We start from the raw sequence: 55,808 nt of genomic DNA, 5'->3' as shown, positions 1-55,808 counted from the left end.
GATCGCGATCCTGCGCCAGGGATTCCGTGACGCCGGAATCCACGACATGCTCGCCCTGCACGTCACCGCGCTCGAAGCCGGAGCGTTGTGGACGGACCTCGACACGTACGCGACCGGACTCACCGAAGACCCGAACGCCTCCACGTTGAGCATTCACAACGCCGTTGAAGAGGGCCGCAGCACCGCAGCCTCACGCGAGGACATCGCCGCCCGCTACGCAGTCACCGTCGAAGCGGACACCGCACCGGCACACGCAGCGCTGCACGCGCAGGGACCGGACTTCGTTCGCCACACCGTCACCGAACTCGTGACACTCATCCGCACACGCGGCAACCCGGCCGCCGAGTTGGCTGCACGTGTCGGACTGTGCGCCACCATCAGCCCCACCGCACGCGATGCTCTGATGTTCACCGCCAACGGAAATGAGCACGCAGCCGCCCACGCGTTCGCGACTATCGCCCGCCAGGTACGCGGCAACGCCCGCATCCAGATTCTCACCGTCGCGGCGTACTGCTCGTACATCAGCGGCGACGGCCCCAGTACCGGCATCGCATTGGAGGCCGCCCAAGCCGCCGTCATCGACGGCAACGGCGAACACGACACCTCACTGCGCAACCTGCTCGACTTCGCACTCGAGCACGCAGTCTCACCCGCCGCAGTCACCACGCAACTCCACGCGATCAGCGCCGAGGCAGCGCGATCCTTCGGCGTCGACGTCGACAACCTCGACAGCTGAAAACAACAACGGCCCCGACTTCGCCAAGAAGTCGGGGCCGCCCCCGTATGCAGTGGCGGTTGTTCGGGCATCGAGCCCGAACAACCGCTGCGTCAGCTCCTCAGCGCGCCACCCGTGCAATGCGGCGCGCCAAAGATCAATTGAACAAATGATCCGTGGTCCCCGGCTCGGGAAAAGCGAAATCGATCCGCGGGCGCGCAACGGATTCGCCAGTCAATCCCTCGACAACGGCCGCGAGATCCGCATCGGTAATCACATTCACATGCTTCGTTGCCTGATACAGAGAAGCCTCCACCTCAGACCGCTCACGCGGAACGCCGTTCTCAGTCATCTACATGCCTCTCGGTCGTCAAAAAAGTGTTGGAGTATCCGTGCGCAGCAAAGCGGACTCCACCGCGTCCGCATCCCATCCATTGCGCAATGCATCCCGTAGAGCTTTCGATCGCGCTGCGCGGGCGGCGCGATCCGGGCCGTACCAATGCCAGCTCTGCCCCCGGCCGCCGCCGCGCCCCTTCGCGCTCATCCCTGCAAGATTCTGCGATTGCGTACCCGCAACCACATGTGGACGACCGGCGATGCTCGTCGTCGCCCGGACACAGATCGGGTTGTCACACACCTCGTGGATCGCGAACTCCGAATCGGTCAACGGCCGACCGAGTTCGAGCATCAGCGCGTACCGATGCGGGCGCACGACCCGCTGCCGGCCATCGCGCATCAACCAAAATCTTCCGTACCCGTCATCAGAAATACTGCCGGTCCAAAAATGGCAATCACGTTCGCCAGGTCCGCGCACGATGAACCGCGCGAAACGTTCCCGCTCCGGATCGCCGAGCGCCGGAAGCGTTAGGACGTCCGCCATCAGAACGAACTCCTAACGCTTGTGAGAGTTGCCGACGAATCGGCCGCGGTTTCCCCCAACCGGGGACAGCGATATCCCTCATGTGGATGCCCGAGATTTCTGTTCCCGCTCCGCTCGATCTCAGGCAACACACAATCGGTCGCTGACACCCAACCGGGGAAAACCGCGAAGGCCGACATTGGTTTGCTGGTCGCTTCTACGACGCCAGCGCGGCAGAATCAGTCGACGAAGTCGAAGCAGGCGCGGGCGAAGAATCTTCCTTCGACGCGGCCTTGTCGGCGGGTACTTTCTCCGATTTCTGTTTCGGCTTGGTCGACCGCAGCAACTTGTTGACCTCACTCGTCGTCAGACCGGTCAGCTGCGCGATGCTCGCCACCGTTTCACCGCGAGACTTGAGATCCGCAATCGCAGCCGCACCGGAACGATCCGCGTCCGCGATCTTGGTATCGGTTTCTTCGCGAATGCGCTCGATACGCACTCGCGCATCTTCCGCGATCTTCTCCCGCGACTCCTGCGCCTTGAAGAACCGGACGAGATCGTCCTCGACCTTCTTCAATCGCTCTTGCTCTTCCGCGAGACGAGCGGCATTCGCTGCGCGTGCCCGATCCCTCGCGCTGATCGTGGATGTGTTTGAGGACGCCATGCCGCAAACCTTACCGCCGGCAGCGGCGATCGGCCATCAATTGTTCCCCGCCCACCTAACGGTTCCCGGCTCAAAAACTCGGGCCAACCATCACAACTCCACTGAACCTTTTCACACATCACCATGTCAAACCATCTATCCATCCAGCTCATCCATATTTTCAAACACTTCGCTTCCCTCAGCACAGACAGCTCGTCCCTCACCAAATGCACTTCGTTTCACTCAGCCAAAACCCCAAATTCAGACACACCTCTTGCTGAATTTCAGACTTTGGGGGTGTCTGCCCTCCACCAGGCCGCCTGCGGCGACTATGGTGGCCTTGTGATGACGCTCCACGTACTGCACGCGGGCGATGGCTACGAGTACCTGACAAAGCAGGTCGCCACCGCAGACCGCGAGCTGGAGCACGGGCAAGAACTCACCGACTACTACACCGCCCACGGCACCCCGCCCGGTACGTGGTTCGGCGGCGGACTCGAAGATCTCGCACGAATGGATGCCGACACCGAGATCGCCGACCAGCATCGGATCACCGACGGCGCCACAGTGTCCGAACCTCAGATGAAGGCACTCTTCGGGGAGGGCATGCACCCCAACGCAGACCCCATGGTTGAGGAATCGATCAAGGGTGGGATGGACCCGAAGAAGGCCGTCAAAGAGGCTCGACTGGGCCGCAAGTTCCCGGACTTCGCCAACGACATCCCCCTCCTGAAGGCCCACCGCGCCGCCCTGGAGCAGTTCGCCGTCGACAACGCCCGCCGGCCCTCCAAAGCGGAGTCCGGGGCGTTGATGGAGAAGGTCGGAACCGCACTGTTCGAGGAGACACACCAGCGTTCCGCACAGGACCCGCAAGAGCTGTGGTCCTGGATTTCGGCGCAGAAGAACCGTGTCCGGCAACCCGTCGCAGGACAAGATCTGGTGTTCACACCGCCCAAGAGCGTGTCGACGATGTGGGCGCTCGCCGACGATGATCTGCGCCGCCAGATCGAACGAATCCACCACGAGACCGTCAAGGGCACGCTTGGCTGGATCGAGAAGGAAGCATGCTTCACCCGCACCGGCGCGACGAGCCAAGAGCACCAGGACACCACCGGCATGGTCGCCACCCTCTACGACCACTACGACTCCCGCGCGGGGGATCCGAACCTGCACACCCACGCCGTTGTGTCCATCAAGGTATGCACCGAAAAGGACGGTAAGTGGCGAGCTCTCGACGGTGCCACCCTGCACCGCTACGCCGTCGCGGCTTCGCAGCGCTACAACGCAGCGATCATGTCGAAAATGCACACCGAGCTTGGGTTCGGACTGACAGAGCGCAGCACCGGACGTGGTCGGCAGAACGTCGTCGAGATCGCCGAAGTGCCGCAGCAGCTGTGCGAAATGTTCTCCTCGCGGCGCACTCAGATCGAGACCCGGCGCGATCAGCTGGTCGCCGAATACCGCCAAAAGCACGACCGGATGCCCAGCGCAAAGGCGATGTACGCGCTCTACCAGCAAGCGAACCTCGACACCCGCGCCGGGAAACAGGAACCGCAAACCCTGCGCGAAATGCAGAACAACTGGATCACCCGATCTGCGCAGATCCTCGGCGACGACACAGCTGTGGGAGCCCTCGCCGAACAATGGCGCGGCGTGCAGCGCGAACACGCCGCTGGAGTGCGTGAGCACCAGGCGATGCGCAAGGCCGGAACACCGGCCGAGGAAGCGAAACGTGTCGTCGAACACCTCGAGAACGGCCGCGCAACGTGGGCGATCACCCACATTCACAGCGCCGTCGAAGCGAACTTTGCAGCCGTCTCCTTCCCCGACGAAGCCGCACGCACGGCCGCAGTGAAAGCCGTCACCGAACACGTACTGGGCGCGTCCGTGCACCTGCCGGCGGCCGAACTTCCCCCCGCACCGGAGGCTCTCAGACGCCGTGATGGTGAGTTCATCCTCACCAACCATGGCACCGCACTGCATACCTCCGCGAGCATCATCACCGCCGAACAGTTCATGCTCGACGCCACTCGGACACCGACCGCCTACATCGCGGCACAAGCCGGACTCGACAAGGTCGTTGAAAAAATCGCCCGTACCAGCGATCACCCGCTCAACGCCGGACAGCGCGAACTTGCCGAGCATTTCGTCGGCGCCGGAACGCTCCTCGCCGTCGGTGTCGGGCCCGCCGGCACCGGCAAAACGACGTCGATGAAAGCGGTCACCGACACCTGGCGCGCGACCGGACACGAAGTCATCGCGCTCGCACCATCCGCAGTTGCGGCCGAAACCCTGGGCGAAGAAATCGACGTCACCGCCCACACCCTCGCAACCCTGACGTACCCGTGGCGCGGCCTCGAAGGCCACGAACCACGCAGCCTCCCCGATCACATCGAGATCCCCGCCGGGGCGATGCTCCTCGTCGACGAAGCGTCCCTGGCATCGACCAAAGACCTCGCCGCCATCACCGAAATCGCCGCAGCCAAGGGCGCAGTGGTCCGGCTACTCGGTGACCCGAACCAGCTCGACGCCGTCGAAACCGGCGGAGCGCTGCGACTGCTCGCCGAAGAAACCAACGCACCCGAACTCACAGTCGTCGTGCGCTTCGGCAAAGACACCGAACAAGCCGAGAACTCCCTCGCACTGCGGCACGGTGACGAGAGCAGCTTGGAGCTGTTCTACTCCCGCGGATGGGTCCACGAGGGCACCGCCGCCGAGATGAAAGACGCCGCCGCAACCGCCTACCTCGCCGACATCGGCGCCGGGAAAACCTCGATCGTCATGCTCTCGACCCGAGACGACGTCCGCGAAGTGAACCTCGCGATCCAAGCGCACTACCGCGCCACCGGCACCGCCAAAGTCGGACACACCGTGACCCTGTCCGACGAACTCGACGCCGGAGTCGGTGACATCGTCCTGACCCGCAAGAACAAGCGCCGTCTGCGCACCAAGGGCGGCAAACGGCGCAACATGTTCGTCCGCAACGGCGACCTGTGGACCGTCACCGCCGTCAACGACAACGGCTCACTGAACCTGCGCAGCAAAACCCACGAGGGCATGATCACCCTGCCCGCCCGGTACGTGAAACGGAACACCGAACTCGGCTACGCCGCCACCGTGCACCGCAGCCAAGGCATCACCGTCGACACCTCCCACACCACCGTCGGACACACCACCAACCGGCCCGGCCTCTACGTCGCCACCACCCGCGGCCGCACCGAAAACCACCTGTACGTCCCCGTCGAACCCGGCGTCACCCAAGACACCGAGGGCATGCACCTGGGGTCCATCAACAACCCGGCCTCACGTGAAGTCCTCGAAAAGATCCTCGCCAACGACAACGGCCACAAAGCCGCCATCACCGAGATCCGCGACGCACTCGAGCACGCACGCAGCCCCGAACGACTCCGCGAGGCGTACCACGCCGCACACAGCAGGTTGCGCGATCGCTGGCTCGACGACGTCCTCGACCGGGCGCTGCCCGCAGCACTGCTCGCGACGATCGCCGCCGAAAACCCCGGCAGCCTCGCCGCGCTCCGCACCACTCTCGGACAGGCACACGACCGCGGTGACAGTGCCCGGCGCATCCTCAACGACGCACTCGCGTCCGGTGAACTCCACACCGCCCGCGACGTTGCGCGTGTCCTGAACTCCCGCATCGTCGAAGCCACTCAGACCGCAGCAGAAGCGGCAGCCGAGCGCTCCGACACGGCGCTCCCCCCGCTGCCCCCGCGCACCACCAACACCGACAAAGAACTCGACGACTACGCCCGCATCGTCGCCGATCGCTACGCCACCGCCCGGCCGGAACACGAGCGCACCGACGGCATCGGCGCGACCATCCGCCGGTACGACGAGACGCGGGCGCAGCTCGACACCACCCGCATCCACCGACCCGTGCGGGAAGCATTCGAACCCGAGATCGCCGAACGCATCCTCGCCGAAGCCGGGGTGCAGCGACTGGGCCGCCACCTACGTAAAGCAGCACTCGCTGGGATCGCGCCCGAGGCAGTTCTGTCTTGGCACGCGCAGCAACTCGCAGCACGGGGTGAAGACGTCACCGCCGCGAACCTGATCAAAGACATGGCACCAGCCATCACGACTGCGACCGAGAAGACGAACACCCGCTGGGCAGCCGAACACGACGACATCCTGCGCGAGCACTTCCCTCTCGCGGTGGCCGCCGCCGAACGCACCGAAGACCCGCGGTGGAACGCAGCAGTAGGCCGTATCCGCGAACTCGTCACCCACGCAGGTTTCGACGTCGACGAACTGTGCCGCACGATCGAGACCGCTGCGCACTCCACCGCACACGTCACCGGGATCACCGACGCACTCGACACCATCGCGCCGGCCGCATCAGAGCCCGTCGACCCCGCAGCGCCGCACTGGGTGCCCTCCCCCGACCTCGACGCCCACCTCGTCGACCCCACCCTCGCTGGGCAGCTGGAGACCACCTACACCGACATCGCCGCCGAACACACCGCGAACACCCGACGCATCAGCACCGACGATGCTCGCGGCAAAGACCCCGAACTGCGCTTCACCGAGCACCTCGAAGCGAGGCCCGACGACCCCGAGCTGGCAGCGCAATGGGATCGCACCGCCGCCGAGATCCAGGCATACCGCGACCGCCACAACATCACCGACACCACCTCAGTGGCCGGCGACCGGCCCGAGTACAAAGCCGACATCGCACCCTTCAACACTGTCCACCGCGACATCGACACCCTGCACGACCGCATGCAAGAGCACCGCGAAGAACAGCGGCGCGCCGAGCGGCAGCAGGCGACACTCGAGCATCACCACACCATCGCCCAACACGTGGAACACGAACAAAAACGCCGCGGACCGCGTCTGTGACAGCCGGCAGGCTGGCGTTTCGTCAGACGACAGAGGGGGCGGGTGGTCTCAGCGTGATCGCCACCATGCCGCGATCCGATCGCGCAATCTAGGTGCAGTGATCGCAGGGGTAGGACAGAGCGGGGGAACCACCGGTTGTGGTTGCCGGATTTGTGTCGCGGTGGGCCGGCCGCTTGCGATGATCCGGCGGTCGGCGGGCGCCGGAGGTCGACGAACCTGAACCCCGACGTCGGTGAGGATGCTCAGATCGAGAGCCCATTCCCCAATGGAGCGGGCTCGCCACTCATCGAACGCGGCAGCAACATGGCTCCGCGCCTGCGGACGGGTCATTCCGGTCACCGCAATCAGATGCTGCAAAGCTTGCTCTTCATTGCCTTTGATCTGCGCGAATCCGAAGTGCGTCACCTGGTGACAGGGCGTACAGAGACAGATGAGCCGGCCCAGACGTTGCACTTTGGTCGGCCAGTCGTAAGTCCATCTCTCGTGCACTTCGAGCCACCGCTGCGACGCTCGGTCTTCCGGGAAACCGCAGATCTCGCACTGCATCCCGGCGCGCCGCGTGACCATGCGGCGCAGTCTTTCCCAATCCTTCGGTTCGACGCAGTACCGGACATTGGTGAACCAACACGTATCAGGGACGAGGTCGACGAACAGACCATGACCGAGAGACCGGTCTTCACCCGGCAGGATCTCCGGAATGTCAGGGAGCGCGACCCATCGCGACAGACCTGCCATCTCGACTCGGGGCGCATACCATCGCTTGGCTGATGGATCCCACTTCGCGCCTCCGGCCTTCGCCAGATCCTTCTCTACATACGGAACATCCAGCCATATTCGACCCACCACCGTCGCTGCTCCCCTCAGCCTGCTCGACGAGCTAGACCCTACCGATCGCACATTGCCTGTCGCCTCGACGAGGCGTGCACGTGAGTGTGAAACGCCGAGCTCAGTCCGTGACCTTGAAGTCGCGGACTTCCCGGAGCGCTTCGCGTACTCCTTCGCTCCAGTAGTAAAGATCGACCAGTGTCGAGTCCTCAGTGTTGACGCGATCGATGCCGACTTCATTCACGAGGCCGAAGCCGTACTCCACGAATTCCGATTCATCCCGCTTCTGGGCAAACAGTTTCATTCGGCGAGTATCGCCAATCCCGCCGACAGGATCTGCGGCGTGTCCGAAAACTCATTGCCGTGATCCACAAAGTGAGTCATACTGTGAAACATGGATGTGAAACGGCTACCTGTAACACTAGACAGCGACGACCAAGCGGAAATCGCCGTGTTCGCCGACCCCGACCGCCTCGAAGCAGGAATCCTGCGGGAATGGGCGCAGCAGCAGCACATCACCATCCGCGACAACTCCGAGTCCGGGATCGCCCGCGCACTTCTCCGTGTGGGTGCAGAAGCACTCCGCGAGAAGGCTCTCGAAGCCGGCTATGCCGAACTCGCGAAGGATCAAGAAGAAGGCCTAACGGAACAACGAGCGCGCCGGCGCAGCTACGCCGAGCGCGTCGACCAGGCTTACGGCGAATGACGGCCGCGCTCCGCGGGCAGATCTACTGGTTCGACATGGGACACGGCGAGAAGCCGTGGGTGGTGGTCTCCAACAACGTCCGTAACCGCAACCTGAACACGGTCCTCGCCGCACGCGTGACCACCACACCGAAGCCCGGCGTTCCGACGGCCGTCCCCCTCGGAGCCGCAGATCCACTTGTCGGTTCGATCCTGGCGGACGACCTCATCCAGCTCTTCGACGACGAGATCGCCGCGAGCAGGCCGGCAGGAGCGCTCTCCCCCGCAACGGTGGTCAAACTGAACAAAGCACTCGCGATCGCACTCGGACTGCCCTAACGAACTCGCTGTACGACTGTGGCCCTCGACCTTTCCGGTCGAGGGCCACAGTCATGCAAGCGGAGGGAACTGTCACAGGTCGGTAAATCGCGATACCGAGAGCCACCGGAGCGTGAGGCCGAAACCCAGCCAGAGCACGACGAACGCGCCGACCGCCCACTGGCCTGGTGTCTCCTGCGCAATCAGCGATGCTGCGACGAACAGGGCGAGAAAAATCAATCCTGACCGGATGAACATTCCACTCATGCGTGCGAGTGACCGGATCAAAGGAAAATCCATCCGTCCGAGGGGGTCGTGCTCCTGCATGGCAGTCCACCAATCCGAATCGAGTTGTGATGCAAAGCATCCTATGAAAAAGAGGGTGTGTCCGCCACAGCACGGCGCGCAGGCCCCAGGCGGGACAACCCACGATCGCCGCAACCGTGGCGGACACGAGAAACATCAACTACCCCGAGGCCCGGACTCTCGAACGGTGGGCGAGACCGCCCGAAGGGCGTGGGGCTGTTGATGCTTCGGCTTGAGAGGGTTATTCGACGGGCCGATATGTTTCGGTGTCATCGTCGAATTCCCACCGGTCGCCGTCGATCTCGACCGCCGTGAAATCGTCGGAAGGATCTTCGGCGACCGCGCGGCCGCCGTCGATCATCTCGAGAACCTGATCCATCGTCAGCGCAGTCACCTTCCCGGCTGCGCTATCGACCAAGCCGAGGACCTGATCGATCAGCGGTGCGGGCGCGGTCTCGGGTCGAGGGTCGGTGTCGGCGGCGACGAATTCCGCGAAATCCGTGCCGATCTTCGGGTCGTTCGGCTGGTAGCCGCACTCTCCGCCACGGCATTCCTCGTTGAAGCCCATCTTGGGCAGCCGAGAGATCATCGGCCACAGCACGTGGTTGTGCCAGGCTGCCATACCGCCGTGATACGGGTTCTTCTCCAGCTGCTGGTACACCTCTCGGTGCGCCCACATCGCCGCCGTCAGCTCTTCGACCATCGGATCATGTTTGTACCAACACGATCGGATCTGCTGCCCACCGACGTTGTAGCGCCGGCGCAGCCACTCGACCCACTGTCCGAGCTCGAGCCACAGCTCCGCAGCAGCCTCGCGATCCAGGTGGCGCCAATCAGCCGGACCGGGTTGGTAGACCGGAATGCTCATCACGCACCACCTCCTTGGTGAAGCAGGCGCACCGAAGCTGCGCACGGTTCGCACGAATCACGGTGCCGCACATCCCGTAATCCGTCGGACAGAGTGAAGAGACCGTCGTTGTACGTTACTTCCGGATCGCGAACGAGGGCGCCGGCCGGGGAGACGACGATGATCGGGCGCTCGTACACCCCGCTGGAGCCGACGCCAATCCACAACGCGGAATCCCCGGGCGCCCAGTGGTCCGCGCACTCCCACGGTGAGGCCGCAGATTCGGAGCTCATAGTTCGGCTTTCGCGCAGAAGTCATCGAACGCCGACTGATTCGCCCGCACCCGCTTCGAAAGATCCGGAACATCCCACACCGATGGCAGCCGCACCTTCATCGGCCTGGCGTTGCGGTAGATCATCAGCGCTTGATCTTCCGGCATTTCACGAATTTCGTTGAGTGCCATCACCGGAACGCTGCGCGGTGCTGAACGCGGGTCCAGGCTGATGTATTCGTCGCGGCTACCCATCAACCGTGAGAGCGCCGACAATTCGCCTTCGTCACCTAGGCCTGGCAAGTAGATCCGTGCCGGGGAATCGCTCGACAACCGTTGCCCGTCGATGCGGCCCCAACGCTTCTCGTTCTGCAAGGCGCTGTGCACGAACGCCCAGATCTGGATTCCGCGGCCGCCCGAGTCCGTGATCAGATCCGGCATGTGCGGAATCGCCGCGACATTGTTCATTTCGTCGAGGACCATCCGCAACGGCGGATCGATCTTGTCGTCCTCGTTGCCCAGCCCGTGTGTCTTCGCGATGTGATAGAGCTCTGCCGAGAGCACGGTGGTGAACGCGGCCGCCGAAGCGCTGTGTCCTTCCGAGACCAGATACACGGTGTTCTTGCCCTCGGTCATCAGCGCATGCAGATCCGCGGACTCGCTGCGGGGGACGTTGATCGCGCTCATCAACTTCGGGGACGCCAACGGTTCGAGCAATCGCGCGCACGCGCTGACCACGTCATCGGAGGAGTCGGACTGTGAGTCCAAGGCTTGCTCGAGTTCGGCGTGCCAGTCCGGAAGGTCCTGCTCGAGAACATCGCGGACCAGTTGGACGTTGCGGGAGGACGCCCAGATCCGCAGGTCGATCATGTTCTTGTTCTTGACGGCGGCGGAGTAGAGGTAGCCGCGCATGAGCATCGCGGCCTTGCCGTTCCAATAGCCGGAATTGCTGGTGTCGTCCATCGGCATGGCTTGGACCAGTGCTTCTGCACGCCGCTTGGCGACTTCCGGATCCTCGCACCCGTCGAGGATCGACCACCGCATCGGATTGGGGATCGCGGTGAGCCCCTCCGGGTCGAAGACCTCGACGTGCCCGACTTCCCGGCGCTGCGCCCACGTGGAGCGCAACAGATCGCCGCGGGTCGAGGTAGCGACGACCGGGCCGACGGCGTCGGTGACACCTTTCCAGCAGACACGCCACGTCTTACCAGCACCAGTCGGTCCGGTGCAGGTCAGTCCGTCGCGGTACTGGAGGAATACGCCCTCGCCTTTGTGGTCGTACAGCTCCGCGACTCGGGTGGTCTCGACAGCGGCATCGATGCGTCGCACCGGAACGTCTTTGAGTGAGAGGCGGGTCGCTTTCGCCTTCCGGACGGCCGCCTTTTCGCTGATACCGGTTCGGGCGAGTTCGGTGCGGTCAGCGAATCCGGACTCTCGCACCCGCCGAGCGGCGGCGCGTTTCATCTGCTGCCCGGAAAAGAACAGCCCCATCCACAGGCACAACGCCGCAACGATCGCGATGGAAACCCACGTCAGTACCGGTCCGCCCGGCCGAGAACCTTCCGGCCACGCGAGTGCGGGGTCGCCCGGATTCCGGAACAGCCCTTCGAACACGTCGAGAACTCCGTACACACCGGTGGGGAGAGCGCCGCCATGACCGGACACGACACCTGAGATGTATCCGCCGGCAACGACGCTGACGACGGCCGAAGCAACGAGACTCACAAGGGGAAGCACGCCAGGCGGCACCATCGGTTGCGTAGGACGCTGAGTTGTACTCACGACTTGTCTCCTTCGATCGGGTCGGACATCACAAGCTCGGACCGCGAGAGTGTGGTGCGGGTGGATGCCGTATCGGATGTCCGGCCCCGCGGTGACAGGGGCGGCCTATGGCCGCTGGACCTGCGCCGCGCTACCAGAACCCACATCATGAGCGCGCAAGCAGCTACCGACCCGCCGACCAGAATGGTGAAGGCAACGAGCGGCGGAACAGGAAGCGTCGTCAGGCGATCCGGAGCGTCTGTGGCGATCATGCTGCCTCTCCCTTGATCACTTCGTCGGTGTTGGTGAGTTCGATTTCAAGATCGGAACGGACGTGCTGCATGAGAATCGGGTCGGCGCTGCCGTACTTGACCAGGCAATGTCCTTTCGCCAGGGACATGATGATTTCTGTCGACCCGGCCGGCAGGTGGTACATGCGAGCTGTTTCCTCTGCATCCTCGACACGGTCCTGCCCGTACAAGAAGACGATTCCGGCCTCTTTCATCAGCGCACGCGCGGGAGAGTCGACCGGGAGGTCCGAGATGTGGTGGAACGCCGAAACCGTCGAAAGACCGAGGCCGCGAGAGAGTTTCATGTTCTCGCGGAACACCTTTCCGGTCGAGCCGTCGGCGACGTGCCAGCCTTCCTCGATCAGCAGCAGCGTTTGCATGTGCTTGGCGGAGCGGGTTGCGAGAACGTTCGCGAGCCAGGTGTTGATCACGGTCATGATGACCCGCAACGCCGGCCCCTTGTTCGGGAGGGCCGAGACGTCGAAGTGCACGAACGAATGATCGAGTGCCTCGCGGACCTCCGGGGAAGTAGCGCCGTCGACGAGGCCTTTGAGGTCTCCTTCGCACAGTTCTTGCAGCGCGAGACCAGGATTGAGGCCCCAGCGGCGCGAATCCTCGGCGTGCAGTGAGCCGAAGATGTTGCCGCTGCCGGGGCTCGCTTCGAGCAGTTCCGCTGCGAGTTCGCGCAACGTCGGCTCGCGGTTTTCCGCATCGGCGCGTTCGTTGACGGACTTGAGTGCTTGGCGCACAGCTGCTTTTTCCGTCTCGACGAGGGAACGACCCATCGTGTCTTCGATGACGGCACCGACCAGCGCTTCCTGACCGGCCGGGGAAACACCGTCCGTACGTTGGGTTCCGCTGGCGATAGCCGGGTCGAGCAGATTGATCCGGACGCCGTCACCGCCGGCGAGGAATCGGATCGATCGGGCGCCCATCGCCTCTGCGATACCGGAATACTCGCCGCCCTTGTTGCCCTGCCGCTTTTTGTCGATGACGACGCACTGCCGGTTGTTCGCCAAGGCGAGTTGCCGGATGCAGAACGCGGTTTTGATCAGCGACGACTTCGCCTTGCCGATGTCGCCGACGATGGCGACGTTGATGTTCTCGATTTCCGAGCCGTAGAGCGCGAACGGGTCGGTGATCACCATCGACTGGTTGATCTTGTTCAGCCCGGTCATGAGTCCTTCGTGACGCACCGAGCGGCGCATCGTGGCCAGGTTCAGGGCTTCACCTTGCCGGGTGGTGGTCCACGCGCCTTCCGCCCGTACCTCGTACCAGCCCCACCGGTCCAACCATCGGTTGCGTTTGGGGGCAGGCCGACGGGTGGTGATCCTGTCGGAGGCGTGGACCGCTTGCGTGACTGCGACTTCCTCCGCGCCCTCGACCTGGACTTTCTTCTTCCCGAGGCTTGGTGTGAGGGTCCATCGGTTGGACTTCTTGTGGCCGCGACGGTGCGCGGTGCTCTGTTCTGTCTTCGTCATCGCCGGTTCAGCCCCTTGTCTTGATTCGAGTCCATTTGGTGGCCGCCAGTCCGCGGCCGAGAGGCAACGTCAAGAACGCGGCCACGTCGTGGCGGTTGTCCTGCCACACGATTTCTCCGATACCGCAGTTGTCGGCGGCCTGCTCCACACGTGTACCGGCGCGTAATGCGTCGTCTTCGTTTCGGCCGGTGACCGAGACGGCCATCGAATAGATCAAGCCGTGGTGTCCGCTACCGGGAAGAAGATCCTGTCGGCGGCGAGCTGATTCGGTTATCGCCACGTCGGAGGCGCCGTCGGTGGTTTTTCCCTTGCGGCTCTCCTCGATGCGCTTGGCCTCGTCTCGGGTGACGTCCTTCTTCGCGGCTTCGCGGGATTGGGAGGCTTCCACGAAATCCATGCGCACCATCACCGTGCGGATGGTCGGGGCGGCGGCGATCTCGTCGTCTCCGACGTCGGGCTCGACTCCGGTCAAGAACGGGCCGAGCCACAACGGGCCGAGTTCGCGCGGTTCGATCGCCCGCGGGGGAATCACCCCGGCCCGTGTGTGCCACGCCCCCGCGATCTCGACCGACTCGTCGCGGCCGATGTAAGAGGGCCAGCAGTTGTTCCACCGCACACCTTTGTGCGCGTCGAGCGGGAAGGTGGGGTCTTGGAATGCGCGAATCACCGCGCAGGCTCGCTGTTCGCCGTAAACCTCCACCCGGCCCATACCGGCGCGTTCGAGGGAATGCTGCGCCTTCTCCGTTTCGTCGCGAATGACCTGAGCGATACCGCCCACCAGGGCGGCATCCTTGCGGCGCGCGATGCGGGCAGCTTCGGCGAGGAACGTCGGTGACTTCGGAATGATCAGTACGCAGTACGAGCGGTGCTCCTCGACATACGGGGCGTTGCGGTCGAGGAGCTGACCGTAGGAACGGATCGCTTCGTCGATGCGCCGCACGGATTCACCGGCGGCCGAGATCATGCGCATCATCCAGTTCTCGTGAGGCGCCATGTCGGCCGGGACGCTGCGGTGCAGCAGCGCCACACCCCGAACGAACGAGGACCGCTTCGCGAACCCGGCGAGGATACGACCGAACGCAGCTGAGGTCACCGCCCACTCCGCATCACCGCGTAGACCTTCGGCCAAACCTTGCATCGCCACGATCACCGAGTAGTAGTTGTTGTCGCCCGGTGTGGTGTGTTCGAGGATGAACATGTCGTCGAGGCCGGTACCGGCCAGATCCACCGGCTTCGTCTGGTAGAGCGGGACGGGGAACTCCCACCCCGGATCGTGGTCGGGGTCGCCGAAGTTTTCGTCCCTGGCGCTGACGTAGACATGCTCACCGCGCTTGCGGCGCTGACGGTTTCGAATCTGCTTGGCTTTGCTTGCCGCATAGGACTCACGCTGCCCGAATTCGAACGTCGCACCGATGACGGCCAGGATCAACGCCAAGTCGAACCCGAGCACCCAGATGTTCTGCCCGATGACGAAGATCAGGGCCAGCGCTAGGACGAGTGTCGCGCTCCAGGCGATCAAGACCGGTTCGGCGAAAGGCAAGTTTCCTTTGCGGGCGATCTGACGCCCCAGGATCGACGTGCGTTGTTCACTCATCACTGTTCTCCGGTCACTGGTTCGGTGGCGTCTCGACGGCGGGCGGCGCGTGCGCGGACCAGCCGTTCAACGTAGGTGTCCGGTCGAGAAAACTCGGTGCTCGCGACGAACCCGGCCAACATCACCAGGCACGCGGCCGCGAGAGTCCCTACGGACAGCCCGATCATCACCGTCAGGTACAGCGGGATCGCAACTGTTCCGATCCTGGTGAGTACCACTGGATCTCGGAACTGAGCGAGACCGTGCAGTGCGGCGTCCCGGCCGAGGTAGGTGGTGCGGTGCTTTCTCATCAGTTCTCTCCATCCGCGTGTTCGGGAGCGCTTTGCGCCGAGGCGCCGGCCTTGTTCATCGCCGCGCCGGCAGCGGCCACCGCGAAGGGCGCCGCCACTGTCGCTGCACCTGCAGCTGCGCCGGCGGTTGTCTTCGCCGCGCTCATCAATTTCGATTCGGCGCTTCCCGCTTTGGCTCCGCCCTTGCCGGAGTCTTTGCCGCCGATCCCGACGGAACCGGACGAGGTTTGCGCTCCGTGGCCCGATCGACTGGACGCGTGATCGGACGATGCTGACGATGCGTCGGGGGAGGAATTGTGGCCGCCGAGGTGATCGGAGGGTCCGGTGCCGCGTCCGGGTGAGGTCGCGACGTCGGCATTGCGGGACGCAGCTCCCCCGTCGCCGCCGCCGCCCGATCCGCCTCCGGCTTGCTGCTGGTACATGCTCGCCGACGAGCCGATCATCTCGCCCGAGGCTGAGCCCGAGCTACCGAAGTCGGCGGAATCCGCAGCGGTCGGCAGGATCGGTGACCACTTGAGCAACGCGAACGGTGCCAGACCGATCATCACGAAGCACACGGCGATCAGGGCGAGTTGGCCCAGGGATTCCAATTTGCCGTCGTCGGCGACTGATCCTTGCGCTGAGACGTTGATGACGACGAATACAGCGGCCAGCAGTACGAACAGCATGGGCTTGGACAGCACGACACCGAGAAACATCATCACCGGCCGAAGCGCTTTCTTTCGCCAGGTGGGGTGCACCCACATGCCGAATGCGATACCGCTGACCACTGCGAGGACGGGAAGCGCGGCCGCGTGCATCAAGAAGCCGAAGAAGACCGAGAGCACACCGATGACCATCAACCCGAATCCGATGATGCCGGCGACGGCTCCACCGACCAGGGTTTCGTCGTTGAGAGCGCCCAGGGAGGTCGATACGTTGTTGATCACTTCGTCGGTGGTGGTGCCGATCGCGCCTACCAACGCGACCGAGATCTCGTGGGCGAGACTGATGACGAATTGGGCGATAGAGGGAGCGAAGAGCATCAGCATGATCCCGGCGGGCAAGTATCCGAAGAAGTCCTTGGCGAGTTCTTCGCCTGGGCGGCTTCCGTCGGCTGACTTGTACAGCGCGAAGATCGTGGCGATAGCCAGCACCAGGAGACCCAACCCCGTCGACATGGCGTACACAGTCAAGAACTGCGGCTCCAACGGATCGAATTCGCCGATGCCTGCCAAACCGGGCAGGACCGAATCGGTCATCGACATCGCCGAACTCTTGAATTTGTTCGCCCAGGAATCGATCACGTCCGACGGGTCTTTGACGAATGCGACCAGATCACCGAGCGGGCCGGCAACGGTATCCCACGCGAAGGTGAAACTGTCGACGAAGATCTTGCCGCCCATATAGGCCGGCGTTGCCCTCATCATCCCGCCGAGGGTCTCGCCGAGGCGGTCACTGAAACTGGTGTTCTGATCGATCCAGTTCATGGTGCCGCCGAACAGTTTCCCGACCCTGGTGTTCCATTCCGTGCACGCGAACATGTCTTCCCCAGGTGTTGCGCGCTCGCAGTTGACGAACATCGCGTGCATGCAGAGGACGCCGGGAACACCATTGCCGGCGCAGGGAGCAGTCCAGGCAGCGTCAGGCACCTTGTCGGCGTTCGGCTGCTTCTTCATCGCCGCGAGTGAGGCCGCGTCCGGTGTCGGGCTCCACTCGAAACCCCATGTGCTGGTCGTCTTCGTTGTCCACCGCGCCAGATCCTGCGCACAGGTCGGAGACGGCGGGTACATGTCCGCAGCCTCATCGAGGGGGAACGTGTTCGGATAGACGCCCTTGAGGATCGACTCGTCCGTGATGCTCAAGGCGGCCTTCTGGTTCGCCTCCACACCCATGTCGATGCCGGACATCTGTGTACCGGCGCCGCCGGCGGCGACCAGGGCGTCGATCAGAGCCGGGTTCTTCGACATCATCACCTGCGGTGCCCACATGGCGATCCGCTCGGATTCTTTTGCCGTCCAGTACATCAACCGGTTTTCGTTGTGCATGACCTGTGTCGAGTACTGGCCCATGTCGCCGCCTTTGTCCTTGCAGACTCCGGTGAACCACGAGGCGGATTTGAATTCGTCTGTGCCGGCGACGAACTTCTTCAGATCATCGGGAAATCCTTTGGGGAGTTCCTTGCCCGACTGAGTGGCATTCTGCACGCCAGGAGCCGGGTCGGTGTTGGGGACAGCAACTGGTTCCGCTGCCGCCGGCAACGCCAGTCCGAGCATCGCGAACAATGCCACGACCGCGGTCAGAATGATTTTGCGCCACATCAGTCAGGCCCCCTTTCTAGTTGACGTAGAACGTGTAGAAGCCGTTCGCGCCCGGCTTCGAAAGCGCCGAATCAGCGGCCGGGAACTGGGCATCATCTGCGGACGGGCCGCTGACGAACTTCCAGTCCTGGGCTTTCCAGTCCCCGTTCTCCCACTTCACCGTGACGGTGCTCGTCGAGTAGACGGTGAGGATGCCGACCTTGTCGCTTCCTTCACTGATCGGGCTTTGACCGACGCCCATGCCCCACACGGACACGGTGGCCGAGTCCTGGGTGAAGTCGGGGACGGTGACGATCAGTGGCACGTTGTTGACGGTTTTCCCCAGATCGGTGCGGCCGCTGGAGATGTCGATGACGGTATTGAGCGCATCGGTCGCATTCGCCGAGACAGCAACTTCTCGCAGCTTTTCGGCGTCGATCCGGCCCTGGTACGTCTGACCGTTGGCCTGGATGAAGTTCACGGCCGCGGTCTGTGCGCCGGCCTGATCGCGGGTGTATCCGGCCGGAACTCCGTCGATGGTCGTCGTCGGACCGTGGGCTGCACGAATTGCATCGGCTCCGCTCCCCTTGTTGTCATCACCACCACCGGAGGTGAGGAGCGCGATCACCAACGCGAGGAACACCACTGCGACAACACCAGTGGCGATAACGCGCTTGCGGTCAGAGAAGAACCCTGATCCGCCACCTGTGGATCCAGTCGCCGCGACCGGACGGTTGCCCGTACCTACCTGAGAAAAATCTTTGACCATGAGTTCTCTTCTTTCTCGTGAAAAATGCTGAGCTGGAGCGGAATTCGTCTCAGCCTTGAGTGACGAACATGATGGCGCCGATGATGACGGTCAGAAGTGTCAGGCCGCCGAAGGCGGTGGCTGCGGTCTTGACCTCAGCGGCGTTGTCGGTCATCTCCGAGGCGTAGCCGCCGTTCTTCGCTGCTCGCATCTTGTACAGCGCGAAGATCAGTTTCACGCCGACACCGCCCATTGCGAGTGCCCAGATGGTGCCGAGCACGCGGACCCAGACGTTCTGGAACGCAGGTCCGAGGAACTCGAGGGTGGGGGTGACCCCTTCGAACGGGTTCTTCGACTTCGGCGCGTCCTGAGCTGCGGCAGGAGCGGCGGTCATGATTGCCAGGGCGATGGTGCCGGAGGTGATGGCCGCCGCCCGACGCAGCCGGCCGCCGCTGGTGGACGGGCTCACCGGTGTGTTCTGTTCGTTCATCGTGTTCCCTTTCGATGTGGTGTCTGGCTGTGGTGCAGTGGTTTTCAATCCAGGCGCCCGCGACTTCGCGGGTGGGGTGGAGTTACCGGGCGAGGACGGAGAGGGCGGGGGTTCGGCCGAGGTTCCGGCTCGTACTCCGCGTATCGGTCCTCGTACTGCGCGACCGGTTCGGGTCGGGCTGTACGTCGAATAACTTCCGGAGGACGTTGGATCTGCTCGGGGGTGTACGGGTCGGCGTACTCGGCAGCGCGGCCGTACACGCTGGCAGCGAGAGCATCCGCGATTTCGGCGGCGACATTGGTGTAAGCCTCGATCGTGGACGGAAGGAGACGGTCGTAGACGATGCGCTCCCCAGTCGCGAACGACGGCTCGTAGGGAACCCGGATGACGTTCTCTTCCGGAAGGCCCAGTCGAGCCAGTCCCTCGACGAGTTCAGGCTCGAGGGTGGGATCGGAGCCGGGTGTCACGACAGTCAGCACGATCGCGGAGGACACCAGATGGCCGAAGCCGCGGGCGATGATCCCTTTGAACATCCGCAACGCCATCTTTGTCATGTCGAGGCGCAGCGGCAGGGGAACGACCAACAGGTTCGAGTGCTGCACGGCCCATTGCCAATTCGCGGCCACAGGTTCGTTGCCGGTGTCGATGAAGATCAGGTCCCGATGACGGCGGAGTACAGCCATGATCGCCGCGCACTCGTCCCAGCCGATGCCATGATCGCGTGAGGTCGAAGTGTCGGCTCCGAGGACTTCGTCGTGCGTGGGTTGAAGCCGCAGGAACCTGCCGAGCGCACCCGACACGGCTCCCGCAGAGGTGAGATCGCGGGCGTTCTCGAGAACATCCCAGGGGCCGACGTCGGGATCGGTGGGATTGGCCGCGCGGTCTCCGAGAGTCCCGGTGGACTGGTTGGCATCCCACGCGACAACGCCGTGGCGGTGCGAACCGAAGGTGTTGGCCAGGGTCAGGGTCGTCGAAGTCTTTCCGGCATCACCTTTGAGGCTGATCACCGAGACGACCATGCAACCGGGTAGCGGCTGCTGAACGCGGGTGACGGATTGGCGGAACCGCACCTCCGCCGAGTCAGGCTTCGGCGCCATCTTCATGCCGACCGCCGCGTTGACACGTCCGCGCCAGCCCCATGTTGCGGGGCTGTCGTCGACTTCGCTTGTCTCCCGCTCGAACCGGTAGTCGAATTCGGGTTCGTCGTTCTCTGCCAGCGCGTCCTGCCCGACCGCATACGGGTCGTCGTATCCTGCCGACTCGTCGACCAACTCGGTATCGCCGGATTCGGCGGCTGACTCGATCTGCGGGGCTGGTTCAGGAGTCTCGATCGGGGCGGTCTCGGCTTCGGGCCGAGATTGCCGACGTAGACGCTGGCCGCGCAGGTCAACGGCCTTTTCGGTGGTGTAGGTGTCCTGGTGCTCGTCGTAGGGGTCAGGAGCGCTCACGGGAGTTCCTTTCGGGGAGGGGGTGGTTCCGGGGACGTTCTTCTCGCTGGTCATAGCTTTTTAAGGTCGTCGACTGCCCACAGACCGCCGCGACTGACGACCAGGACGGCGACGATGGCGGTGTCGACGCCGACGATGGAGCCATCGGACGCAATCGCGGTCTGTTCGACCTGATACATCCGGTGCACCGCAGTCGCGGTGTCCACGGCGCCCTGGTTCGGTACCGAGCTGACCGTCGGCCAGACCTGCGCGTCCTTCGCGGCCCATTCGAGCCACTGACCGCCGGGGCTTCCGGTCGGGGTGGTTCCGGTGACATCGCCGAGGAAGCGTTCGGTGAGCAGGTCGCCGGTGCGGGCGGCCGCGTCATTGGGTCCGCGATCGTCAGCGGTATTCCAGGTGAACCAGGTGGTGACCACGGCGTCGGCAACGGCAGCCGGATCGCTGCGGTCCACGATGGCGACCTGTTCGGGCGCGTGTTCCGGAACGGTGGCCGCAGGCCGTGTGGGCTCGGCCGCCGAGGTTTCGTTCGGGGACCATTGCTGCGCCCGTGCGCCCGTCGTGGTGGACGGGCCGGTTGCGGTGCCTTCCGTGCCCGAGGAGCACCCGGCCAGGGCAATAGCGACGGCAGATGCAGCGGCGGCGGCCGCGAGGTGGCGTTTCACGACTCGTCCTCGATGAACAGATCCGACAACCGAATCGCCTGCCACGCCTGGTAACCAGGCTCTTCGCACCAGTCCACGGCCCGGTTGTTGTCGGTGATGTCGAGGTCGAGTGCAACACCGTGCTTGGCTGCCATACCGGCGAGGGAGTTCCCGTCGATCTCCGGATTGGAGATGTGCAGGAGCAACCGCACCGCGGGAACGTTCGCGTCCTCACGCGCTTTGCCGGCGAGGAATACCGCCTTACCGGCTGCGGAGTCGTCTGCCGAGCGCTGGTTGCCTTCCTTGAAGACCGTGTCGTTCTTGTGGAACGTCCCGTACCAGGCCGCGTCGTCGACCGGTCCGAGTACAGCGAAGCTGCCCCGCTCGTCACCGGCGGCGAACAGTTCCACCAACGGTGCGGTGGCGGCGGCTTCGGCGATCTCCTTCTTGCGTTTGGTCGCTTCCGCGTCGCGGAGTACGTCGTAGTCGAGATCGAGTTGTTTGACCAACTCGCGCTTGACCTTCGGCCACATGCTGCGCGAGAGCAGTTTGTTCTTCTTCGCCCACGCGCGGATCTCTGAGGAATCGCTGGTGCGCAACTCGTCAGCGGCGGCGCGTACTGCGTCGGCGGCCTGTTCCCATTCGGTGGCTGCGGATACCGTCATTTCTGGGATCTACCTTTCTTCGGGTGAAACTTCATTCCGGGGTGGTCATCGGGTTGCGATGTTCTGGTCTGGGTTGTTCTGTCAGGCAAAGCGTTTCGCTGCCAACCCGGAGGATGGTGGGGTCCAGTCGGAGATTTTGACGACATCGCCCGATTGCGGAGCTTCGACGACCTTGCCGCCGCCCATCCAGATGAAGATGTGGCCGCTGTGGGGTTGGATGATGTCGCCGGGTCGCAGGTCGGCGGGGTTGGTGATCGAGGTTCCGCGGGAGTCGTCGATCTGCATCTGATCCTGGTGAGGGAGGACCGTTCGGCCGCCCGTGGCTTGCGCCACTGCGTATTTCACCAGTCCGGAGCAGTCGAACCCGATCTTGTTGAAGTCTCCGAAACTGTCTGCCACTCCCCCGTCGCGGACGCCGCGCGTCGGTCCGTTCTCGTCGCCGCCGCCCCAGGCATACGGGGTGCCGAGCCACCGCAGTGCGGTATCGACGACGGCCGAGCCGGTGGACGGGCCGCCTGGAATCGGGCCCGCCGGGGCGGACGTATCGGTGAATTCCTCGATCGCGAACTTCTGAATGTTGGTGACGTAGCCGCGTGTTTCCTCGTTCTGGCAGACCTGGCCCTGCGACAAGGTGTTTCCGGGGCCGCAGTTGTACATGGACAACGTCAGCGGAATCAGCTCGCCTTGCAGGCGGCCGTCAGCCATCGCCTTTTTCGTCAGCTCGAGCATCTTGCAGTCGTAGGACGCCATCGACATCGCAGCGTCGGCCGGTGAGCGCATGTCGAGCTTTCCGTCCCCGTCCCCGTCCACGCCTTCCTGTGCAGCAGTTGAGGGAAGGAACTGTGCCGGGCCGTCCGCACCGGAGTCGTTGTTGTGCGCGTTGACGTTGAAGCCGCTTTCCTGCTTGAACTGCCCTGCCAGCAGCGGAGCGGTGATCTCGGGGCAGGTCCCGGCGGCTTTGAGGATCCACGGTTCGAACTCCGCAGGTACGCTGCCCGGCTTGAGTCCCCCGCCGCCCAGACTCGGTCCACCGCACCCGGCACCTGCCGGAAGTGGAGTGATAGCGGCAGCGTTGACGATCGCGGGAGACGGAACACCCGTGCCGGGCGCGGGAGCCGGTGCGGGTCCGGACGGCTCGGCAGCACCGGCGAGCCACGGTGCGGGATCGGTTGGCGTTCCGGCGCCGTCGGGAAGTCGGCCACCCTCCCAGACCTCGAAATGCAGGTGCGGGCCTGAGGAATCGGCTTCGTTTCCGACAGCGGCGATTTCCTGACCGGCGGTTACCTGATCACCGGTCTTGACCTTGATCGTCGAAGCGGCCATGTGGCCGTAGACGGTGGAAATCCGCTTCCCGTCGACGTCGGTGTCGATGATGACCCAGTTCCCGAACCCCGACGCGGGGCCGGCCTCTGCGACGACACCGGAGGTAGCGGCATAGATCGGAGTACCGAGCGGGCCGGCGAAGTCGGTACCGCGGTGCATGGAACCACCGCGAGGACCGAAACCCGACGTCAGTTGGTAGGTACCGGCCTTGAGCGGCTGCGTTTTGGTTCCCGGAGCTGGTGCCACGGATCCGGTAGTTGCGGTTGTGGGCAGGCAATCGTTGGAAGGTTTGGGATTGTTGTCCGTACCGAACATGACGAAACCGAGCATCAGGACCACTGCGACGATGACGCCGCCAGTGGCCTTGAGGCCGGTCTTCGTCGAGCTGGGTGAATCACCCATCGTCATGTCCTTGTCGTTGTGTCGTGCCGTGCCCGCCTGGGCAACGTGTGGGACCTATCGCGGCCCGAGAGGGCCGTGAGTATGAGGAGTGGGGAGGTGAACGTCAAAAGCTCTCGCCCAAGAGCGTTTTCGGTTCACCCGCCGCCGCGCGCTAGCCGCCGATCGCTTGTCGGTAGATGTCGACCATCGCGTCCAGAGCGGTTCGCTTTCCGTCGATCAACCACTGCCCGTAGGACTCGTGAACGCGGGAACCGAGGAAACTCGCTGCGGTGAATCCGGCGTCGACGACCGAGGTCAGTGCTTGCGCATCCTGGGAGGTCACCGTCGCCAGGACCGAGTTACCGAGACCGACGAAGTCGGAGTTCTGCGCCTGCGCACCCATCAACGTGGTCATCGAATCGGCCGGTTCGTGGAGCTGCTCGGCGGTCATCTTCTGCCCCGGTGTCAGGACACCGAGCGCAACGTTCGCAAGATCCACACCGATCGGGAGGAGCTGCCCGAGGGCCAGGACGTTCCCGGTTTCGGCGACCTGCCACGCGACTTCCTGGAGCTGCCCGACGTCGCGGGCGAGGCGGATGATGTCGACGTTGCCCAGCAGGTTCGCCACCAGCGCCGCCGAGGCGGCTGTGCCGGACGGATCGGGGATCAGTGCCAAGATCCGTGACACCGATTTCAGGTCGACCCCGGCCGCCATCTTCACCAAAGGCGAGAGTTGGTTGTTCAGCTCCCCCGCGACCCGGTGCGCTTCTTTGACGTTGCCGGCCAACAGATGGCCGGGAAGTATTTGCAGGTTGGCCGCAACCGCGTTGTAGTCCACCGAGGTCACACCCGAGACGACGCCGAGGATCTGGTTGATGATCGTCACCGGTTGGATCGCGGAGAGGATCGACGTGGCGGTGGTGAGTTGATCGGTCGGTGTATCCGCCAGCGGAGCCACACCGTTCGACAAGCTCTGTGCGGGACCAGTCAGACCCGCGTACGTGCCGCCGGTACCGGTGCCACCACCCGAGAGGATGCTGTTCGCCAACGTCACCACCTGGTCAGCAGCATCCAGAACCTGCGGAACGTCGACCTTGTCGAGCGCATCGACGACCGAGTTCGTGGCGGCCTCAGGAGAATCAGCCGGAGCGCTGCGCAACCCGTCGCGCGCGGCCGGGTTCGCTGCCATCCATGCCTGTGTCTGTTGGACCGGCTTGAAGGTTCCGGCCAACAGTTGCGCTTGCTGACGAACCGCGGCGACATCGACCGCCGCCGACGTCGAGGTGGGAGCGCCTGCGCTTTGCAGCTTCTCCACCGAGGTCGCCAACGCGGACGCTGCCCCTGGAGCAGCCGCGAGATCCGCGTAACCGTAGTTCGAGGTCACCGCGCCCAAGAACTCCGACGCGTTCGCGGTTCCGGCGCCTGCCGAGGTATTCGCAGTTTCGGCGGCCGCCGGAGTCGACGCCGGCTTCGCAGCCGTGTCGGTCGAGGTCTGACCTGCGACGGACGGAGTCGTTGTCGCCGAGACAGCAGTCGCGGTGGTCGGTGCCACTGTTCCGGGTGGGTTGGCAAGCACTCGTCCCAACGACGCCAAGAATGAATCCTTGCCGGTGTTGGTGTTGCAGTACTTGTCTTCCGGGTGGCAGATGTCGAAGACCCGACCCGACAGAGCGCCGTAGCCCTCGGCGGCCGGACCGGCGATGCCCTGTCCGTCGAGCTTGGGGCCGACGACCTGCGAACCGGCGGTGCCGAGCTTCGGATTGGCGAGCATGACCGCAGCGAGAACGGACGCGGCGGGAACGGGGCCGCTGCCTGCCCCGATGTTGACGGCGACGTCGTTGGCGACCTGTGCACCTTGTGAATAGCCGCCGATGACGAACTTCGAGTTCGGGCACTGCTCCATCGCGGTCGCCATTGCCTGATCACCGGCGGTCTTCGAGGCCGAGTAGGTCATGCCGGACTGCAAAAACGCTTCGGCCGGGTACGACGGATAGATGGCACGGAAGGTGTTGGGCCCGTACATCGTTTCGAGCTTCTCCCCTACCTGGCCCAACATTCCGGCAGGCTTCGACGGATCGGCGTCGGCGCGGGTCTCGGTCGTTCCGGGAGCGAAGACACCGATGTACTTGGTGCAGCCCGCCGCAGTGGACGGTGCGGCGTTGGCCAGGAGCGGTGCGGCCGCGAATCCTGCGACCAGCGTCGAAATGATGGCGAACGCCGACGCGAAGCGGGCGGTGGAAGAGATATTCATCGGATTCCTTCTGCATCAGTGATGGAGGTGATGAAATGCCGACCGTCGATCACGGCGGTGGTGATGCGCTGATACAGCGACGCGCCTTTGCCGGAGGGGCGGGTCTCGTCCAGCTCCATTGCGTACGTCCCAGCAGTCACGCCGGTCACCGTCATGCAGTAGGTCGTTCCTTCCGGCGTCGCATTGATCGCCGACTGCATGTCCGCTGCGAAGGGAGCTGCACCAGGGGTGAGTAGCGCGATCGCTGCATCGGCAGAGCGCAGCGTGTAATACGCGTGTTCGAACGCTGCGATCACACCCTCGCCGCTGTTCTGATCACCAGCAGACACCGGGCATCCGGCAGGTTCCGGAGACGGTGTAGTCGACGGTGTCGCAGCGGAATTGACGATCTCGCTGATGTTCGACGGCTCGTCGTCGGTGACCCGGCCGATGACCGACGCAGCGCCCACGACGACCCCGACCAACAACACCAGCACCGCGATCGCCAGTGCCGTCACGGCCGCGACCTGACGGCGAGGTGTCCGCGCATGCGGCATACGAGGACGACTTGGGAGGCGGACTGGGCGGGTACCAGTTCCGCCGGTCGCGCTACGTACCGCCGGTTTAGGGGTAGATCCCTTCGAGCCAAACATCGTTTCAAACTCCTTCTTCGACCAGGCAATCCATGTCAGATGGCCGGGACGGGCGTGCCCGTCCCGGCCAATCCGGCTATGCCTGTGTGCCTGCTCCGATTGCATCGCTGATCAGCTGCGATGCCAGGCCAGGGCTGGCGTTGGTGAAGAAGTCCGTGAGGGCTGTGTCGACCTGTTCGATGATCTGCTCGCCTCCGGGCTGGGCTGCGACGAAGTCTCGGGCCTGCTGGTCGATCGCGGGTGCGGCGGCGACGGTGTCGCGGACGGTGGTGGCCACTGCCTGTCCGACGGGGCCGGAGTTCTCCCAGTCGGTAAGAACGTTCTGCGTCTGAGTGGTCACGGCAGGCTGGTCGATGTCGGGGATCTGGTCGCTGACATCAACAGGTTCTCCCAATTCGCCTGCGCCGTAGGCGGTTGCGGCCGCAACGCCTGCGATGCCACCGCCGACTGCGCCGATCGCCGCTGCGGGAACGCCCAGAGCCGCTGCACCGATACCTGCTCCGGTGGCTGTGCCCACCACACCAGCAGGCACGGCACCGATCGGCGTGAGAACGGGGCTGAACAAGCCGAGGGCCGACGTTCCGCCGATGGTTCCGCCGATCAACGCGCCCACTGTTGCTGCGGGTACACCAACGGCGGCGGCTCCGGCCAAAGCGCCACCGGCACCACCGGCCAGTTGTGCGGCGGCGATGCGGCTCGCGCGGTCGACGGGGACACCGATCGAGGCGTAGAAGGTTGAGACCTGGCTTTCGATGACGGCCGAGGTGTTGTTGGTGCGGGCGAGATCGTCGTCACTCATCCAGGTCTTCTGCTCGAAGACCCAATCACCAATGCGACCCTTCTCTTTCGGCGCGATGATCGGTGCGACGATCTCGACGGGTCCGGGCAAGTGAATGTTGCCGTAGTCGATCGGTGCGACGCTGTAGTCGGCCGGGGCCGTGTAGGTGCCGGAATCATAGTCCCAGTTCGGCAGCGGCTGCGACGGAACGTTCGCGTACTCTGCGGGCGGCGGCACCCAGTAGACCGGCTCGGGTACAGGCTCGGTCGAGGGTGCAGGTGCAGGTGCAGGTGCAGGTGCAGGTGCAGGTGACGGGGCAGTGACTCCGGGCTGTCCCGGTGCAGGCCCTGTTACCCCTGGCTGCGGGGCTGCCACCGCTATCCCTGCCGTTGCGAAAGTGGCCACAACCAGAGCGGTGAGGGTGCCGGCGGCGATGACAGGCGCGGACGGTGCGCGGTGGCGACCGGTAGGTCGAGACTTGTGGTGCTTCATTGTGTGGAACCTTCCAATTGGGTTGTAAATACGGGGAATTGATGCGGACTGAGGTGGCGCTTACGCGGCCACTGTTTCCGATGCGTTGGCATCAGAAAGCGGGGAGGGGTCCTGCGCCGAAGGCAGCGAGGACCGATGGTGAGGAACAAGTGAATGGCCAACGGGGCAGACTCGGGTGCCGGGAATGCTCACCGAAATGCATGTGTGGCCCAGGCTCCTGCCGGCACACAGCGAGCCCGCCCGGCCTCGAACTTGGAGTTCACCCCACTCTTTCGTTCTCACAGCTCCCCCGATTCGTTGGATGTGTCCGGCCCAGGTGACGGCCCGAGCCGGACACAAGATCAACCTATGAGGGTCAGTCTATAACAGTCAGTTTAAAACGGCTAGACAGTAGGGGTAATCCCACGATGGCTAATCTTCACGCCTAGGTGAATCGCACCGAACACGAGTGGACGGGGGATGAGTGGGCAGGAGATCCGTTCGCGGCTTTCAACCCAACGTGCTCCGTGATCGACGGTTGGAGCGAGGATTCACTCAAGCCGAACTTGCGCGCATTCTTGGTTTGACGCCCGGCGCAGTCAAAGCATGGGAAGCGGGTAGAGGCACGCCCAAGATCGAGACACTCGTTAAATTGGTCGACCCTAGCGTGCTCGATATCGATATTTCCGCTTTGGTTTCCGTACCCAAAGGAGAGACCTTCCTTGGCGACCTTCGCACCCTGCGGCTGATCACACAGTCTCAACTTGCCGAGCGGATCGGTCTTTCCCAAACCATGATGGGTGCCCTCGAGCGCGGTGAGATCAACCTCAGCGAGGATGTCGCGGAGATGCTCGCCGCTGAGCTCGACTACTCCCTCAGCGATATTCGTTCCGCATTCAACCGCGCGAGAAGCAGACCTCCGCACACCCCTGTGTGAAGAGTGCGCGGATCGCATTCTCGATGCACCGCACGAATCGCACGCCGCGATAGGCGCGTCTTCTACCGTCATGCGGCGAACTTTTCCCGATTTTCCACACCACGGTTCGATTCCGCACCAAGCAACACGCTAAGTTTGCAGGTCCGGGCACTTCGGACAAATATTCCGCACGCGGAACTTTGTTGGGTGCGGAATTGGGGAAACGGCAGGAAAACAGTGGCGCGAGGATTCAAGTGACGGACCGGAACCAGTTCGCAGGAAGACTGAGTGCACTCTGGGCGGCCGCGAATAATCCGACGCTCAAGGCAGTAGCAGCGAGGGCGAAAGAACGTAGCTCCGAGGGTCCGAGCTACCAGCGCATCAGCGATTGGCGGCGCGGAGCCCGCGTCCCTGAAAAGTTCGAATCGCTCGAGCCTGTCCTCTGGGTACTTATATCGGCGGCGAGGGCGAAATCGATACAGCCTTCTGAGCATGGTCTGTATGACATGGCGGTGTGGAGGGAATGGTGGGCAGAGGCGCAGACCGGTAGCAGGCAAGGCCCGGACGCGTCGAAAACAGCGCCAATTGCCTGCCCATATCTCGGCCTAGCCTCGTACACAGTCACAGATCGTGACCGTTTCTTCGGACGCGAACGCAGCATCGACGAAGCTGTCTCCACCCTCCAAGGCGCCACTACCCCCGGGTTGTTCGTCCTATATGCAGCCTCCGGGACTGGTAAATCTTCGCTTCTTCACGCCGGTATCGCGGGGCGTGCAGCTACTCACGGGTTGACGTGGGGATCTACGGAACCGTGGAGCATTGAGACCGTAGACCCCGGCCCGGACCCCTTCGGCGCGCTTACCCGCATTTTCCCGCGCATACGAGAAGCCGAGTCGAGCGACGACTACCGGGAGTTGCTCGATGACTACTTCGCTGATTCCGAGAACGATGCCCTACTACTCATCGTCGATCAGTTTGAACAGGTACTCACAGCGGGTGCGAATGACGCGACCCGCGACGAGTTCATAGATCGACTCGACCGTCTCTCTCGCGTGGTCAGCTCAACGAGCACCATACGAGTTGTAATCGGCGTACGAGCGGACTTCGTGCCCGAATGCTTGCAACACGCTCCCCTTGCCGACGCTCTACAGCACAGGCAGATCGTGCTCGCGCCTATGAGCTCCGAAGAGCTGGCCGAAGCCATCAAACTGCCGGCAGCCGCCGCGAACGCTGACCTCGAACAAGGCTTGTCCGAACGAATCATCAGTGATCTCGACGCCACACGAGTAGGGCACAATCAGAGCGTTCTCCCTCTGATGTCCCACGTGCTTGAAAGCATGTGGATGCACCGTGACCCCGCCGGAAACCTCACACTTCGAGCGTATGAAGCTGCCGGAGGAATCGAAGGTTCCGTCAACCGCGCCGCCGAAAACGCCTGGAAGGTGCTCGACGCCGACGATCGTGCAGTGGCGCCGGCCTTGCTGTTGAGGTTGGTTCAGATCGGAGACGGTGCCCGCGACACCAGGAGGGCTGTACCCCGCGCCGAGCTGCTACGCGTGGGCGGCGCGGATGCCCGGAACGGCCGGGTCATCGAAGCACTCACCACCGCTCGACTACTGACCGTCGACGACGACGGACTCGTGGCCTTTGCCCATGAAGTGGTCATCGACAGCTGGAACCGGTTGCACAACATGATCAGCGCCAACAGGGCGAGCAACATGCTTCGGCAGACGTTTGAACGCGACGCGGCCGAATGGGACCGGCGAGGTCGACAGTCCGCCGACCTGTGGGCAGGCGACAGGTTGCACGATGTCATCGCGCAACTCGACGATCACCCACTGACACCGACGGCGTACAGCTTTCGCCGGGATGCAATAAGGAAGCAAGAACGACGGAAGCTCCAAAAACGGGGCGCCGTGTCCGCGATCGCAGCCTTTATCGCGGTCTTGATGATCGTGTCCGTCTTTGCGTTCCGAGCGAGTGCGCGCTCAGAGGTCCTTGCATCGAGTGCACAATTCCGAGAAGTGTTATCGACAGCGGACCGACTACAACAGTCCAATCCGTCTCTGTCGGCGCAGCTAGTTCTTGCAGCCCGCGACATGCAGCCTGCCGAGACCGCCACCGCGTCCCGAGTTCTCGCTACTCAAGATGCACCGATGGCGACGCCGGCCACCGGGCATGAAAATGCGATCTACACCGCCGCATACCGACCTGACGGCAAAGTTCTCGCGACGGCGAGTGGAGACCACACAACGCGACTATGGGATGTCAGCGATCCACAAGTCCCGACACCGATCGGATCGCCGCTGGAAGGTCACACGAGCTTCGTCACCTCAGCCGCCTGGTCCCCTGACGGTGCGATGCTTGCCACTGCGAGCGGTGATGGCACAGTGCGACTCTGGGACGTACGCGATCCGCTCTCGCCCGAGGCAATCGGCAGCCCCCTGCAATCCGCCGGCGGAACCGTGTACGTGGTGTCGTTCAGCCCAGACGGACGCACCCTCGCCGCACCGAACGACGACGGAACCACAGGGCTGTGGGACGTAAGCAACCCGCAAGCAGCGTCTCTCCTCACTCCCCCACTTGCCGGACCAGCAGGTCCCGTCAGAACAAGCGCGTTCAGTCCGGACGGGAAACTCCTCGCGGTCGGCAGCGACGACAAAACAGTGTGGCTGTGGAACGTCAGCGACCCATCGAACCCCGTAATCGCAACAGCCCCGCTCACCGGGTTTGCCCGAGCGGCGCACTCGGTCGCGTTCAGTCCAAACGGCCAACTTCTCGCCGCCGGCAGCGACGATCGAACCGCCCGCGTCTGGAACATCGGAAACCCCGCGCAACCGACCTTGGAAGGGCCGCCTCTCACTGGTCACACCGGTGCGTTGTGGTCCATCGCGTTCGGACCGGACAGTCAAACGCTCGCAACCGCAAGCTGGGACGGCACCGCCCGACTGTGGAACCTCCGAGACCCTGCCCGCCCGCGCGCCCTAGGGCAGCCCCTTGCCGGCAGTAACGGGGGCATGATCACAGTCGCCTTCGCTCCCGACGGCGCAACTATGGCAACGGGAAGCCAGGACGGCGTCCTCAGGATGTGGAACCGCCCTACATCCGTCATCGACGCCCACACCGACCGTGTCATGACGCCGAGGTTCAGCTCGGACGGATCACACATGGCCACGGGCTCTGTCGACGGCTCGCTTCAGGTGTGGGACACCTCTGATCCCGATCACCCGATCGCACGGGGACGAGTCGTAGTGCCCAACGGCCAAATCGACAACTTGCAAATGTCACCGGATGGCCGAACCGTGCTGACAACGGGCGGAAACGATCGGGCAGTGCGGCTTTGGGATGCTTCAGACCCCGACACCATCCGTCCTCTCGGCCGGCTCGACCTCGAGACCAGATACGCGTATTTGATGGCGATCACTCCAGACGGCCGCACCCTAGTCACCGGTAGCAGCGACAATTCGCTCCAGTTCTGGGACATCACCGACATCGCTGCGCCCGCACCCTTGGGGCAGCCTGTGCCGGTCCCCGGCGACCTGCTCACCAACGCAGCCTTCTCGCCGGACGGCCGAACGCTCGCGATTGCGGCGTCGGGTACCAACGACATCACGCTCCTCGACAGCTCAGATCCGAGCCGTCCCGAGATGCTTCAACCACTGACCGGGCACACGAAGCAGGCCGAATCCGTTGTCTTCTCGCCGGACGGGAAAACCCTGGCCAGCGCTGGTGACGATCAGACGATTCGGTTCTGGGACGTAACGAAGCCAAGCGAGGCGCAAGGGATCGGCGACCCCCTGATCGGCCAATCAAGCACGATCCGGTCCGTCGCTTTCGCAACCGACGGGCGGACTCTGGCTTCGGGCAGCGACGAGGGAACCGTCCAGCTATGGGACACCACAAACATCGCAGCTCCCATCAAACTCGGCGGTTCCATCGCATCCATCGGAGCCACCCGGTGGTATATCGCATTCAGTCCTACTTCCAATCACCTCGCGGCAGGTGGAGAGGGCGGCGCCGTCCGGCTATGGAATCTCACTCAGCGCGCGGCAGAAACCCGAGTGTGTAGGAACACGAACAATGTTCTTACCGACGCGACGTGGGACCAACTATTCCCTGAACTCCCCTACCGAACCACCTGCTAACTCATCCTTGGAAAGGGCACTGTGCGCTCACCGACTGCACTTCAGACCGCAACGCCAATGCAGTTCGTCGCAGACGATCACGCACTCGACGTCGATGGTTCCAGCCTCCGCACCACCGCAGACCCTGACATCGCGGCGAAGGCAATAGCCGCCGAAACCCTCGATCGAATACGAGTGGTGCTCGACAGCTACCCCGCAGATCCGATCGTGTTGCTTTCAGGTGGCGTTGATTCGATCCTCGTTGCGGCGACCGCAGTCGCCCTCGGCACCGCACCGCGTGCGATCACGATCGTCGTCGACGGGGAAACCGTCGATCGAGCACCCGCGATAGCCGCTGCCGAAGCACTCGGACTGCGGCATGAAGTTGTTGTCCTGAGCTCATCAGACGTCGTCAGCCTCGCTAAATCGGCAGTCGTCGCTCTGGGAGTCAACGAATTGTGGGAGGTCGCAGCCGCTATCCCGATCCTCGCTGCCTCTGAATTGATCCGCCGATTCAGCGCAGCGTCCCCGGCGCCGGCAGCTGTTCTCACCGGCAGCGGTGCAGATGCAATTTTTGCAGGAGGCCGGGTGATCGAGCACCCGATCGAATCCGCCGCAGCGAACCGGGCTTTAGACGAAGTAGTTCGCACCGAGACGGGAACGAACTTCGTTCGCGATCGATTGGTCCCGGATTTCTACGAACGACTGCTAGGCGACGACGCCCAAGCACTCATCCATGTATTCCAGACAGAACGGTTCTGGCAACTCGCTGAACAACTAGCGCCACCCGCTCTCTTCGGCCACGTCACTGGCGCAGCGCACGACAAACTCGCAGTCCGGCTGGCATGTGAGCGCCTGCTTCCGGAAACTGCGCAGCACCTGGCCTGGACACGTAAATCCCCTATTCAACGGTCCAGTGGCCTTTTCGATGCGCTCGCTGATGCAGCGCGTGCCCGTGCCGCGCAGCTTCCAGGAGCAACGACCTACAGCAATCCGCTCACGGAACCGATGGAGTCCGTCGCAGTCAGGCTTTTTCTAGCCGATTTACACTGAACCATATAGAGCGAACGAATTGAACCGGCGTGTCGGCTGCGTATCTCGACATTTCTGCGGGAGTATTTGCAGGCAACACAATGCCCGCGCCACCGCGCGGACGAACTGGAAGGGGCTTGTCATGGCGAGAGGTCGTCCGAGTAAAGGCGAGCGGCGTCGTGTCGAGACGCGAGTGCCCGTGGATGTCAAAGACCGCCTCACCCTGATGCGCGAAGCTCGGGGACTGACTGAGAGCGAACTCGTCGCCGACATCCTCAGCGCTGCGGTAACCCGATTCGACCCGGCCGCAGTCCACACAGAGAGGCTGACGATGACCGCCTAATGGTGACCACAACGCCGAAGATGCGGAAACCCCGCTTCGGTCTCATATGCGCAGTTGATCGCCCTTAAAACGACGATATCCCCCGGTTGACGGGCCGGGGGATTCGGATGTCGTAAGAAACGAGTTGACGCTCGGATCTTAGGGTCTTGCTGCTTTCCCCGAAGGGACTGTCTTGCGCGACAGGTCTCAGGGTACATCGCGTCCTGATGCAAAATCCATAACCGATTTTTCGCGTGTCTCAGCGATGGAGCACACGCCCGCACCCATACAGCGCCCGTACTGCGGTAGCAGCCCTACGCGGCGCCGCTACGGAACCGCTCGTACACCCCGCAGGATGCAAGGGCACCTGTACGGGCACCAGTGCCATGCCCTGACGCCGATGCTGCTCAATACGCTCGGCAAGGAAGCCGCTTGCCGGCGCTATTGCAAGGTCGCACTCGCCCTCGAAGACGGCGCATACGGCGGCATCGCCCGCTGGCGGGGCGCCCAACATTGGGTCGAGATCGTCGTTCGGTGTGCGTTCACCGCCGAATACACACGGATTCGACCGGCACTAGTCCGGTCGTCTGGCGGCGGCATCAGCCTCAAGTCCTTGCTGGCAGTTGCCACCGTCATGGCCGAAGCCGCGGACTTCGACACCGGCCGCAACTCACGCTTGACCGTGGAAACCATCGTCGAACGCACCGGCAAGAAAGAGCGGACTGTTCAGCGAGCACGACAAGCTCTCAAGCTCCTGCGCGTGGCCACCGAGGTTCTCCGCGGCCGACTCCGCACCAAGGACGAGCGGTATGCCTCATGGAGGTTCAACGACAAGGCCCGTGGCTGGGCGTCTGTCTGGGCATTGCACCTGAGCAAGCCTGTGGATAAAACCCGCATCTTGGTCGCCGGTTCCATACAGATGGCACCCCACCCCCGCAGGGGTCACTTTAAGAGCTTTACCTCTCGTAGAGAGGTACTTAATACAAAACGATCTGTGGATAAACGAGCCGCTTCGCGGCGCAAGGAGTCAAAGGGGGATGTCGAGAAGGCCGAAGTCGTCCGGAAAGGCTTGTTACTCGCATCCAAATGGCTCAGCAATCCACGAACTCCCGTTTGGGCGCGCCGGCACACCCCCCGAGGTTGGGCTCCCGCGCTGGCCGAACCAGCTGCACATGGTTGGACGGCCGCGGATCTCAACGACGCGATCGACGCCTGGAGCAAGGCCACGCGGATGGCACCGGCCCCGAAGCACCCCATCGCGTTCATCCGTTGGCTCATGAAGCAGCAGGACTTGGCCTTCGCACCACACGTTCTCGCTCAGATAGCCGCAGACCAGGAAAAAGCCGAGCGCGAACGACAGGCAGCAGCATTCGAGGCCGAACGCAACCGCTACGCATCGGCCGCATCCGAGGACTCCCCCGGCCGCCAAGCTGCCCGTTTCGTCGCCCGCCGAGCCGCCGACAGCGCCCGCATCCGGAAGACCCAGGCATCCGCGCGCGAGAATGAAACCTCGCCCGTGTGGATCACCCATCTCTCAGATCGGGGTAAGCGATGAACGGAAAACGCCCGTCCGCAAAGCCACCCGTCAAACGCCGGCCGCTCTCCCCCTGCCAGACCGTCCCCCAGATCCACGAACGGTTGCGCACCGGCGCAAAGACGATCGTCATCGACCACCGCAACGACGAACCCCTAGAACTCACCGACGCCGAGCTGCCCGACGGCATCACCATCCGCATCATCGGCGTCTCACGCGTCATCATCACCCGACTGGCACCCGAAACGAAGCGCAGCGCCCAAATCGTGGCCACCGACGCGGCACGATCCCAAATCTTCGGGCACACAACTCTCTTCGCCTACGGAAACGCCCATACCGACGCATTCGACACCACACGCGTCCGCGCAACCAACCGCGCCACAAGCAACCTCGTCGACGAGGGGGTCGGGGAGCAGATTCTCGAAATCCGGCGCTAAGGATTTACGGCAGATAGTAGCGTACTATCTGCCGTAACTCGTGAGTCGTCCTGCCGCGATGGTCGTTCCGGAGATGGGCGACTCCGGAAACTATCTGCCGTAGTGCTGAAGGGCGGTCGGGGTGGGATCGGTGAGCTCGCTACCGGCGCGGGCCGCCGGGATCCGGCTGGCGGACGCGACGCGGACCTTTCTGGGCACGATCGCGGCGGTGAACACCCGCCGCGCCTACGCCTCGGCGTTGGATCGGATGGTGCGCGACTTCGGCGCGGACGGCGATGTCGGGTTGTTGAACCCGGATCGGGTGTCGGGGTGGTTCGACTACGTGTGGGGCGACAAGGCCCCCAAGACCTACAACCTCCGGCTGACCGCGGTGTCGGCGGCGTGCGCCTACTGACGCGATCAACAGTGGCTGACCGGCGATCCGGTGTCGCGCCTGCGGGCGCGGCCGAGTGCGCCGGACAACAGCAAGGCGATGACCGCCGCCGAGGTTGCGGAGCTGCTGGGCATGGACGCGGCCCTGCGCGAGCGGGTGTTCTGGTCGATGCTGTATGAGTCCGCCGCGCGGGCGGAGGAGATCCTGAATCTCGACATCGAGGACCTGGACACCGTGAACCGATGCGCCACGGTCACCCGCAAGGGCGGCGCCCGCGAGGTGATCTATTGGCAGACCGGCACCGCACGGCCGCTGCCCCGGCTGATCGCCGGACGGAAGTCCGGGCCGCTGTTCCTGACCGACCGCAAAGCCAAGCCGTCGGTCGCCAAGACCGACACCGACAACTCGACCGGCCGCGCCCGACTTTCCTACCGCCGCGCCGCGACGCTCCTCGAGGAGCACACCGAAGGGATGCGACGCGGACCGTTCACGCTGCACCAGCTGCGGCACTCGCGACTGACCCACGCCGCAGAGAAGGGCGCTTCCACGCCGATGCTGATGGCGTTGAGCGGACACACCTCGGTGCGCAGCCTGGTCAAATACGCGAAGGTCTCCGCCGAGGCGCTGGGGCGCTGGCAGGCCGAGACCGATCCCGCTGCGCGGCGGCGCTCCCGCTGAATCTCTCAGTAGCTGACGGTGACGAGTTCCGGCGCGTGTCTGCGTATCTTGTTCAGCACCTTGACTGTTCGGCCCGAGCGCATCTGCTCGAGGGGGGCCGAAAGAGACCAATCAAGTGCGGCACCGTCGATGGGTGTGGTCTTCCGCGTCCGGGAACTCATAGCCGCTGCCGGGCGTGCGTGGTCGTGGTGTTTGTCGGATCCGGCGGGGGCACGGCCGAGAGTAGGGCCGTGAGGTCGCGCGAGACCTCGCCGGGGTTGGAACAGCCGTGGGAGATGAGCGCGCGGGAGCGCGGCTTCGGTCAGGCCGTATCGGATATGGACGGCGTCGTGGTTCCCGGGAACTCGAATGTGCCGGAGTCGTCCGTCGGTCTACGTGCGTTGCGCGGAGTCGTCCCGAATCTCACTGCGGAGAACGTGTTTGAGGATCTTGCCGGAAGGGTTGCGCGGGATGTCACGGACGATCAGATCGCGCGGCAGTTTGTAGTCCGCGACGTATTCGGCGGCGTACGTCCGCAGCTCCTCGAGGGTCACCTCGCGACCGGGAACCGGGGTCACGATCGCGACGATGGTCTCCCCGAATGTGGCGTGGTCCAGGCCGACGACGGCAACGTCCTGGACGTCGGGGTGCCCCGCGAGGGCGTTCTCGACCTCGATCGAGTAGACGTTGCGGCCGCCGGTGATGATCATGTCCTTGAGCCGGTCGACGATCGTGATGAAACCGTCGGCGTCGCGGACGGCGAGGTCCCCGGTGTGCAGCCACCCGTCTCGGATGGTCTCGGCGGTGGCCTCGGGCTTGTTCCAGTAGCCCTTCATGATGGTCTCGCCGCGCAGGATGATCTCGCCGGTCATCCCCGTCGGGACATCGTTGCCATCCGGATCGACCAGCCGGAACTCGGCATTCGTGATCGGCCAGCGTCCCGTCGCATCGGGACGGACGGCGACCTCGTCAGGCGTGGAGTAGATGCCGGTGGGGCCACCCTCGGTCGGCCCGCACAGCTGGAAGAAGCCGACGTCCGGGAAGGTCGTCACGAGTTTCGCGACCGCAGTCGGCGGCATCGGTGCCGCCCCGAAGAAGCCGAGCCGCCAGTGCGAGAGGTCGCGCCGCTCGAGGTCGGGGACCGTCAACATCATCTGATACATGGTGGGAACACCGAGGAAGACGGTGATCCGGTATCGCTCGAGGGCGTCGAGGACGGCGGCGGGCTCGAATGCCGGCAACACGACGTGGGTGGTGCCCATCGAGAAGCCGCTGAGCACGAACAGCACCAGTTCGGCGCAGTGGTACATCGGTGCCACGTGCAGGTTCCGGTCGAAGGAGTTGACGCCGAGCGAGGACACCGCGTGGCCGACCCACAGCAGCCGGTGGTGATCGAACAGCGCACCCTTCGGTTTCCCGGTGGTGCCGGAGGTGTAGATGATCATGCAGTCGTCGTCCTCGCGCACCTCGACCTGTGGGTCGCTGTCCGGCATGGAGGACGCCAGCTGGACGAAATCGTCGAAGCCGTCCGCGCCGTCCAGCGAAAGCGCCGGGGCAGCGGGCGCCTGCTCCAGCTTGGCCAGGTCCCGCACCGCCGCGACGGTGTCCCCACCGAACAGCAGCACCGACGCGCCGGAGTCCTCGAGCAGATACGCCAGCTCCCGGGCCGTGGACCGCGGGTTGAACGGGGAGACGATCGCGCCGACCTTGAACGCGCCGTACAGCGCGAGGAGGAAGCGGTCGGAGTTCGGCGACAGCACCGCCACGCGGTCGCCCTTCTGCACGCCGAGGGACAGCAGCGCGTTGGCGTACTGGTTGATTTCCCGGTCGAGCTGCCCGTAGCTGCGCTCGACGCCCTCGAAGATCAGCGCGGGCCGGTCCGGGTGGCGGCGTGCGTTCAATGTCAGTTGTCCACCAAGGGTTGCCATGATTCTCCTATGATCGGCGGGTGGTCTGCTAAGCAAATGTGGGGGGACGTTTGGTGAGGACGGCGTCGGCGCCCTCGGCGAAATCCGGTGTGCCGATGAGTTCGATCTGTCCGGCTCGTTCACGCTCGAGGGCGTGGTCGAGGTGGCCCAGGGTGGACGCGGCGAGCGCCCGTCTGGTCAGTTCGAGGGCGCGCCGCGGCCCGGCTCCCAGCGTGCCGGCGACGGCCTCGACATGGGCCGCGAGCTGGTCATCCGGCAGGATCCGGGCCACCAAGCCGGTCTGGGCGGCGTCGGTGGCGGAAAGCCGCTGCCCGAGCAGCGCTAATTCTGTAGCCCGCGCCCGGCCGATCGCCGCGGCGACGAGCGCGGTCGCGCCGCCGTCGGGCATCAGCCCGATGCTGGTGAACGACAACAGGAAATACGCGCTTTCGGCGGCGTAGGTGAGGTCTGCGGCGCAGGCGAGCGCCACTCCGTACCCGACCGCGGGGCCGTTGACGGCGGCGATGACGGGGACCGGCGCGGAGACGATGCCGCGGATCACCCGGTTCGCGGCGTCCATCACCACCTCGGGTTCCTCGCCCGTCACCGCGGTCAGATCCGCTCCCGTGCAGAAGGCTCTTCCCGCGCCGGTGAGCACGATCGCGCGGGCACCGGTCGCTTCCGCCCCGCTGATCGCGGTGTCGAGTGCGACCAGGTCGTCGACGCCGAGGGCGTTCATGCGGCCGGGCCGGTCGATCGTGATGTGAAGCAGGCGGCCGGTGCGGACGGTCCGGATAGCGGTCGGGGTCATCGGATCAGCCGAGCCGCTCGATGATGGTGACGTTGGCTTGTCCGCCGCCCTCGCACATGGTCTGCAACCCGTAGCGTCCGCCGGAGCGTTCGAGTTCGTGCAGCATGGTGGTCATCAGCCGGGTGCCGGTGGCGCCGATCGGGTGGCCGAGAGCGATGGCGCCGCCGTTGGGGTTCACCCGCTCCGGGTCGGCGCCGGTCTCCTGCAACCACGCCATCACGACCGGGGCGAACGCCTCGTTGACCTCGAACACGTCGAAGTCGTCGATGCGCATGCCGGTCCGCTCGAGTGCCCGTTCGGTGGCGGGGATCGGTGCGGCGAGCATCATGACCGGATCGGCGCCGAGCACGGTCAGGTGATGGATCCGGGCCCGCGGAGCCAGGTCGTGGCGGCGTACCGCCTCGGCGGAGGCGATGAGCATGCCCGAGGCGCCGTCGGAGATCTGGCTGGCGACCGCGGCGCTCAAGCGCCCCCCCGGCGTGAGGCTCGGCAGGGCGGCCATCTTCTCCGGTGTGGTGTCGGCGCGCGGTCCTTCGTCGGTCGTCATCTGCTGGTAGGGGAGGATCTCGGCGGCGAAGCGTCCGCCGGCGATCGCCTGCAGCGCCCGGCGGTGGCTTTCCAGGGCGTACTGCTCCATCGCCTCCCGGTCGATTCCCCACTTTTCGGCGATCATCTCGGCGCCGCGGAACTGCGAGATCGTCTCGTCCCCGTAGCGGGCCCGCCACCTCGTCGAGCCCGAGTAGGGGTCGCGCACGCCGAACGCCTCGCCCGCGGTGACCGACGACATCAGTGGGATCTGGCTCATGTTCTGCACCCCGCCCGCGACGATGAGGTCGGCGGTGCCGCTCATCACGGCCTGCGCGGCGAAATGTACAGCCTGTTGCGAGGATCCGCACTGGCGGTCGATGGTCACGCCGGGCACTGTCTCGGGCAGGCCCGCAGCGAGGGCCGCGGTGCGGGCGATATCGCCCGCCTGCGGACCGATGTTGTCCAGGCAGCCGAGGATCACGTCGTCGACCGACGCGGGGTCGACACCGTTGCGTTCGACGAGTGCGCCGATCACATGGGCCGCGAGGTCGACCGGGTGTGCGGCGGCCAGTGCGCCGCGGCGGCGGCCTACCGGGGTGCGTGCCGCGTCGATGATGTATGCCTCTGGCATTGATGTCTCCGAATCGTCGTCTCAGGTGGTCGATGGTTGACGTGTGCGCGAGTGCAGGTAGGCGTCGAGCAGGACGGTCAGCACGACGCGGCCTTCGCTGTCGACCACGGTGCTCTCGGTGGTGACGAGGGCGCGTGCCCGGTCGTCGAACTGGATGTCGTCGATGACGACGGTGCCGGTCAGCACGTCTCCTGGACGCACGGGACGGCGGAACCGCAGATCTCGGATGCCGCGCCCGGCAATGGCCGCCCAGCTGTGCCCCACTGCGTCGAATGTCAGCCGTTGCAGGATCGCCAACGTGTGGATTCCACTGGCGATCAGGCCACCGAACTGGCCGTCCTGCGCCGCCGCCCGGTCGATGTGAAACCACTGGGGATCCCAGTGGGTGGCGAAGTCGACGAGTTCGGCCTCGGTCACCGTGTGTGAGCCCAAGTCGAAACGCTGGCCGATGCCCAGGTCCTCGGCGTATACAAGGCGTGTGTGCTCATGGTGCGATCCCACCTGCACGCCGACGGGTTTCACCGCGGCGCCATGCGGATCGCGCCGTCGAGGCGGATGGTTTCGCCGTTGAGCATCGGGTTGGTCACGATCGCCTCGACCAGCTGCGCGTACTCGGCGGGGTCGCCGAGCCGGTTCGGGTGCGGCACCTGCTGTCCCAGCGAAATCTGAGCCGCCTCGGGCAGCGTGCCCAGCAGCGGGGTCTTGAACAGGCCGGGCGCGATGGTGTTCACCCGGATCAGCAGCGACGCCAGGTCGCGGGCGATCGGCAGGGTGGCGCCGACGATCCCGCCCTTCGATGCCGAGTACGCGGCCTGTCCGATCTGCCCGTCGAAGGCCGCGACCGAGGCGGTGTTGACGATCACGCCGCGCTCGCCGTCGACGGGCTCGTTCTGCGACATCGCGTGCGCGGCGAGGCGGATGACGTTGAAGGTTCCGGTCAGGTTGACCTTGACGATCTTCTCGAATTCGGCCAGCGGGAACGGTCCGTTCTTACCGACGGTCTTGACGGCGTTGCCGATGCCGGCGCAGTTCACGGTGATTCGCAGTGAGGACTCCGCGTTGGCGCGCTCGACCGCCTCGGTGACCGCGGCCTCGTCGGTGACATCCGCCGGAGCGAATTCCACGGTGTCGCCGAGAGCAGCCAGCGCATCCGTGTTCGCGGTGGGCAGGTCGACGGCGATTACCCGGGCGCCCGACTTGGCGAGGGCGGTGACGGTGGCCAGTCCGAGGCCCGAGGCTCCGCCGGTGACGAGTGCGTTGGTTCCGGTGATATGCATGAATACTCCTGACGAAATAGGTTGAGAACATCGGGTTTTTGACAAAGTGAGGTGTGACTGACGCAGTGGTGTCACTGCGCGAAGGTCAACCTCATAAGGCGCGGCCGATGAGTTCCTTCATGATCTCGTTGGTGCCGCCGTAGATCTTCTGCACGCGGGAAGCGGCGTACATCTGCGCGATCGGGTACTCCATCATGTAGCCGTAGCCACCGAAGACCTGCAGGCAGCGGTCGACGATCTCGCACTGCTTGTCGCTGCCCCACAGCTTGGCCATCGACGCGGTCGCCGCGTCGAGGGTGCCGTCGAGGTGACGCTGGATGCAGTGGTCCATCAGGGTCTTGCCGGCCAGCACGTCGGTCTTGCACTCGGCGAGTACGAACTTCGTGTTCTGGAAGTTCAGGATCGGCTTGCCGAAGGCGTGACGTTCCTTGGCGTACCTGATGCTCTCCGCCACCGCGGCCTCGGCCACCGCGACACCGCCGACACCGAGGATCAGCCGCTCACGCTGCAGCTGACCCATCAGCTGGTAGAAGCCCTGCCCCTCGACGCCGCCGAGCAGATTCGCTGCCGGCACCCGCATGTCGGTGAACGACAACTCGCGGGTGTCCTGGCCGTGCTGGCCGATCTTGTCCAGCACCCGCCCACGCTCGAACCCCGGAAGATTCTCCGTCTCCGCGACGAGCAGCGAGATACCCTTGGAACCTTGGCTCGGGTCCGTTTTGGCGACGATGACGAGCAGGTCGCAGTGCGACGCGTTCGAGATGAACGTCTTCGAGCCGTTGATCACGTAGTGGCCGCCGTCGCGAACCGCGGTGGTCCGTACGGCCTGCAGGTCCGAGCCGGTGCCGGGTTCGGTCATCGCAATGGCGAGGACGCTCTCACCGCTCGCACATTTCGATAGCCAGCGCTTCTTCTGGTCCTCGGTGGCATAGGCGGCGATGTAGTGCGCGACGATCGTCGAGTGCACGGCGAAGCCGAACGCGGTGTCGTGGGCGTAGGCGATCTCCTGCTGCACGATCGCCTCGTGGCCGAAGTTGCCGCCCCCGCCGCCGTATTCTTCGGCGATGTCGAGGCACAGCAGTCCCGCGGCGCCGGCCTTGGTCCAGAACTCGCGGTCGACCTGGTGCTGCGCGGCCCAACGGTCCTGGTTCGGGGTGGCTTCCTTGCGGAAGAACTCGGCGGCGTGCTTACGCAGCAGCGCCTGATCGTCGGTCTCCCACGGGGAGCGGTAATCGGGGAACAGCTCGCTCATGATCGGTCCTACTTTCCGGTGAATTCGGGGGCGCGCTTGGCGAGGAACGCGGCCTGGCCCTCGCGGCTGTCGGCGGAATGGATGGCAACGTGAAAGTTGCGCTTCTCGTGCTCGAGTCCTTGCGCCAGAGAGGTTTCCAGGGCCTGGAGGGCGGCATCCTTGGCCAGCGCCACCGCGAGCGGTGAGTTGGCGGCGATCCGCTGCGCCATGGCGACCGCCGCTTCGAGGGCGGTGCCGTCCGGGACGGTCTCGGCGACGATGCCGGCCGCGCACGCCCGCTGTGCGGACAGGAAGTCGCCGGTGAGCAGTAGGGCCATCGCCTTGGACTTGCCGACGGCCTGAATCAGGCGCTGGGTTCCGCCGCCGCCCGGGATCACGCCGAGCTTCACCTCCGGGACACCGAACTTGGCGGATTCGCCGGCGATGACGATGTCGCAGGCAAGCGCCAACTCGCAGCCGCCGCCGAGTGCGAGGCCCTCGACCGCAGCGAGGACCGGCTTCGGGAATCGGCCCAGGTCGGCCCAGATGGTGCCGCCCAGCGCGGCTCGATCGCCGAGCAGCGACTGGTCGCGAATGGCGTCGAAATTGGTGATGTCGGCTCCGGCGCAGAAGATCCCGCCGGCGCCGGTGAGCACGATGGCACGGATCTCGTCGTCGTGCCGAGCCGCGACGAGCTCGGTGTTCAAGGCGGTGAGCACCGCCTCGTTCAGACTGTTGCGAGCCTTGGGCCGGTTGATCTCCAGGATCAGGAGGTGGCTGTCGCGGGCCGTGCGTAGCGGGGCGTTGTCGGGGTTCATCGGACGTCCTCGTAGACGTTGGTGTGCGCGGCGCGCATGGCCTTCTTGTCGAGCTTGCCGACGCTGGTGCGGGGCAGCTGGTCCAGATACAGGACGGTCTCGGGCAATTGCCATTTGGCGAATGCATCGGCGAGCAATTCGTGGATCTCCGACAGTGGAAGTTCCTGCCCGTCGGTCGTCACGACGAGTGCTACTGGACGCTCCTGCCACTTCGGGTGCGGGACGCCGATGACGGCCGCCTCGGCGATCTTCGGATGGGCAACGAGTGCGTTCTCCATGTCGATGGAGGAAATCCATTCGCCACCCGACTTGACCACGTCCTTGATCCGGTCGGTGATCTTCAAGTAACCATTCGGGTCGATGGTCCCGACATCGCCGCTACGCCAATACCCGTCGAGGAACTTGTCGGCGTCGTCGTCGAGCTTGTGATAGCGCTCGATGATCCACGGTCCGCGCAGCAGCACTTCACCCTGACTCGTGCCGTCGTGCGGGAGATCGTTGCCTTCCGCGTCGACGATCCGGATGTCGATGCCGTTGACCGGCAAACCCTGCTTACGCTTGAGATCCCACTTCTCCTCGTCCGAGATCACACCGCGCAGCGAGGGCTTCAGTCCCCGGTTCACCGCGACCAGAGGGGTGGTCTCGGTGGCGCCGTAGGCGTGGATGACGTCGGCTCCAGTGATGTCGTGGAAGTCGCGCATCAGCGACAGCGGCGGCTCGGTGGCACCGGACAGCAGCCGCGCGCGGGAGAAGTCCGGTGCGACCGCAAGCGTCTTGATGTAGTTCATCATGGGCTGGAAGATCGCCGGCGCACCGTTTGCGACGGTGACTTGCTCCGCGATCATCGCGTCCACGAGGACGGATGTGTCCTCGGCGATGTAGCGACCGGGCAGCACGATTTTTGCGGCACTGTAGGCGGCCGCCTGGGGTAGGCCCCAGCCCTGGCCGTGGAACATCGGCGTGATGAGCATGACGGCATCGTCGCTGCTCATCCCGAGTCCGGCGACCTCGGCGAGGGTGTGCAGGTAGATGCCGCGATGCGAGTAGTAGATGCCCTTGGGCCTGCCGGTGGTGCCGGTGGTGTAACACGCGCTGTAGGAGGAGGTTTCGTCGATGACCGGCCAGTCGATCTCCGGGCCGGCGTCCGCGAGCAGGTCCTCCCAGTGCACCGCGTGCGGGAGCGTGGTGGTGATGTCGGCCAGCGGCTTATCGGTCATCACCACCCACGTCTTCACGTTCGGCGTATGCGGTGCCAGCGCCTCGGCAACCGGAAGCAGCGACTCGTCGATGAGGACCACCGATGCATCACTGTGTCCGGTGACGTAAGCGAGATCCTCTGGCGCCAAACGCAGGTTCATCTGCAACATCACGGCAGCGAGGCCGGGAATCGCCCAGTACAGCTCGTAGTGCCGCTTGCTGTTCCAGTCGAGGATCCCGACCACATCGCCCGGCCCGACGCCGATCGAGCGAAGTGCATTGGCACTTCGTTGGATTCGCGCGTAGGCATCGGCGTAGGTGTACCGGTCCCAGCCGCCGTCCGCGGTGCGGTACACGATCTCCTGCTCGGGATAGGTGCGCGCGGCGTGCCGGATGATGGTGGTGGTGTTGAGTTGATAGTGGTCGCCGTGGGTGGAGGGCAGGCCCCTCACGATCTCGTGGCTCATGACGTCCTCAGATGCGTTCGATGATGGTGGCGTTCGCGGTGCCGGTGGCCTCGCAGACGGTCTGCAAGCCGAACCTCTTGCCGGAGCGTTCGAGTTCGCAGAGCAGGTCGGTGAGCATCCGGGCTCCGGTCGAGCCCAGCGGGTGGCCGAGGGCGACGGAGCCGCCGTTGACGTTCAGCTTGTCGTCCGGGACGCCGAATTCCCGTTGGAAGATCAGCGGCACACCGGCGAAGGCCTCGTTGACCTCGAACAGGTCGATCTCCTCGACGGCCAACCCGCTTCGGCCGAGCGCCTTGTGGGCGGCGTCGAGGATCGCGGTGAACTGGATGATCGGGTCGGCGGCGGCGACCGACAGCGCGCGGAACCGGGCGCGTGGGATGAGGCCGTTGCGCTCGGCGTACTCGCGGTCGGCGATCAGCAGCGCGGCCGCGCCGTCGCTGATCTGCGAGGAGTTGGCCGCCGTGGTCCGCCCGTCGGCGCCGAACACGGCTTTCAGGCTCGCCATCTTGGCGGGGTCGATGTGCTCGCGGATGCCCTCGTCCGAGTCGATGACCGGACCGGTCGGGTCGTCGGGGTCGGCGGTGATCGGCACCATCTGGTCGCGGAACTTCCCGGCCCGCGTCGCGGCGTGCGCCCGCTCGTGGCTGCGAGCGCTGAACGCGTCCAACGCCGCTCGGCTCAGGTCGAACCTCTCGTTCATCAGCTCCGACGACGGGCCCTGCGCCATCAGCCCACCGTCGTAGCGGTCGAGTTCGCGCGGGCTGTACTGCGGGCCGAGCGGCGCGCCGGGCAGGAACGCCGGAGGCATCGGCACCCGTGACATCGACTCGACGCCGCAGGCGATCACCAGGTCGTGGGAACCCGCCATCACCGCCTGGGCGGCGAAGCTGACCGCCTGCTGCCCTGAACCGCACTGGCGGTCGATCGTCACCGCGGGGACCGACTCGGGCAGCCCGGCGGCGAGCACCGCGTGGCGGCCGAGATTGCCCGACTGGACATCGTGCTGGATGACGCAGCCGGTGATGACGTCCTCGATCGCGGCGGGGTCGACGCCGGCGCGGGCCACAAGCTCCCGCAGCGTCTGCCCGAGCAGGTCCACCGGATGCCATGCGCTGAGGATCCCTCCGCGACGGCCGACCGGGGTCCGGACCGCGCCGACGATAACGGCCTCGCGAACACTCATGACAAAGCTCCTTGTGCTGAATTACGGGGTGCCGAATCGCGGATTCCGATCAGGGGAATGTCGAGGCGCTTCGCGACCTCCTCCCATTCGCGCGTCGGCTTGGAAAGAAACGTCTGCTCGAGCTCCTCCTGGGTGCCCTCGACACCGAGACCGGCGCGGGCGCGCTCCCAGAAGTGCGGCTCGAGCGCGGCCAGCGCGACGTGGCCGTCGGAGCTGGAGTAGATCCGGTAACCGGGATGCGCCCCGCCGAGCGGCGCGCCCGCTCCCATCAGACCGTGCCGAACTGCGGCGCCGGCGTCGGCGGCCGCCTGTTCGAGGACGACCCGCTCGCGGTGTCCCACGCCGGACTCCGCGGCCACGCGCAGGGCGAGCAGGGCCGCGGACACGGCGCGCTCGGCGCCGAGCAGGTCGGCCACCGGGACGGTCGGCATCGTCGGCGGCTGGAGAGTGCCGTGCAGGGCCTGGTACGTCAGGTCATGGCCGGGCTGCTCCGCCGCGATCCCGTCGTGCCCGACGATCTCGATATGCGACAGGTGCGGATTCGCCGCGGTCAACTCGTCCAGGCCGAGCTTGACCAGCGCCGAGGGGCGCATGGCGGTGAGCATCAGGTCGGCACGCGACAGCTCGCGCGCCGCCACCGCCCGATCAGCGGGGTCCTTGAGGTCGAGGGTCACGACCCGCTGGCCCACAGTGAGCTCGTCGTACCACGTCGGCGCCACGGCCCGCAGCGGGTCGCCGGCCGGCGGTTCGATCTTGGTGACGGTGGCGCCCAGCGCCCGTAGCCGCGCGGCGGCGAGCGGGCCCGGCAGATTGATCGCGAGCGACACCACCTGCACGCCCTGCAGCGAACTCGACTGCGACATCATCAACCCCTTTTTGACTATACTGATGTATAGCCATTAATGCGCATGTACTGTCTAATGTCAAGGGTGTATGCTTTTTTCTCTGATAGGAGGCAATTTCTGTGACCGACCCCCGCGCCAGTGACGAGGACCTCACCGCGAAGGCCCGCATTCGCAACGCCGCGCTCGACCTCTACGCCGAGCGCGGCGAGGATCGCGTCTCGATGCGCGCCGTCGCCGCCGCCGCCGGGGTCGCCGTGGGATTGGTGCAGCACCACTTCAAGACCAAGGACGGGCTACGCGTCGCCGTCGAGCAACTGGTCGTCGACTATTACGCTCTGGCGATCGCCTCTGTGCCGGACGAGGGCGCCCCAGCGCAGGTCGCCGCCGCTCGAGACGAGGCGGTGCGGCACATGCTCGCGACGCATCCGACGGTGGTGAACTACATCCGGCGCGCTGTGCTCGATCCGCAGGGAAAGAGCGAGTTACTCGAGCGGCTGACCGACCTGAGTCGCAGAGAGATCTCCAAACTCCGCTATTCGGGCAAGACCTCGACACGGCGATCCGAGTCCTCACAGGTCATCGGGCTGATGGTTCGTCAGCTGGGGCAGCTGCTCATGCAGCCGATGATCGATGACATGTGTGACTTCCTCGACCGGACGGGCGTGCCGCACAGCGACAAACTGACGCTCTCCGTGACCGTAATCTAGCGGTAGTTTGTTGGGTCAGGTCGGAGGTAGAGGTGCAGGCCGTGGCCTGTTTCGCGGCTCAGGAGAGACTTCCGCCGACATGCGTCGTCAGGTCCTGAGCGGTCATCCGCCACCCTTCGACTCGCGCTACTCGTCGTCGTCGGCGTCCGGGTCGCGCAGCGGTCGGTGAACTCCGCTGGGGTCGGGCAGGTGGAAGCTGTAGTGCCCGTCGATGCCGATGTGGGCGCGCACGAACGCCGACAATCGCTCGACATCGGTGTCGAGCACCGGGTATCCGCCGGCTCGCAGCGCGGCGAGGGCGCGGTTCTCGTAGACGGTGTTCCACACGACGACGCAATTGAGCACCAATCCCAGCGCCGAGAGCTGGTCTTCCATGCCCTCGTAGTAGGCGCGGGTCATCTCGCCCTTGCGGCCGTGATAGATCGTGCGCGCCAGGTCGTGACGACCCTCGACGAGATTGGACTGGGCCTTGCCCTCGCGCCGGTAAGGTTCGTCGTCGGCCAGGCGCAGGATGTGCAGGGTCTTGAAGATCCGCCCGAAATGGGCGATGGCCTGGCCCAACGCGGTCGGCTGCCCGTCGCGGGAGATCATCCTGGTGACCTCGTGCGCCGACACCTCACCGGAGTGGATCGACACCGCGATCCGGCACATGTCCTCCCAGTGCGCGGCGATCTTGGCGGTGTCGATCACCCCGCGCGCCGCCTTGTCCAGCGGCCCGTAGTCGGCTCGGGCGTCGATGCGCCACAACCGCTGATCGGGCAGGTTCGCCAGCTGCGGCCGGTACTGGCGGCCGATCAGATGCAGCAGTCCGAACACGATGTCGGAATACGACCCGGTGTCGGTGATGATGACCTCCGGAATCCGCCCGCCGTGCTGGGACACGATCACGTCGATGGTGTGCAGCGAATCGCGAGGTGTTCCGCGCAGCACCTTGCCTGCCAGCCCGGCGGACTGGTCGTTGAGCATGTTCAACCAGGTGATGCCCAGTTTCCGGCCGAAGTACTTCGGGTTCGGGCGGGCGTTATGGGTGCGCACGGGCACCACGAACCGCATCCCGTCCACCGAGGCGACCAGCCCGCCGCCCCACGCTTGGGCCAGGGGGATGTCGGCCTGGGCGTCGACCAGCACGGCGTTGGCCGCCTCGATGGTCTCGGCCCGCACGTAGCACTGGTCGACGTGCAGCAGCCGATCCCTGGTCAGGGCGTCGACACCAGGCGTTGTCACCGGTTTGAACCCGACGTTCATCGCATAGGAACAGAGCACGGCCGCCACCGACAAGCCGAGGTCGGCGACGCGGGCCTCGTTGCCCGAGGTGTGGGTGAACGCCTCGGTGAAACCGGGATGCCAGCTCATCACCTCCGTGACCAGTTCCGGCAGGTCCACACGCGGGATCATCGCCTCCACCCGGCGGCGCAGGTCGACCAGCGACGCGGGCTCGGCCTTGGCGTCCAGCGCGGCGACGTGCAGTTTGCCGTCGGCGTCGATGCTGGCTGGGGTGTCCTCGCCCAGCCGTGCGGCCAACTCCCGATAAGCGGTCTCCAACGCCGTCGCGTGATCGGTCAGCAGCTGCGTCGGCGCGGCGGGCAGGCCCAGCGCGTTCATGCCGGCGTCACGCGCAGCCTCCCAGGCTTCGCCTGCCAGCAGGTGCGCCCGCGGGTCGCGCCACCGCGACGAACGCACCGCGAAGATGCTGCGGTGCTTGAGGTGTCGGTGGAACTGTTCCAACACGCAGATCGTGTAGGAGTTCCGGTCGACGGTGCCCTCCGGTCGGCCCGGCGTGTAGATCAAGCGCTTCCACGCGCCGACGATCAAGTCGTGGTCGACCTTGCGGGCGTCCAGCAGGTTTGCCGGGATCTTGCCCGACGACCTGGATGTCAGCAGCTCGGCGAGGGTCTTCATTGCCGCCAGGACGGCGGCGCCGTCACTGGTCGCGCCGAACTCGATCGTGTCCATCAGCATCGACAGGAACGGGCGGACCGTGGCGAACTTGCCGGCCAACTCGATCAACCGCTGCCCATCCAGCTCCGCGTCGTCGGCGGGCACCAGCTCGTCGACCGCCTGGACCGCGTGCCGCAACTCGGCCCGGGTGACGGTCTTCTCGATCATGTCCAACACCACGCCCAGCCCGACGTCCTGGTTGACCTCGACCATCTCCAGCAGCACCTTCACCGCTGCCGCGAGCTTGCCTGCGTTGCGTGACACCCTCGGATAGCGACGCAGCTTCTCCTCGCGAGACTCCCGCTCGGCCTTGGACAGAAGCTTCGTCGTCATCAACATGTCGAAGGTCTCCAACACGTCGTCGACCGCCCGCGCGCTCAACACAACGACCGTCGCGGCCAGCACCGCCAAGCGCTGCTCACGCGTGGGCAGCCGCCGCAGCGCGGCGGCCTTGCTCGCCAACCCGTAGGTCGCCAACCCCGTCAACCGACGCGGCGGGATCGCCCTCACGTCGATGCTGTCCACCCCGACCGCTTGCAGGTCGACAACCCTGCGCAGCGCCGCGAGCATCCCCTTCGACGACGCCTTGAACACGCCCTTGCGCAGCCGCTCCAGCTCGCTGACCTTCTGCCCGCCCTCCGCAGGAACCTCCAGCAGCCGCAACAAGGCAGACGCGGACTCCGAGGTCAGCTGCTCGCCGAGCTGGCGCCACAACCGGGCGTCCGCCGCGTTGCGGCCGTCGCCGATCAGCCGCTCCAACGTGGTGATCCCCGGCAGCAGCGCCTGACGCTTCCGCAGCCATGTCACTGCGTCGCCGAAGATCGCCTTCGGTCCGTCGCCGGTCATCCACGCCTGGTCGACGATCCACGACGTGAGCTCCGACTCCATCTCGCCGAACGGCTTGAGTCCGTACACCTGCTGGATTTCCCAGGCGTGTTCGAGCTTGGTCTTCTCCCGATCGGTGTACCGCTTCACCATCGACGGATCGGAGATCTCCAACTGCTCGGCCAGATACTCGATCAACGCGGGCGGGACATCCAGCGGATCAGCCAGGAACATTCCCAGGTGACGCACCGTCACCACCTGCACCGCGAACCCCAGACGGTTGTAGTCGCGCCGCCGCGCAGCGATCAGCCGCCGGTCCTCGTCATCCAAGTAGCAGTAACGCTCCAGCTCCTGCCGAGACAACGCACCGAACCGGCCATAGCCGCCCTCATCAGTCACGACGACATGAAATCACCTACAGCGCAAGGTCGCTCGGCGATTGCCCCTTAGCGCCGGATTTCGTCAATCTGCTCCCCGACCCCCCAGTCCATAGGTACATGCCATGGAGGCGTCCTGAGAACGTCACCAACGGCTCCACAACGACACGCCGGCGGCCATCAGCCGTGACCCTGTCTACGCGGTCAGGCGACGCCATGACCTCGGCAATCACGCTGTAAACCTCGTCGAGGGAATCCTTGCTTTTGAAGAATTTGTCCAACGGTGTGAACTTTCGAGGAGTACTCCCCAGACCGATGATCGACGGTGTCGCGCCGCCGATCGACTCAATCAACAACCACTTTGTTGCCACTACGTAGTTCCTCTCCCCGCGGATGCGAACAGAGGAACACTACTCGACAAAACAAACTTAACGTAACTTCCCGTTACAGGTATTTAGTCCTTCAGCGGACGGCGCTGACCTGGGCATCCGCCAAAAGTACTAGCCGGACTTCAGTGCTGGAATGATCCGTTGGTAGCCCGAACTGGCAGTCCTAGTTAGTAGATCGACGATGCGGGCATCTTTACCGATCAGCACTCGAGGTCGGCGCCGTTCCGCACCGCGCAAAATCGTTTTGGCAGCGGCCGCTGGATCCGTTCTCGCGATGGAACCCTCAAAGGATTCGACGACTTCCGAATGGTCGAGAGTTGTCGCCACACGCGCTGTACGTGCAATTGAAGTCTTGATTCCTCCGGGAAACACACAAATCACAGTTACCTGCCGGTGATGAAGAAGCATCTCCTGGCGGAGCGACTCGGTGAACCCGCGGACCGCGAACTTCGCGGAGTTGTAGGCCGAGTAACCAGGCGCGGCCATGAGACCGAAGGCCGATGAGATGTTGACGATGGACCCACGATCCGACGCAATAATGTACGGCAAGAAGGCTTTCGACCCATTAACTACGCCCCAGAAGTCGACATTCATCACGTGCTCGATGTCTGGGTAGTCGGAATCCTCCACGGTTCCGGAATACAGAACGCCAGCGTTATTGAAGATCGCATCAACATGCCCGAACTGGGCGAGCGTTGCCGCGGCACACTCCCCCATCGCTTCTCGGTCCGTGACATCCGTCGCCGAGATCATCACCGAGTCGGCGCTGATTCCAGCCAGCTCGACCGTTTCCTCTAGGGCACCTTGGTTGACGTCGATTAGCGCGAGCTTTGCGCCTTGGGCGGCCAGTTGGATGCTTAGTTGCCGCCCGATTCCCGCTCCCGCGCCGGTAACGACCACAACGCGTCCTATGAAATACCCCATGGCGCAAGTATTCCTCGTGAGAACGGTGGTTTCGCGGAACGGGCTTAGTTGGGTGGGTGCGCAAAATTGACTCATGCTGACGTTGCTCGATTGAAATGTCGAGTGAGAGGTGCGACCTACGTGCGGGCCGCGGAGGTGCGGTCGAACGGGTGGTGTAGTCGTCGAGCCGTGGCGTTCTCCGCCTCACGTCCAGGCATTTTGCGCCATTGCGCCAAACTGAAGAAATGCCAGCATTACTGTCAATAGCAGTGAAGAGCTGAGGGTGAGCTCGGGCGACCTGTAATCCCAGTAACACCAGTAATGCCGTCAATGTTGGCGTGGCAGTCTCGGCTTGTTTCGATTCTCTGCGCACCCCGCCTGCCGTAATGACAGTAATACTGCTATTGAAAACATGCAGTTCAAGGCGCTGCCACGGCGAAACCGTGTGTAATGCCAGCATTGCTGCTATTGCTGCTATTGCTGGTTTTGGGGCCAGAGGTGTTGCTACGACCTGGCCGATGGCCGATAGCAGCAATACTGGCATTATGCGAGAACGGTGGTTTCGCGGAACGGGCTTAGTTGGGTGGGTGCGCAAAATTGACTCATGCTGACGTTGCTCGATTGAAATGTCGAGTGAGAGGTGCGACCTACGTGCGGGCCGCGGAGGTGCGGTCGAACGGGTGGTGTAGTCGTCGAGCCGTGGCGTTCTCCGCCTCACGTCCAGGCATTTTGCGCCATTGCGCCAAACTGAAGAAATGCCAGCATTACTGTCAATAGCAGTGAAGAGCTGAGGGTGAGCTCGGGCGACCTGTAATCCCAGTAACACCAGTAATGCCGTCAATGTTGGCGTGGCAGTCTCGGCTTGTTTCGATTCTCTGCGCACCCCGCCTGCCGTAATGACAGTAATACTGCTATTGAAAACATGCAGTTCAAGGCGCTGCCACGGCGAAACCGTGTGTAATGCCAGCATTGCTGCTATTGCTGGTTTTGAGGCCAGAGGTGTTGCTACGACCTGGCCGATGGTCGATAGCAGCAATACTGGCATTACTGCTATTGATTGCATTGCTGGCGATGGCGTGGAATGCTGATAATACCGTCAAATGTGCCAGCGATGTCGAGGGAGAGCAATGCAGACCGACTTTCACGAAACACGCAAAAGGGTGATCGCCGTAATCAACGGCAAGGGTGGTGTCCTAAAGACGACCCTGACAGCTAACGTCGGTGGAGAACTGGCAGCGTCGGGGCAGAAAATTCTGCTCGTCGACCTCGACCCTCAGGGGAACCTCGCCGAAGACCTCGGGTACACCAGTGAAACCGGCGATGACCAGGGAAGGTCGCTTGCTAGCGCAATCGCTTTCGGCGGTGACGCAAAACCCATCGAAAATGTTCGCGCTAATCTCGATGTTCTCCCTGGGGGAGTTCACCTCGAACAAGCAACAGCAGCGCTTGCCGCTATGGCATCCAAAGATCCCGATGGCGCAAAACTTGCCCTCGCGAGGGTTCTTGCTCCAATGGCGCCCGCATACGACATGATCCTCATCGACTGCCCCCCCGGCGACGAAACCTTGCAGACAGCAGCGCTAGCCGCCGCAAAATGGGCATTCGTGCCCGTCAAATCCGATGCGTCCAGCCGAAAAGGGATGGCAGCCGTTGCACTACGCATCGACGCTGTCGCTGCAATCAACCCCGACCTCGACCTACTAGGCGTCGTTCTCGTAGCCGTCGGTACATCAGCGAAAACCGTGCTCAAGCAAGCCAGGTCTGCAATTGCAGAGGCGTTCGGCAACGACGACGTCGTTTTCACTGCCACCGTTCGTCACTCAGAAGCGACAGCCCAAGCAACACGCGAGCGAGGCATGCTCGCAGCCGAACTCGACGCAGTCGTCCGAAGCGGCCCGAAATGGTACGACGTCATCAAAGGCAACGCCGAGCCTCAGACTCTCGCACCGAAATCGTCCAAATCCGTTGCAGACGACCTCTTTGCAGTTGCGCAAGAAGTTGTCACCCGTGTTGCAACAGCGGAAAGAGAGGAAGCACGGGTATGAATGACCGGCCCGAACGAAAGCTCACGGCGCTACCTCCGCGGAACGTGACTGGTGACCTGTCTCGAATGCAGAGGTCCAACCGCACGGCCACACAGGTCCCGCCGCCTCCACAGCCCACGCCGACAGCTGTGGAAAAGCCCAAGCCCAAACGTATTACGGTCTACGTCGATCAAGTCGTATTCAGTCGCGCCCGAGGCGCTTACCGAAACACCAGCCACCTTGAGGACGACAAATCCTGGTCGCAATTCGTAGAGAAAGCACTAGCGGCCGAGGCAGAACGCCGGGAAACCGCGCACAACAGCGGAAACCAGTACGAAGCAGAGACCGGCGCACTTCCCAGCGGGCGCCCCATCTCAGACGACTGACCCTCACATCGAAGGAGCCTCGCCGGTTGCACCCGACGAGGCTCCAGACCGGGAAACCCCTGGAAGACATCTCACGGGGTGTAGGAGTCAAGCCGCGATCGGGAGGGGAGGTGGA

The 55,808-nt window shown here is 64.4% G+C and carries 51 protein-coding genes and 1 pseudogene; 16 read left to right on the top strand and 36 right to left on the bottom strand.

Going from position 1 to position 55,808, the window contains the following annotated elements; genetic code table 11:
- Positions 1-736: DUF4192 family protein (locus QRN54_RS31300; RefSeq protein WP_285183881.1), on the top strand; the 736-nt coding region annotated here is incomplete at its 5' end.
- 136 nt (positions 737-872) lie between these two features.
- Here the strand turns inward: QRN54_RS31300 and QRN54_RS31295 are convergent.
- The 3 genes from QRN54_RS31295 to QRN54_RS31285 form a co-directional block, all read right to left on the bottom strand.
- Complete coding sequence (locus QRN54_RS31295) at positions 873-1,067, bottom strand: hypothetical protein (RefSeq protein ID WP_063316352.1); 195 nt, start codon at positions 1,065-1,067, stop codon at positions 873-875.
- Between the two features lie 18 nt (positions 1,068-1,085).
- Positions 1,086-1,595: a hypothetical protein gene (locus tag QRN54_RS31290; protein ID WP_082845778.1), complete on the bottom strand. Its 510-nt coding sequence runs from the start codon at positions 1,593-1,595 to the stop codon at positions 1,086-1,088.
- A 196-nt stretch (positions 1,596-1,791) separates the two neighbouring features.
- A complete protein-coding gene (locus tag QRN54_RS31285; RefSeq protein WP_063316350.1) occupies positions 1,792-2,238 on the bottom strand; it encodes a hypothetical protein in 447 nt (148 codons plus the stop codon).
- Between the two features lie 276 nt (positions 2,239-2,514).
- Between QRN54_RS31285 and mobF the strand changes: the two genes are divergently transcribed.
- Positions 2,515-7,080: a MobF family relaxase gene (mobF, locus tag QRN54_RS31280; protein ID WP_193595858.1), complete on the top strand. Its 4,566-nt coding sequence runs from the start codon at positions 2,515-2,517 to the stop codon at positions 7,078-7,080.
- A 48-nt stretch (positions 7,081-7,128) separates the two neighbouring features.
- Here mobF and QRN54_RS31275 read toward each other — a convergent pair whose 3' ends face one another.
- Both QRN54_RS31275 and QRN54_RS31270 read right to left on the bottom strand, forming a co-directional pair.
- A complete protein-coding gene (locus tag QRN54_RS31275; RefSeq protein WP_218694683.1) occupies positions 7,129-7,926 on the bottom strand; it encodes a DUF5710 domain-containing protein in 798 nt (265 codons plus the stop codon).
- Positions 7,927-8,026: 100 nt separating this feature from the next.
- Positions 8,027-8,209, bottom strand: coding sequence for a hypothetical protein (locus QRN54_RS31270; protein ID WP_063316347.1), 183 nt, complete (start codon positions 8,207-8,209; stop codon positions 8,027-8,029).
- A 90-nt stretch (positions 8,210-8,299) separates the two neighbouring features.
- On the opposite strand from QRN54_RS31270, the gene QRN54_RS31265 reads away from it, so the two are divergent.
- Both QRN54_RS31265 and QRN54_RS31260 read left to right on the top strand, forming a co-directional pair.
- On the top strand, positions 8,300-8,611 hold the full coding sequence (locus QRN54_RS31265; protein ID WP_083059662.1) for a hypothetical protein: 312 nt from the start codon (positions 8,300-8,302) through the stop codon (positions 8,609-8,611).
- A complete protein-coding gene (locus QRN54_RS31260) occupies positions 8,608-8,928 on the top strand; it encodes a type II toxin-antitoxin system PemK/MazF family toxin (RefSeq protein ID WP_193595859.1) in 321 nt (106 codons plus the stop codon). Before QRN54_RS31265 ends, QRN54_RS31260 begins: the two co-directional genes overlap by 4 nt.
- Before the next feature lie 72 nt (positions 8,929-9,000).
- Here the strand turns inward: QRN54_RS31260 and QRN54_RS31255 are convergent, their stop codons facing one another.
- The 18 genes from QRN54_RS31255 to QRN54_RS31170 form a co-directional block, all read right to left on the bottom strand.
- Positions 9,001-9,174 carry a hypothetical protein gene (locus tag QRN54_RS31255; protein WP_156511760.1) on the bottom strand — a complete coding sequence of 58 codons (174 nt, stop codon included), beginning with the start codon at positions 9,172-9,174 and terminating at the stop codon, positions 9,001-9,003.
- Positions 9,175-9,454: 280 nt separating this feature from the next.
- Positions 9,455-10,081 (bottom strand): hypothetical protein, encoded by a 627-nt coding sequence (locus QRN54_RS31250; protein ID WP_193595860.1) that lies wholly within the window; start codon positions 10,079-10,081, stop codon positions 9,455-9,457.
- A complete protein-coding gene (locus QRN54_RS31245) occupies positions 10,081-10,353 on the bottom strand; it encodes a hypothetical protein (protein WP_193595861.1) in 273 nt (90 codons plus the stop codon). Before QRN54_RS31245 ends, QRN54_RS31250 begins: the two co-directional genes overlap by 1 nt.
- Positions 10,350-12,113 (bottom strand): type IV secretory system conjugative DNA transfer family protein, encoded by a 1,764-nt coding sequence (locus QRN54_RS31240; protein ID WP_193595862.1) that lies wholly within the window; start codon positions 12,111-12,113, stop codon positions 10,350-10,352. Before QRN54_RS31240 ends, QRN54_RS31245 begins: the two co-directional genes overlap by 4 nt.
- Positions 12,110-12,364: a hypothetical protein gene (locus QRN54_RS31235; protein WP_193595863.1), complete on the bottom strand. Its 255-nt coding sequence runs from the start codon at positions 12,362-12,364 to the stop codon at positions 12,110-12,112. The genes QRN54_RS31240 and QRN54_RS31235 overlap by 4 nt, the downstream gene beginning before the upstream one ends.
- Entirely contained in the window at positions 12,361-13,863 is a 1,503-nt protein-coding gene (locus QRN54_RS31230; protein WP_193595864.1) for a putative type IV secretion/conjugal transfer ATPase, read from the bottom strand. Before QRN54_RS31230 ends, QRN54_RS31235 begins: the two co-directional genes overlap by 4 nt.
- Before the next feature lie 7 nt (positions 13,864-13,870).
- Positions 13,871-15,457, bottom strand: coding sequence for a hypothetical protein (locus QRN54_RS31225; RefSeq protein ID WP_193595865.1), 1,587 nt, complete (start codon positions 15,455-15,457; stop codon positions 13,871-13,873).
- Entirely contained in the window at positions 15,457-15,747 is a 291-nt protein-coding gene (locus QRN54_RS31220) for a hypothetical protein (RefSeq protein WP_063316339.1), read from the bottom strand. The genes QRN54_RS31225 and QRN54_RS31220 overlap by 1 nt, the downstream gene beginning before the upstream one ends.
- Positions 15,747-18,047, bottom strand: coding sequence for a hypothetical protein (locus tag QRN54_RS31215; RefSeq protein ID WP_193595866.1), 2,301 nt, complete (start codon positions 18,045-18,047; stop codon positions 15,747-15,749). Before QRN54_RS31215 ends, QRN54_RS31220 begins: the two co-directional genes overlap by 1 nt.
- Positions 18,048-18,063: 16 nt before the next feature.
- Positions 18,064-18,795 carry a DUF8175 domain-containg protein gene (locus QRN54_RS31210; protein WP_063316337.1) on the bottom strand — a complete coding sequence of 244 codons (732 nt, stop codon included), beginning with the start codon at positions 18,793-18,795 and terminating at the stop codon, positions 18,064-18,066.
- A 49-nt stretch (positions 18,796-18,844) separates the two neighbouring features.
- The gene (locus QRN54_RS31205) at positions 18,845-19,264 is read right to left on the bottom strand and encodes a hypothetical protein (RefSeq protein ID WP_193595867.1); all 420 of its coding nucleotides are present in this window, start codon (positions 19,262-19,264) and stop codon (positions 18,845-18,847) included.
- A gap of 44 nt (positions 19,265-19,308) precedes the next feature.
- Positions 19,309-20,712, bottom strand: coding sequence for a MinD/ParA family ATP-binding protein (locus QRN54_RS31200; RefSeq protein WP_193595868.1), 1,404 nt, complete (start codon positions 20,710-20,712; stop codon positions 19,309-19,311).
- Between the two features lie 50 nt (positions 20,713-20,762).
- On the bottom strand, positions 20,763-21,374 hold the full coding sequence (locus QRN54_RS31195; protein WP_063316336.1) for a hypothetical protein: 612 nt from the start codon (positions 21,372-21,374) through the stop codon (positions 20,763-20,765).
- Positions 21,371-22,018 carry a hypothetical protein gene (locus QRN54_RS31190; protein WP_193595869.1) on the bottom strand — a complete coding sequence of 216 codons (648 nt, stop codon included), beginning with the start codon at positions 22,016-22,018 and terminating at the stop codon, positions 21,371-21,373. Before QRN54_RS31190 ends, QRN54_RS31195 begins: the two co-directional genes overlap by 4 nt.
- Positions 22,019-22,099: 81 nt before the next feature.
- Complete coding sequence (locus QRN54_RS31185; protein WP_193595870.1) at positions 22,100-23,743, bottom strand: peptidoglycan DD-metalloendopeptidase family protein; 1,644 nt, start codon at positions 23,741-23,743, stop codon at positions 22,100-22,102.
- 151 nt (positions 23,744-23,894) lie between these two features.
- On the bottom strand, positions 23,895-25,973 hold the full coding sequence (locus QRN54_RS31180; protein ID WP_193595871.1) for a cutinase family protein: 2,079 nt from the start codon (positions 25,971-25,973) through the stop codon (positions 23,895-23,897).
- Positions 25,970-26,470: a DUF8176 domain-containing protein gene (locus QRN54_RS31175; RefSeq protein WP_193595872.1), complete on the bottom strand. Its 501-nt coding sequence runs from the start codon at positions 26,468-26,470 to the stop codon at positions 25,970-25,972. The genes QRN54_RS31180 and QRN54_RS31175 overlap by 4 nt, the downstream gene beginning before the upstream one ends.
- A 211-nt stretch (positions 26,471-26,681) precedes the next feature.
- Positions 26,682-27,875 carry an insoluble domain protein gene (locus QRN54_RS31170; protein ID WP_193595873.1) on the bottom strand — a complete coding sequence of 398 codons (1,194 nt, stop codon included), beginning with the start codon at positions 27,873-27,875 and terminating at the stop codon, positions 26,682-26,684.
- A 463-nt stretch (positions 27,876-28,338) separates the two neighbouring features.
- Here QRN54_RS31170 and QRN54_RS33700 point away from each other — a divergent pair.
- From QRN54_RS33700 to QRN54_RS31130, 9 genes and pseudogenes are all read left to right on the top strand, one after another.
- Positions 28,339-28,503: pseudogene (locus QRN54_RS33700) on the top strand (helix-turn-helix transcriptional regulator); the annotation flags it as partial.
- Between the two features lie 18 nt (positions 28,504-28,521).
- On the top strand, positions 28,522-28,791 hold the full coding sequence (locus QRN54_RS31165) for a helix-turn-helix transcriptional regulator (protein ID WP_050655185.1): 270 nt from the start codon (positions 28,522-28,524) through the stop codon (positions 28,789-28,791).
- 485 nt (positions 28,792-29,276) lie between these two features.
- Positions 29,277-32,915, top strand: a complete 3,639-nt coding sequence (locus tag QRN54_RS31160; RefSeq protein WP_193595874.1) for an nSTAND1 domain-containing NTPase — start codon at positions 29,277-29,279, stop codon at positions 32,913-32,915.
- A 57-nt stretch (positions 32,916-32,972) separates the two neighbouring features.
- On the top strand, positions 32,973-33,947 hold the full coding sequence (locus QRN54_RS31155) for an asparagine synthase-related protein (protein WP_193595875.1): 975 nt from the start codon (positions 32,973-32,975) through the stop codon (positions 33,945-33,947).
- 121 nt (positions 33,948-34,068) lie between these two features.
- On the top strand, positions 34,069-34,269 hold the full coding sequence (locus tag QRN54_RS31150; protein ID WP_128638045.1) for a hypothetical protein: 201 nt from the start codon (positions 34,069-34,071) through the stop codon (positions 34,267-34,269).
- A 334-nt stretch (positions 34,270-34,603) separates the two neighbouring features.
- Entirely contained in the window at positions 34,604-35,803 is a 1,200-nt protein-coding gene (locus QRN54_RS31145; RefSeq protein WP_256933105.1) for a replication protein, read from the top strand.
- On the top strand, positions 35,800-36,219 hold the full coding sequence (locus QRN54_RS31140) for a hypothetical protein (protein ID WP_193595838.1): 420 nt from the start codon (positions 35,800-35,802) through the stop codon (positions 36,217-36,219). The genes QRN54_RS31145 and QRN54_RS31140 overlap by 4 nt, the downstream gene beginning before the upstream one ends.
- Before the next feature lie 130 nt (positions 36,220-36,349).
- Positions 36,350-36,613, top strand: a complete 264-nt coding sequence (locus tag QRN54_RS31135) for a site-specific integrase (protein WP_225330463.1) — start codon at positions 36,350-36,352, stop codon at positions 36,611-36,613.
- 78 nt (positions 36,614-36,691) lie between these two features.
- Positions 36,692-37,270 carry a tyrosine-type recombinase/integrase gene (locus QRN54_RS31130; protein ID WP_202916944.1) on the top strand — a complete coding sequence of 193 codons (579 nt, stop codon included), beginning with the start codon at positions 36,692-36,694 and terminating at the stop codon, positions 37,268-37,270.
- A gap of 371 nt (positions 37,271-37,641) precedes the next feature.
- Here the strand turns inward: QRN54_RS31130 and QRN54_RS31125 are convergent, their stop codons facing one another.
- The 10 genes from QRN54_RS31125 to QRN54_RS31080 form a co-directional block, all read right to left on the bottom strand.
- Entirely contained in the window at positions 37,642-39,177 is a 1,536-nt protein-coding gene (locus QRN54_RS31125) for a class I adenylate-forming enzyme family protein (protein WP_011331209.1), read from the bottom strand.
- A 28-nt stretch (positions 39,178-39,205) separates the two neighbouring features.
- The gene (locus QRN54_RS31120; RefSeq protein WP_011331210.1) at positions 39,206-39,967 is read right to left on the bottom strand and encodes an enoyl-CoA hydratase; all 762 of its coding nucleotides are present in this window, start codon (positions 39,965-39,967) and stop codon (positions 39,206-39,208) included.
- Positions 39,968-39,971: 4 nt separating this feature from the next.
- Complete coding sequence (locus QRN54_RS31115) at positions 39,972-41,126, bottom strand: acetyl-CoA C-acetyltransferase (RefSeq protein WP_011331211.1); 1,155 nt, start codon at positions 41,124-41,126, stop codon at positions 39,972-39,974.
- Between the two features lie 21 nt (positions 41,127-41,147).
- Positions 41,148-41,648, bottom strand: a complete 501-nt coding sequence (locus QRN54_RS31110; protein ID WP_011331212.1) for a MaoC family dehydratase — start codon at positions 41,646-41,648, stop codon at positions 41,148-41,150.
- Entirely contained in the window at positions 41,645-42,403 is a 759-nt protein-coding gene (locus QRN54_RS31105; RefSeq protein WP_011331213.1) for a 3-hydroxyacyl-CoA dehydrogenase, read from the bottom strand. The genes QRN54_RS31110 and QRN54_RS31105 overlap by 4 nt, the downstream gene beginning before the upstream one ends.
- 91 nt (positions 42,404-42,494) lie before the next feature.
- Positions 42,495-43,655 carry an acyl-CoA dehydrogenase family protein gene (locus QRN54_RS31100; RefSeq protein ID WP_011331214.1) on the bottom strand — a complete coding sequence of 387 codons (1,161 nt, stop codon included), beginning with the start codon at positions 43,653-43,655 and terminating at the stop codon, positions 42,495-42,497.
- Between the two features lie 8 nt (positions 43,656-43,663).
- Positions 43,664-44,452, bottom strand: a complete 789-nt coding sequence (locus QRN54_RS31095; RefSeq protein ID WP_011331215.1) for an enoyl-CoA hydratase/isomerase family protein — start codon at positions 44,450-44,452, stop codon at positions 43,664-43,666.
- On the bottom strand, positions 44,449-46,116 hold the full coding sequence (locus QRN54_RS31090) for a long-chain-fatty-acid--CoA ligase (RefSeq protein ID WP_011331216.1): 1,668 nt from the start codon (positions 46,114-46,116) through the stop codon (positions 44,449-44,451). Before QRN54_RS31090 ends, QRN54_RS31095 begins: the two co-directional genes overlap by 4 nt.
- A 7-nt stretch (positions 46,117-46,123) precedes the next feature.
- Positions 46,124-47,299 carry a thiolase family protein gene (locus QRN54_RS31085; RefSeq protein WP_011331217.1) on the bottom strand — a complete coding sequence of 392 codons (1,176 nt, stop codon included), beginning with the start codon at positions 47,297-47,299 and terminating at the stop codon, positions 46,124-46,126.
- Positions 47,296-48,162 carry a CoA transferase gene (locus QRN54_RS31080; RefSeq protein ID WP_011331218.1) on the bottom strand — a complete coding sequence of 289 codons (867 nt, stop codon included), beginning with the start codon at positions 48,160-48,162 and terminating at the stop codon, positions 47,296-47,298. The genes QRN54_RS31085 and QRN54_RS31080 overlap by 4 nt, the downstream gene beginning before the upstream one ends.
- Positions 48,163-48,263: 101 nt before the next feature.
- On the opposite strand from QRN54_RS31080, the gene QRN54_RS31075 reads away from it, so the two are divergent.
- Complete coding sequence (locus tag QRN54_RS31075; RefSeq protein WP_011331219.1) at positions 48,264-48,851, top strand: TetR/AcrR family transcriptional regulator; 588 nt, start codon at positions 48,264-48,266, stop codon at positions 48,849-48,851.
- Between the two features lie 126 nt (positions 48,852-48,977).
- On the opposite strand, the gene QRN54_RS31070 is transcribed toward QRN54_RS31075, so the two are convergent.
- The 3 genes from QRN54_RS31070 to QRN54_RS31060 all read right to left on the bottom strand — a co-directional run bounded on the left by QRN54_RS31070 (position 48,978) and on the right by QRN54_RS31060 (position 53,304).
- Positions 48,978-52,013 carry a Tn3 family transposase gene (locus QRN54_RS31070; RefSeq protein ID WP_011331220.1) on the bottom strand — a complete coding sequence of 1,012 codons (3,036 nt, stop codon included), beginning with the start codon at positions 52,011-52,013 and terminating at the stop codon, positions 48,978-48,980.
- A 16-nt stretch (positions 52,014-52,029) separates the two neighbouring features.
- Positions 52,030-52,362 carry a GAF domain-containing protein gene (locus QRN54_RS31065; protein WP_285183873.1) on the bottom strand — a complete coding sequence of 111 codons (333 nt, stop codon included), beginning with the start codon at positions 52,360-52,362 and terminating at the stop codon, positions 52,030-52,032.
- Between the two features lie 129 nt (positions 52,363-52,491).
- Positions 52,492-53,304, bottom strand: coding sequence for an SDR family NAD(P)-dependent oxidoreductase (locus tag QRN54_RS31060; protein WP_125052958.1), 813 nt, complete (start codon positions 53,302-53,304; stop codon positions 52,492-52,494).
- 1,106 nt (positions 53,305-54,410) lie between these two features.
- Here QRN54_RS31060 and QRN54_RS31055 point away from each other — a divergent pair.
- Both QRN54_RS31055 and QRN54_RS33695 read left to right on the top strand, forming a co-directional pair.
- A complete protein-coding gene (locus QRN54_RS31055; protein ID WP_019750059.1) occupies positions 54,411-55,328 on the top strand; it encodes a ParA family protein in 918 nt (305 codons plus the stop codon).
- Positions 55,325-55,693 carry a ParB family protein gene (locus tag QRN54_RS33695; protein ID WP_164490643.1) on the top strand — a complete coding sequence of 123 codons (369 nt, stop codon included), beginning with the start codon at positions 55,325-55,327 and terminating at the stop codon, positions 55,691-55,693. Before QRN54_RS31055 ends, QRN54_RS33695 begins: the two co-directional genes overlap by 4 nt.
- Positions 55,694-55,808: the final 115 nt, after the last annotated feature.

It is taken from the genome of Rhodococcus sp. MEB032 (genome assembly GCF_030208925.1).
GTDB classification, from domain to species: Bacteria; Actinomycetota; Actinomycetes; order Mycobacteriales; family Mycobacteriaceae; genus Rhodococcus_F; species Rhodococcus_F qingshengii.
The sequence above is the reverse complement of the archived record's forward strand: the minus strand, read 5'-3'. Positions and strand labels throughout refer to the sequence as shown.

Bases quoted from the DNA above. Each gene is read 5' to 3' on its own strand.
- QRN54_RS31140 (WP_193595838.1), top strand. From the start codon at position 35,800: ATGAACGGAAAACGCCCGTCCGCAAAGCCACCCGTCAAACGCCGGCCG.
- QRN54_RS31090 (WP_011331216.1), bottom strand. From the start codon at position 46,116: ATGAGCCACGAGATCGTGAGGGGCCTGCCCTCCACCCACGGCGACCAC.
- QRN54_RS31185 (WP_193595870.1), bottom strand. From the start codon at position 23,743: ATGGGTGATTCACCCAGCTCGACGAAGACCGGCCTCAAGGCCACTGGC.
- QRN54_RS31260 (WP_193595859.1), top strand. From the start codon at position 8,608: ATGACGGCCGCGCTCCGCGGGCAGATCTACTGGTTCGACATGGGACAC.
- QRN54_RS31245 (WP_193595861.1), bottom strand. From the start codon at position 10,353: ATGAGCTCCGAATCTGCGGCCTCACCGTGGGAGTGCGCGGACCACTGG.
- QRN54_RS31115 (WP_011331211.1), bottom strand. From the start codon at position 41,126: ATGCCAGAGGCATACATCATCGACGCGGCACGCACCCCGGTAGGCCGC.
- QRN54_RS31220 (WP_063316339.1), bottom strand. From the start codon at position 15,747: ATGAGAAAGCACCGCACCACCTACCTCGGCCGGGACGCCGCACTGCAC.
- QRN54_RS33695 (WP_164490643.1), top strand. From the start codon at position 55,325: ATGAATGACCGGCCCGAACGAAAGCTCACGGCGCTACCTCCGCGGAAC.
- QRN54_RS31105 (WP_011331213.1), bottom strand. From the start codon at position 42,403: ATGCATATCACCGGAACCAACGCACTCGTCACCGGCGGAGCCTCGGGC.
- QRN54_RS31125 (WP_011331209.1), bottom strand. From the start codon at position 39,177: ATGGCAACCCTTGGTGGACAACTGACATTGAACGCACGCCGCCACCCG.
- QRN54_RS31270 (WP_063316347.1), bottom strand. From the start codon at position 8,209: ATGAAACTGTTTGCCCAGAAGCGGGATGAATCGGAATTCGTGGAGTAC.
- QRN54_RS31085 (WP_011331217.1), bottom strand. From the start codon at position 47,299: ATGAGTGTTCGCGAGGCCGTTATCGTCGGCGCGGTCCGGACCCCGGTC.
- QRN54_RS31150 (WP_128638045.1), top strand. From the start codon at position 34,069: ATGGCGAGAGGTCGTCCGAGTAAAGGCGAGCGGCGTCGTGTCGAGACG.
- QRN54_RS31180 (WP_193595871.1), bottom strand. From the start codon at position 25,973: ATGAATATCTCTTCCACCGCCCGCTTCGCGTCGGCGTTCGCCATCATT.
- QRN54_RS31060 (WP_125052958.1), bottom strand. From the start codon at position 53,304: ATGGGGTATTTCATAGGACGCGTTGTGGTCGTTACCGGCGCGGGAGCG.
- QRN54_RS31210 (WP_063316337.1), bottom strand. From the start codon at position 18,795: ATGGTCAAAGATTTTTCTCAGGTAGGTACGGGCAACCGTCCGGTCGCG.
- QRN54_RS31160 (WP_193595874.1), top strand. From the start codon at position 29,277: ATGGCGGTGTGGAGGGAATGGTGGGCAGAGGCGCAGACCGGTAGCAGG.
- QRN54_RS31265 (WP_083059662.1), top strand. From the start codon at position 8,300: ATGGATGTGAAACGGCTACCTGTAACACTAGACAGCGACGACCAAGCG.
- QRN54_RS31170 (WP_193595873.1), bottom strand. From the start codon at position 27,875: ATGAAGCACCACAAGTCTCGACCTACCGGTCGCCACCGCGCACCGTCC.
- QRN54_RS31250 (WP_193595860.1), bottom strand. From the start codon at position 10,081: ATGAGCATTCCGGTCTACCAACCCGGTCCGGCTGATTGGCGCCACCTG.
- QRN54_RS31255 (WP_156511760.1), bottom strand. From the start codon at position 9,174: ATGAGTGGAATGTTCATCCGGTCAGGATTGATTTTTCTCGCCCTGTTC.
- QRN54_RS31130 (WP_202916944.1), top strand. From the start codon at position 36,692: ATGACCGCCGCCGAGGTTGCGGAGCTGCTGGGCATGGACGCGGCCCTG.
- QRN54_RS31155 (WP_193595875.1), top strand. From the start codon at position 32,973: ATGCAGTTCGTCGCAGACGATCACGCACTCGACGTCGATGGTTCCAGC.
- QRN54_RS31145 (WP_256933105.1), top strand. From the start codon at position 34,604: ATGCAAGGGCACCTGTACGGGCACCAGTGCCATGCCCTGACGCCGATG.
- QRN54_RS31095 (WP_011331215.1), bottom strand. From the start codon at position 44,452: ATGAACCCCGACAACGCCCCGCTACGCACGGCCCGCGACAGCCACCTC.
- QRN54_RS31285 (WP_063316350.1), bottom strand. From the start codon at position 2,238: ATGGCGTCCTCAAACACATCCACGATCAGCGCGAGGGATCGGGCACGC.
- QRN54_RS31295 (WP_063316352.1), bottom strand. From the start codon at position 1,067: ATGACTGAGAACGGCGTTCCGCGTGAGCGGTCTGAGGTGGAGGCTTCT.
- QRN54_RS31235 (WP_193595863.1), bottom strand. From the start codon at position 12,364: ATGATCGCCACAGACGCTCCGGATCGCCTGACGACGCTTCCTGTTCCG.
- QRN54_RS31225 (WP_193595865.1), bottom strand. From the start codon at position 15,457: ATGAGTGAACAACGCACGTCGATCCTGGGGCGTCAGATCGCCCGCAAA.
- QRN54_RS31290 (WP_082845778.1), bottom strand. From the start codon at position 1,595: ATGGCGGACGTCCTAACGCTTCCGGCGCTCGGCGATCCGGAGCGGGAA.
- QRN54_RS31120 (WP_011331210.1), bottom strand. From the start codon at position 39,967: ATGACCCCGACCGCTATCCGGACCGTCCGCACCGGCCGCCTGCTTCAC.
- QRN54_RS31055 (WP_019750059.1), top strand. From the start codon at position 54,411: ATGCAGACCGACTTTCACGAAACACGCAAAAGGGTGATCGCCGTAATC.
- QRN54_RS31190 (WP_193595869.1), bottom strand. From the start codon at position 22,018: ATGACGGTATCCGCAGCCACCGAATGGGAACAGGCCGCCGACGCAGTA.
- QRN54_RS31080 (WP_011331218.1), bottom strand. From the start codon at position 48,162: ATGTCGCAGTCGAGTTCGCTGCAGGGCGTGCAGGTGGTGTCGCTCGCG.
- QRN54_RS31215 (WP_193595866.1), bottom strand. From the start codon at position 18,047: ATGTGGCGCAAAATCATTCTGACCGCGGTCGTGGCATTGTTCGCGATG.
- QRN54_RS31100 (WP_011331214.1), bottom strand. From the start codon at position 43,655: ATGAGCGAGCTGTTCCCCGATTACCGCTCCCCGTGGGAGACCGACGAT.
- QRN54_RS31205 (WP_193595867.1), bottom strand. From the start codon at position 19,264: ATGAACGAACAGAACACACCGGTGAGCCCGTCCACCAGCGGCGGCCGG.
- QRN54_RS31230 (WP_193595864.1), bottom strand. From the start codon at position 13,863: ATGACGAAGACAGAACAGAGCACCGCGCACCGTCGCGGCCACAAGAAG.